A 56,246-nucleotide genomic window follows, 5' to 3' on the forward strand; every position below is an offset into this window, starting at 1 on the left:
GCGAGGATGCCCGCGGGCGTGTCGGCCCGGTCCCCCAGGCCGATGCGCTCCATGGTGTCCACCACGTGCTGCGGCAGGCGCCTGCGGCGGCGCAGGAGCGTCCACGGGGAGCGCCCGGCCCCGGCCGCGATGTCGAGGTTCTGCGCGACCGTGAGGTTCTCGAAGACCGTGGCGGTCTGGAAGGTCCGGCCGATCCCCTTGCGGGCGATGTGGTGGACCTTCCTGCCGCGCAGCTCCTCGCCGTCCTTGACGACCGAGCCGGTGTACTTCGCGAGGCCGGTGATGGCGTCCACGAGGGTGGTCTTCCCCGCGCCGTTGGGGCCGATGAGGAAGTGCACCTCCCCGCGGTGGAGTTCGAGGTCCACGCCCGCGACGGCCTTGAACCCGTCGAACGCGACTTCGATGTGCTTGCAGCTCAATGCGGCACTCATGCGGCGGCCTCCACTGGTTTGCGCTGGAACCGTTTCGTGACGGCGGCGATCGAGGCGATCCCGCCGGGGAGCAGGGCGATGACGAGGACGAACAGGAGCCCCTGGGCGTAGGTCCACGCCGACGGGAACTGCTCGGACAGGGCGGTCTGGGCCCAGGCGACGGCGAGCGCGCCGACCACGGGCCCGGCCAGGCTCGCGCGGCCGCCGATGGCGACGCCGAGGAGGAACATGATCGAGGGGACGATCCCGATGCTCGCCGGGGAGATGATCCCCACGATCGGCACGAACACCGCGCCCGCGACGGACGCGAACAGGGCGGCGACGGCGTAGGCGACGACCTTGACGTTCGCGGCGTCGTAGCCGAGGAACCGCACGCGCTCCTCGGCGTCGCGCACGGCCACGAGCAGCTCGCCGTAGCGGGAGCGGCGCAGCTGGAGGCTCACGGCGACGACGACGAGGAGGACCCCGGCGGCGACGAAGTAGAGCATCTGCTGGTTGACCGGGTCGTCGAGGTTGTACCCGAAGAAGTACCGGAACCGGCTGAGGCCGTTGAACCCGCCGAGGGACTGCTGCCCGATGAGGAGGATCGCGAAGGCCCCGGCGAGGGCCTGGGAGAGGATCGCGAAGTAGGCGCCCTTGACGCGGCGCTTGAAGACCGCCAGGCCCAGGAGCACCGCGAACGCGGTCGGCAGGACGAGGATCGCCGCGATCGTGAACCCCGCGGAGGAGAACGGGGCCCAGTAGGCGGGGAGTTCGCGGATGCCCGCGAGCTCCATGAAGTCGGGGACGGCGCCGGGGCCGTTCCTGAACTCGGCGTCGGCCATCTTCAGGTGCATGGCCATCAGGTAGGCGCCCATGCCGAAGAACACGCCCTGCCCGAGGGTGAGCATCCCGCCGCGACCCCAGGCGAGGCCGATGCCGACCGCGACGATCGCGTAGCACAGGAACTGGGCGAGCAGGCCGAGCCGGAAGCCCGACAGGAGCAGGGGCGCGAGGCCGAAGAGGACGAGCGCGGCGGCGGCGAAGCCGGTCCAGGTCCCCGCGCGGGTCTTGAAGAAGTCGCTCATGCGAGGCTCCTGGTTCGCAGTGTGAACAGGCCCTGCGGGCGCAGTTGCAGGAAGACGACGATGACGATGAAGACGCCGACCTTCGCGAGGGAGGCCGTCGAGTACGTCTCGAAGACCGCTTGCAGCGCACCGAGGGAGACGGCGGCGACCACCGCGCCCTTGATGCGGCCCAGGCCGCCCGCGACGACCACGAGGAACGCGTCCACGAGGTAGGACTGCCCGGTCGTGGGGCTGGTGGACCCGATGAGCGTCAGGGCGACGCCCGCGACCCCGGCGAGGCCCGAGCCGATGAAGAACGTCGCGGCGTCCACGGTCCGCGAGGAGATCCCCGCGGTCTCGGCGAGGTCCCGGTTGCCCACGACGGCGCGGATGCGCCGCCCGGCGGGCGTGAACCGCAGGACCAGGGCGACGGCGGTGACCGACAGGACCGCCAGCGCCATGATGAACAGGCGGGTCTTGGGGACGGTGACGCCGAGGAGGTCGACGCCGCCGCGCAGGGCCTCGGGGACGGTCACGTTCACCGCGGGCGCCCCGAAGACGTCGCGGGCGGCCTGCTGGAGGATGAGGCCGACGCCGAAGGTGACCAGGAGCGTGTCGAGCGGCCGGTGGTAGAGGCGCCGCAGGAGCAGCGCCTCCAGGACCAGGCCCATGGCGCCGCCGACGAGGAAGCCGACGGGGAGGGCGATCAGGAGGGAGGCGCCGGCGTCCCCGACGATCTGCTGCACGACGTAGGCGGTGTAGCAGCCGGCCATGATGAACTCGCCGTGCGCCATGTTGACGACGCCCATCTGGCCGAAGGTGAGCGAGAGGCCGAGCGCTGCGAGGAGCAGGATCGAGCCGGTGCTCAGGCCGGTGAAGAGCTGTCCTACGAGGAGGTCCACGGTGTCTCCTTCCTGATCGCCGGGGGTGCTACTCGGTCACCGCGAGGTCGGCGGCCCAGTCGTAGCCGTCGAGGAACGGGTCGGGCTCGATGGGGCCCTCGGACTCCCACACGGTGTAGAGGAGGCCGTCGGCGTCGATGCGGCCGATGCGGGCGGTCTTGGTGACGTGGTGGTTGTCGCCGTCGATGACGACGGTCCCTTCGGGGGAGTCGAAGGAGACGCCGTCGGCGGCGGCCTGGACGTCCTCCACGGCGAAGGACCCGGCCTTCTCGACGGTGGCGGCCCACAGGTGCACGGAGTTGTAGGCGGCCTCCATGGGGTCGGAGGTGACGCGGTCGGCGCCGTACGCGGTCTTGAAGGCCTCGACGAACGCGGTGTTGGCGGGCGAGTCGACGGTCTGGTAGTAGTTCCAGGCGGCGAGCTGGCCTTCGATGTTCTCGACGCCGATGCCGCCGACCTCTTCTTCGGCGATGGAGACGCTCATGACGGGCATGTCGGCGGCGGTGAGGCCGACGTTGGCGTACTCGCGGAAGAACGCGACGTTCGAGTCGCCGTTGAGGGTGTTGAACACGGCGTCGGCGTCGGCGGCCTTGACCTGGTTGATGATCGTGGAGAACTCGGTGGACCCGAGGGTCACGTAGTCCTCGCCGAGCACTTCGATGCCGTGGGCCTCGGCGTAGGCGTTGATGATGGCGTTGGCGGTGCGGGGGAAGACGTAGTCGGAGCCGACGAGGTAGATCGACTTGACGCCGGTCTCGGCGAGGTAGTCGAGGGCGGGAATGATCTGCTGGTTCGTGGTGGCGCCGGTGTAGAAGATGTTCTCGGAGGCTTCGAGGCCCTCGTACTGGACGGGGTAGTACAGGAGCGAGTCGTTGTCCTCGAAGACCGGGAGCATGGCCTTGCGGGAGGCGGAGGTCCAGCCGCCGAAGACGGCGGCGACGCAGTCCTCGCGGATGAGCTTCTCGGCCTTCTCGGCGAACACGGTCGGCTCGGACGCGCCGTCCTCGGCGACGATCTCGATCTGCTTGCCCTGCACGCCTCCTGCGGCGTTGACCTCGTCGACGGCGAGGGTGATGGCGTCGCGGACGGTGGTCTCGGAGATGGCCATGGTGCCGGAGAGGGAGTTGAGGGCGCCGACCTTGACGGTGTCGCCGGAGGTGTCCACGCAGGACTCAGCGGCGGCGGTCTCCTCGCCCGCGCGGGAGCCGCACGCGGCGGTGGCGACGAGGCCGGTGATGGCGGCGGTGGCGGCGAGGGCGCGGGCGAGGTGCCGGGCTTTGGGCTTGAAGCGGTGTGGCATGTGCAGAGGACCTTTCGCAGAGGAGCGTCCCGGGACGGAGGGGTGCCGGGTCTGCAAGGGGGCATCGCCGCTGGTCGCGGCGGTGTACGGGTGCGTATACAGCGTCGTATCCGCTCTGGGTACAAGGTATGGGCGCGATGTTTCGCCGCCGTTCGCTTCGGGCACGGGCCCGTGAACTCTCGTTGCCCGCGTGTAAAGAAGCGCGCACAACGAAGGGCGCCGCCCCTGGAGGCGGCGCCCTTCGCTTCGTTGTTCGCTAGTCCGGCGTGCGCCGCAGCCGGACCGCTCCGGCCCAGACGCGGACGGCGGCCGCGACGAGCGCGGCGGCGCCGAGGGCGGTGAGCAGCCACGCCACGTCGGGCGCGATCCCGAAGAACGCGGCCCGGCTCGGCGCCAGGCCCGGCACGAGCGCGAAGGACACGTACGCGGTGGCGAGCGCGGCGAGGACCCAGCAGGCCATGCCGGTGATGAGCATCGGGCGGTTCGCCTTGCGGGCCTTGCCCAGGCGCAGGAACGTGAGGAAGACCGTGGCGGCGGCCGCGAGGAGCAGGACGCAGAGGCCGACGAGGAGCGAGGGGTACAGCAGGTCGGCCTCGGGCTCGGCGGGCTCGCCTCCGGCGAGCATCCGGGCGGCGCCGAGCATGGTCCCGATGAGCGCGGCGTCCTCGAAGTGGCCGTACCGGTTCTGGACCACGACGACGGCGCGGTCCAGTTCGGGCAGGAGGATCACGCCCGCGGAGAAGCCGGGGGCGCCGCCGGTGTGCCACACGGTGCTCGTGCCGAGGTCGGCGTTGCGGGTGTCGACGCGCCAGCCCAGGCCGTAGTCGACGGTGTCGTTCACTTCGACCGCGCCCGTGCGGGTCTCGGCCACCGACTCGGGAGTGAGGATCGCGGACTCGCCGAGCTGGTCGACGGCGAACGCGGTGAGGTCCTGGATGTTCCCGCCGAGGTAGCCGTAGGAGGGGCCGGTCTGGTCGTAGCGGGTCTTCACCGGGTACGCCTGCCCGAAGGCGACGGCGTGGCCGCGCGGGACGTCGGCGGCGTCCTCGGCGGTGGCGACCGCGCCGGTCATGCCGAGCGGGTCGAGGACCGCTTCGTGCAGGTACTGCTCGTAGGGCATCCCGGCGGCGGCCTCCACGACGGCCCCGGCGATCACGTAGTTGGCGCTGGCGTACTCGAAGGCGGTGCCGGGGTCGGCGACCGGGTCGACGTCCGCGAGGTCGGCGACGGCGTCGCCGTAGGGGTCGTCGTGGTGCTCGAACCGGTCGGTGAGCCCGGTGCCCTCGGGGATGCCGGTGGTCTGCCGGAGGAGGTCGCGCACGGTGATGCGGTCGGAGCGGTCCTCGTCGGCGAGCGCGAAGTCCGGGAGGTAGGCGGTCACGGGTTCGTCGAGGTCGATGCGGCCGTCCTCGACGAGGGTCATGACGGCGGTCGCGGTGACGGGCTTGGCGACCGATCCCCACAGGAACGGGGTCCCGAGGTCGACCGGGTCGCCGGAGCCGTCGGCGCCCCAGGCGGCGGTGTGGGACTCCCCGTCGAGGTCGACGATGGAGTAGGCGGCGCCGGGGACGCCGGTCTCGGCGAACCGCTCCTCAAGGTACTCGGCGACGTCGGAGGAGAGCCGCTCCTCGGCGGCGGCCTGCGGCAGTGGGAGCAGCGGGGTGAAGGCCGCGAGCGCGGCGACGGCGGCTGGGAGGTGCATGGGCGTTCCCTGGGTGTCGGGGGTCCTGGCGATAACCATACGTCGGTATGGCTACGGGATAACCATACATCGGTATGATTATCGGGTGCCGAGGACCGCAGACCACGATCTCCGCCGCGCCCAGATGGCCGCGGCGGTGCACCGACTCATCGCCCACGACGGCCTCGACGCGGCCACGATGTCGGCCGTCGCCCGCGAGGCCGGGTTCTCGGTCGGCCTGGTGCAGCACTACTTCGCGTCCAAGGACGGCCTCCTCCTCTTCGCCTACGAGCGCCTCACCGCCGACCTCCTCGCCCGCGTCGCCGCCCGCACCGCCGACGGCGAGGCCGCGGGCCGCTCCATCCGCGCCATCATGCTCGACTGCCTCGCCGAGCTGCTCCCCCTCGACGCCGCCCGCCGCGGCGAGCACCGCGTCTCCCGCGCCTTCCAGGCCCGCGCCATGGACGACCCGACCGCCGCCGAAGTCGCCGTCGCCACCGCCGCGGACCTCCGCGCCCGCGTCGCCCGGGGCATCGCCAACGGCAGGGAATGCGGCGAGACCGACCCCGCCACCGACCCCGACCTGGCCGCCACCGAGCTCACCGCCCTCGTCGACGGCCTCGCCGACCACGTCTACCGGGAACCCGCCCGCGCGACCGCGGCCGGAGCGATCCTCGCCGCCCGCCTGGCGGACCTCCTCCCCGGCCGCTGCCGCCACTACGACTGAGCCGGTGGTGCAGGGGGCACCACGGAGCGGGCAGTGCGCGGGATCGATCGGAGGCGTTCGGGGCCATAGCGTTCAGGGCATGACAACGATCTTCTCCGCCGCAGTCCTGGCGATCGGCCTCGCCGCCGCGCCCGCCGTCCACACTCCCGAGCCGGGGCTCGACACCGAGGCGCTGGAGGCGGCGCTGGATGCGTTCACGGACGCGGGCGACCAGTCCGCGGTCGTGGAGGTGCGGGACGGCGACGAGGTGTGGGCAGAAGGTGTGGGGCCGCGGAGTTTCAAGCCGACCTGGACGAGCCGCTCGACGCGTACCTGCCGGGCCTGCTCCCCTACGACGACCAGCCCACCGTCAGGGAGCTGATGCGGCACCAGGGCCGCGTGCCCGACTACCTGCCGCACCTGTACGCGTCGGTGTTCGAGAGCGGCGACATGACCGACTTCTACGCGAACCACCGCACCTACTACAGCCCCGAGGAGCTCGTGGCGATCGGCGCCCAGGGCCCGCGGCCGACCGGCTTCGCCTACTCCAACACCGGGTACACGGCCCTCGGGATGCTCATCGAGGAGGTCACCGGGAACCCCCTCGGCGAGGAGATGGAGGCGCGGGTCTTCGAGCCCGCCGGGCTCGCCGACACCTACTTCGCCGACCCGGACTCCTCGGGCGTCCGCGGCCCGCACCCCGTCCCGTACCTGAGCACCGGCGACGCGGCCCGCCCCTATGTGGACACCTCCAAGCTCTCCGCGAGCCAGCTGTGGGCCGCGGGCGCGGTCGTCTCCACCATGCACGACCTCAACGACTTCTACGACGCCCTGGTGGACGGCACCCTCCTCACCCCGGCCCAGCTCGCCGAGGCCACCGACTTCCAGGAGACCGGCAGGAGCTTCGACTACGGGCTGGGCCTCTTCGGCATCACAATCGAATGCGACGGCGGCCCCGAGATGTTCTTCGGCCACGACGGCGACAGCCTCGGCCACGAGACCCAGTCGTTCCACTCCCTCGACGGCGACCGCCAGATCTCCCTGGCCTGGAACGCCGCCGACCGCCACGGCTACCACGACGGCGACGCCTTCGACGCGGCCGTGGACGACCTGCTGCGCATTGCCCTGTGCGCCGACGCGTAACGCGCCCTTGAGGTGCCGGGCGACCAGCTCGGTGCGGCTGGCGGTCCCGGTCTTGGCGAGCAGGCGCGACATGTGGACCTCGACGGTGCGCTGCGAGATGCCCAGGGCCGCGGCGATCCGGCGGTTCGAGTCGCCGCGCGCGGCCGCGGCGAGGACCTCGGACTCGCGGGCGGTGAGGACGGGCGCGTCCGCCAGGGACCGCAGGAGGGCCTCGGCGGCGTCGCGCGCCGCGCCGGGCCAGCGCTCCAGGAGCGCGACGGCCTTGCGCGCGTGGAAGAGCGCGGTGTCGCGGTCGCCGGCGGCAGCGGCGGCGAGGCGGTGGGCGATCCCGGACCACGCGGGCAGGCGGTGCGCGGTCGCGGCGTCGGCGAGGGCGAGGACCCCGTCCCGGTCGCCCGCGGCGGCGCGGGCGCTCATCCAGAACAGGGCCGCGGCCGGGTCCGCGGCCGGGGCGGGGACCGCGCCGAGGCAGTCGGTCAGGAACCGCTGCGCGGCGGTGAATCCGATCGTCGGGAGCGCGAGGCGCGCGGCCTCGATGACGCGGCCTTCGCGGCGGCGGTGCAGGTCGGGCGGGACGGCGTCGCGGTAGGCGCGCAGGGCGGCCTCGACCTCGGGGCGGCGGCCGCGGTGCGCGGCGACGGCGACCGCGAGCCAGTGCGGGTACGTGACGACCCAGCCCTGGTCCATGCCCGCGACGAGGTCGAGGCCCTCGCGGCAGAGGCGTTCGGCCGCTTCGAGGTCGCCGCGTTCGACGGCGAGGAGCCCGGCCTTCGCGGCGAGCGCGGCGCGCTCGTGCGGGTCGGACTCCTCGCGGGCGCGGGCGCTGAGGAGGTCCCAGGCGCGGCCGAGGTCGCCGAAGCGCATCGCGGCGTCGGCGCCGACGCGCGTGATCTTCCCGCCCCACGAGGCCATGCCGAGGTCGCCGACGGCGGCCACGGCGCGGTCGAACAGCCGCCACGCCTGGGTCTCGGGGAGGTCCGCGAGGTGGACGGCCAGGAGGTTGTTCACGGCGCGGCTGAGTTTGCGCAGGTCGCCCGCGGCCTCGGCGTCGCGCCACACGCCGGTCAGGAGGCGCACCGCCGCGTCGGTGTCGCCCAGGTAGTACAGGGCGGTGGCGCGGCTGATGGCGGCCGAGCGGCGCTGCACGTCGAGGCCGTGCGCGGCCAGGAGCGGTTCGGCCGCGTCGCACAGCGCGGGGATCGGCTCGTACTGCTCGGCGCGCACGTACGCCATGGCGCGGCCGGTGGCGCAGCGGGCGGCCTCGACGCTGCCGGGGGCCGCGAGCGCTTCGGCCGCTTCGAGGTTGCGCCACTGGTCCTGGACCCGCCCCTGGTGCCAGTCCACTTCGGCGAGGTGGAGGAGCGCGATGCACCGCACGGCGTCGTCGCCGGCGGCGGCGGCGAGGTGCCCGAAATGGACGCGGGCGGCGGCGTAGTCCCCCGCGAGGAGCGCCGCCCGGGCGGCGGTGGCGCGCAGGCCCTCGTGGCCGGGGGCGAGTTCGAGGGCGCTCTCGGCGGTGCGCTGCGCGGACTCGGTGTGCCAGTCGGCGAGCCGGCGGGCGGCGGTGCGGTCGGCGGCGGCGACCACCAGGTAGGCGTCGCCGAGGGCGCGGGCGTGGACGGCGGTCGCGGGGTCGTCGCCGCGGGCCAGCGCGGCGGCGAGGGCCGCGGTGTGGACGGCGGCGGCTTCGGCGGGGAGCGCGGTGGCGGCGAACGCCTCCCGCATGAGCGCGTGGGGGAAGCGCAGGTCGGGGCCGTCGTGGTGGAGGACGCCCGCGGCGGTGAGCTGCGGGAGGGCCCGGTCGAGGGGGCCGAGGACGGCCGCGGCGACGTCGACGGGGGTGCGCTCGCCGAGGAGGGCGAGGCCGCGGGCGAGCCGCCAGGCGTCCTCGTCGGCTCCGGCGAGGCGGGCGCGCACGAGGGACGCGAGGCGTCCCGGCAGCGGTGCGGCGGGGGCTCCGGCGGCGGCGAGTTCCTTGACCCAGAACGGGTTCCCGCCGGTGCGGCGGTGGACGGCGCGGGCGTGCGGGACATCGCGGCCCAGGAGCGCGCCGGTCTCGGCGACGGTGAGGGGCCGCAGGGCGATCGTGTCGGCGGTGCGGGCGGCGGCGAGGCGCGCGAGCGTGCGCGCGGCGGCCGCGGGGTGGCGTGACTCCGCGGGCGGTCGCGTGGCGGCGAGGAGGAGCACGGGGAGGTCCCAGGCGGCGGCGAGTTCGGCCCACAGGGCGAGGCTCTCGGGATCGAGCCAGTGGAGGTCGTCGGCGGCAAGGAGCGCGGGGCCGTCGCCGACGAGGCGGCGGAGGGTGCGGACGGCGCCGCGCAGGAGCGCGCCGTCGGGGAGCGGCGCGGGCGCCTCGGCGGGCTCCTGGCGCAGGGCCCGCCACAGGCGGGGGTCGGTGCCGCCGGGAGGCACGGTCTCGGCGGTGGCGGCGGCGAACCAGTCGTGGGGCGCGGCGGCGTCGGCGCGGGCGGTGCCGACGAGCAGGAGCGGCGGGGCGAGGGCGGCGGCCGCCTCGCGCAGGAGCCGGGTCTTGCCGATGCCCGCTTCGCCGACGAGGGTGACGGCGGCGGGTCCGTCCCCTGCGGCGACCGAGTCCCAAGCCGCGGCGATGCGCGCGAGCTCGGCGTCGCGGGCGATGAGCGGGGACATGGGGCCAAGGCTAGCGGGGCGGGCGCGTACGTGGAAACACGTATTGCGGCGCTCGGGCGCACGGGCGAGGCTGTCGCCATGGGTTTCAATGGGAATGAACCGGCGGTCGAGGTGCGGGGCCTGGTCCGCGACTTCGCCGTGAAGGGCGGCCCGCCGCGGCGGGCCCTGGACGACTTCGACCTGGCCGTCGCGCCCGGGGAGGTCCACGGGCTGCTGGGCCCGAACGGGGCGGGCAAGACGACGCTGTGCAAGATCCTCTCGACGGTGCTGCTGCCGACGGCGGGGACGGCGCGGGTGCGGGGCCTGGACGTCGTCGCCGACGCCAAGCGGGTGCGCCCGCTCCTGGGCATCGTGTTCGGCGGCGAGCGGGGCCTGTATGCGCGGATGACGGCGGCGCAGAACCTGCGGTTCTGGGCGGCGCTGTACGGGCACGGCCGCCGCGAGGGGCGGCGGCGCGCCGCGGAGCTGCTGGAGCGGGTGGGCCTGGGTCCGCGCGCCGACGAGGCGGTCGAGACGTTCTCGCGGGGCATGAAGCAGCGCCTGCACCTGGCGCGGGGGCTCGTCGGGGACCCGCGGGTGCTGCTGCTGGACGAGCCGACGGTGGGCATGGACCCGGTGTCGGCGCACGAGTTCCGGGATCTGGTGGAGGACCTGCGGGCCGAGGGCCGCGCGGTGCTGCTGACGACGCACGACATGGCCGAGGCCGAGGCGCTGTGCGACCGGGTGTCGTTCATCGACGGCGGGCGGCTGCTGCGGTGCGAGGACCCGCGGGTCCTCGGGGAGCTCCTGTCGCGGCACGAGCGGGTCCGCGCCTCGGGCGTCCCCGAGGCGCTGGCGGCGCGGCTCGCGGCGCTGCCGGGGGTGGAGCGGGTCCGGGCGACCGGGCCGGGCGCGGTCCTGGTCGAGACCGACCGCGGCGGGGCGGCGCTGCCGGTGCTGCGCACGCTCGTTGAGGCGGGCGTGACCGACGTGTCGACCGCGCCGCCGAGCCTCGAAGAGGTGTACCTGCACCTCATCGGGGACCGCGGGATGGCGGTGCGGCCGTGAGGGGCTCCTCCCCCGCGTTCTGGGCCGCGGCCCGGTTCCAGCTCGGCGAGTTCCGGCGCGACCCCGGGACGCTCCTCATGCTCGTCACTGCGCCGTTCTTCGCGGTGATCCTCCTGTCGGTCACCGAGCACGGCGGCCGGGCGGACCTGGCGCCGTACGCGATCCTCGCGCCCGCCGTGATGGCCTCGATCGGCATGGCGGTCATGGAGGCGGGCGAGACGATCTTCCGCGACCGCACCGCCGGGGTGCTGGAGGCGGTCCTGACGACCCCCGCGCCGCTGGCGACGGTCCTCCTGGGGCGGATCGCGGCGATCACGGTGGTCAGCCTGGCCGGGATCGCCGAGTGCTGGCTGGTCGGGGCGGTCGGGTTCGGCGTGGTCGTGCACGTGGCCCACCCGCTGGTGTTCGCGCTGACGCTGGCCGCGACGGCGGCGGGGATCGCGGCGACCGGGGTGCTCATGGCCGCGGTGTTCGTCGTCGGGCGGAACGTGCGGAGCTTCCAGAACTCGCTGACGTTCCCGCTGTACCTCCTCGGCGGCGCGATGCTCCCGGTGGCGCTATTGCCGTCCGGGGTCGAGGCGCTCTCGCGCGTGTTCTTCCTGTCGTGGGCCACGGACCTGCTCCGCGACAGCCTCGCGCCGGAGCCGGTGGCCGCGTTCTGGCCGCGCCTGGCCGCGGTGCTCGGCCTGGCGGCCGCGACGTTCGCCGCCGGGTCCTGGCTCTCGCACCGCCTCGTGCGGCGCGTCCGGCGCAACGGGACGGTGGGGTTCGCGTGAACGCGATCGCGGTGCTGCGGCAGACGATGTGGTCGGGCTGGACCGACCTGCGGATCGTCTACACGCCCACGACGTGGGCGTTCGGCTGGATGATGCGGGTCCTGTGCCAGGTGGTCTTCTACTCGACGCTCGGCGCGCTGCTGGGCGACCCCGAGCGCACCCGCTTCCTCCTGGTCGGCGCGGCGGTCTTCATCGCCGTCAACGAGACCATGATGGCCTCGGCGTCGACGACCTGGGAGCGCGGCAGCGGCACGCTGTCGCTCCTGGCGGCGGCCCCGGCGGGCATGGTCGTCGTCCTCGCCGCCCGAAGCTGGTTCTGGATCGCGTCCGGCACGCTCTCGTCCTCGATCGCGCTCCTCGCGCTGGCCCCGTTCTCCGGTCTGCGCCTGGGCCTCGGCGACTCGCTCGCGGCCGTGGCCCTGATCCTGCTGACGGCCCTGACGAACTACGCGGTCGGCCTGTGCTGCGGGAGCCTCTCGCTGCGCTTCCACCGGCTCCGCAACGTCTTCTCGAACATCACGCTCCTGACGATGACCGCCGTCTGCGGCGTCATGGTCCCGACGTCCTTCTGGCCCGCCGGCGTCCAATGGCTCGCCGCGGCCTTCCCCGCCTCCCACGCACTGGAGGCGGTCCGCCTCGCCATAGCCGACGCCCCCGCCGCAGCGGTCCTGGCAGAGGCGGCCCTCGCCGCCGGCACCTCCGCACTCTGGCTCGCCCTCGCGGCCGCGTCCCTGTGGTGGTTCCAGACCGACGCGAGGCGAACCGGCTCGATCGACTTCGGCGACTAGCCCTCGGCGGGCGGCGGGGCGGTGGCGAGACCGTAGAGGGTGACGGCGAGGGCGAGGGTGGCGTAGAGGGAGATCGCCGCGGTCGTGCCGGAGGCGTCGAAGAGGAGGAGCGCGACGATCGGGGCGAACGCGCCGCCCGCGACCCCGGCGAGCTGGTAGCCCAGGGAGGTGCCGGAGTAGCGGACGCTCGTGGGGAACAGCTCGGCGATGAACGCGGCCTGCGGGCCGTACATCGCGGCGTGGGCGGCGAGGGCCACGACCACGGCGGTGACGACCAGCCACGTCGAGCCGGTGTCCAGGAGCGGGAAGAACGCCCAGGCCCAGGCCATCGAGGCGACCGCGCCCGCGGCGGCGATCCCCCTGCGGCCGTAGCGGTCCGAGAGGCGGCCGAACCAGGGCACGAGCGCCAGCTGCACGGTCGAGCCGATGACGACGGCGGTGAGGCCGACGCCCGAGGGCAGGCCCACCCGGTCTTCGAGGTGCGTCAGCAGGTACAGCGTGAAGATGTAGAACGCGACGTCGACGCCGACGCGCGCGCAGAACGAGGCGGCCAGCGCGCGCCGGTGCCCGACCCAGACCTCCCGGAGCGGGTTGGCGCCGCGGGCGGGCAGCCCGGCGAACATGGGCGACTCGTCCACGTTGCCGCGGATCCACAGTCCGACGAGGGCGAGGGCCGCGGAGATGAGGAACGGGAGCCGCCAGCCCCAGGTGGCGAAGGCGGCCTCGTCGAGGACGGCGTTGCAGAGGGCGAGGACGCCGACGGCGGCGATGTTGCCCGCGGGGACGCCGAACTGGACCCATGCGGCGGCGAGACCCCACCGGGGTCGGTCGGTGTGCTCGATGGACAGCAGGACCGCGCCGCCCCATTCGCCGCCGAGGCTGAGGCCCTGGGCGAAGCGGAGGAGGACGAGGAGGACCGCGGCGGTGGTGCCGATGGAGGCGTGGGTGGGCAGGATGCCGATGAGGAAGGTGGACATGCCCATGACCAGGAGGGTCACCGAGAGGACCTGGCGGCGGCCGTACCGGTCGCCGAGGTAGCCGAAGACGATGCTGCCGATGGGGCGGGCGATGAAGCCGACGCCGTAGGTGGCGAACGCGAGGAGCGTGCCGGTGGCGGGGGCGCCGCCGGGGAAGAACAGCGGCTGGAAGACGAGGACGGCGGCGGTGCCGTAGAGGAAGAAGTCGTACCAGGCGAGGGAGGTGCCGACGGCGCAGGCGGCGATGACCTGCCGCGGGGTGCGGGTGCGCGGGGCGGTGGCGGTGCTCATTCGCATCCTTCGAACTGCGGGATGGGCGGGTCGGCGACGTCGAGTCCTTCGGCGGCGAACCACTCCTGGAGGATCAGGGCCATGGAGCCGTCGGTGTACATCTCGGCGATGGCGCGGTTGAGGGCCTCGCATCCGGCGGTGTCGCCGGGGCGCAGGCCGATGCCGATGCGCTCGTTGGAGAAGCGGATGTCGAGGATCTCCAGGTCGAGGTCGGGGCGGGAGTGCTTGAGTCCGGCGAGGATGAACTCGTCGGTGGCGAGGGCGTCGGCCTCGCTGCGGGCGAGGACGTCGAGGCACTCGGGGTAGGAGTCCACTTCGTAGGTGTCGACCTGGACGCCGTGCTCGTCCCTGATGCGGGCGATGACGTTGGAGCCGGTGGAGTCGCAGACGGTCTTGCCTTCGAGGTCCTGGAGGGTGGTGATCGAGTCGTCGCCGGCGCGGACCATGACGTTGAAGGACTCCAGGACGTAGGGTCCGGCGAAGTCGATGAGCTGCTTGCGTTCGGCGGTGATGGAGTACGCGGCGACGACCATGTCGACCCGGCCGTCCTGGAGGGCCTGTTCGCGGTCGCGGTTGGCGACGGGGACCCATTGGGGCTCGGCCCCGAGTTCGGCGGCGAGGCGCTCGGCGACGTCGATCTCGAACCCGGCGAGGTCGCCGTCCTCGCCGGGGGCGCTGAGGAGCTCGTAGTCGTCGGGGACGCCGATGCGCACGACGTCCTTGTCCACGATGGATTCGGTGCCGTCGGTCGCGCAGGCGCCGGTCGCGAGGAGGGCGGCGGCGCACAGGACACTGGCGGTGCGTCTCATCGGAACTCCCTGAGTCGTGGGGCGAGGCCGCTGAAGGTGAGGACGAACAGCGAGACCATGGCCGCGGGCAGGAGGAACGCGAAGTCGGCGATGGCGTCCTCGCCCTCGCCCACGGCGTCGTCGAAGGTGTCGAGGCGGTTCCCGACGAGGTGGGCGAGGTCCCCTTCGTACGCGGCGAGCGCGCCGGTGACCCCGCGGAGCCGCTCGGCGGCGCCGGCGCCGGTGTCGGCGCGCATGTCGGCGTCGGCGTCGATGAGCGCGGTGTAGGACGCGATGACGGCGTCCCCGTCGGCGGCGCCGCCGGTCCCGGCGGCGATGAGGCCCTGGTCGGTAGCGCTGCCGAGGCCGTTGCGGTAGTCGTCGAGGTTCCCCGCCCCGGTGACGTAGAGCAGCTGCTGGGCCTTGTCGAGGAACGTCTGCTCGTAGACGCTGGCGCGGGCGGGGTCGAGGAGGGTGCGGACCTGGTCGGCGTGGAGGCTGTTCGAGATCGCCTCGGCGCGTTTGAGGGCCATGGTCGTGTCGAAGCCGTCGGTCTTGGCCTCGTCGAGGGCGTCGCGTTCGGCGTCGAGGACGACGAGGCCGGTGAACAGGTAGAGGGCGGTGACGGCGGTGGCGACCAGGAGCGAGGGGTTGAGGAGGCGGCGGAAGGCGCGGGCGAGGTGGAGTTGCAGCCAGCCGAGGGCCAGGAGGGCGGCGGCCCCGGTGGCGGCGACGGCGGCGAGGCCGAAGCCGATGGCGTCCTGGGCGTCGTCGTGGGACTCGCGGACGATGGTGCCGTTCTCCAGGGTGAGGTTGTAGGCCTGCGGGAGGATCCAGCCCTGCATGAGGTCGGCGGCGTCGCGGTAGGCGGCGAGGACGTCCTCGGGAACCTGGCCCGCGGGATAGTCGGCGAGGTCGGCGAGGAGGAGGGCCTCGGCCGCGAGCTGCTCGTACTCCCCGTAGTAGCCCATGATCGACTCGACGGTGTCGCGCTGGGTCTGCGCGGCCCCGGCGAGGCGGTTGGCTTCGAGGAGGTATTCGGCGATGTCGCCGCGCAGGGCCGCGTACTCGCGGAGGGCGGCCCCGGTCTCGACGGGGGCGTCGCGGCCGAGGAGGAGCACGGTGGCGACCTGCGTGTCGGCGTCGCTGAGGGCGAGGTAGAGGTCCGCGGTGGCGACGACCTGGCGGCCGGACTCGTGGCCGATGACGTCGAGGGCGCCGCGGGCGGCGAACGCGGCGGTGCCGAGGAGGATGAACATGGCGGCGAGGGCGGCGACCGCGACGGCGGCGCGGACCCACAGGGAGCGGGCCCCGGCGGCGCCGCGGGCGAGTCCGAGGCGGCCGAGGGCGGCCGTGTCAGGTGCGGCGGTCACGGGCGGCTCCCATCGGTGGGCTTGCGGCGCAGGCGGATCGCGGTCCAGAACCCGAGGTTGACGGTCTCGTCGGGGCCGATCGCGCGGGGCGCGCCGGGTTCGAGCCTGGTTCCAGCGACGTAGGTGCCGTTCTTGGAGTCGAGGTCGGTGACGGTCCAGTCGTCGCCGTCGCGCTGGAGGACCGCGTGGAGGCGGGAGACGCCGAGGTCGGCGGCGGGCCGCTCGGCGAGGTTCACGGGCGGCGGCGGCCGGGGCGGGTCGCGGAGGTCGTGGACGCGGCCGATCTCGGCGGCGGCCCCGTCGAGGCGCACGGCCCGCTCGGGCGCGTAGTCGGGGAACGGGGGCCGCTCGTCGCCGCCGGTCGCCCGCGTCTCGTCGTAGTAGGCGCGGTCGGCGGTGACGACCGCCTCGAAGTCGGCGACGGCGACGGGCGGGGCGAGCGGCTCGGGCCCGGTCGACTGCTTCGCGCCGCAGTGCGGGCAGTACGCGTTGCCGCCCGGCTGGGCCTTCCCGCAGGAGGGGCAGCGGACGGGCGGGGCGGCGGGCGCGGTCGGCAGGCGCGGCAGGCCCACCGAGTCCGACATGGGCATGTCGCACTCGCTGCACGCGTCGGGGTCGGTGGAGCGGTGGCCGCTGGGGCAGAGGTAGGTCACGTCGGGTCCTCCTTGCGGCCCATGACCGCCGAGCTCTTCTCGGTGTCGAACCGCTGCGACCCGGTGTACAGCTCGTCGGCCCGGTCGAGGTCGCGCTTGATGGTGACGCTCCGGGTGACCGGGTCGATCTCGGCGATCCGCGCGAGCGTGTCCTTCATGCCCGCGAAGCCGCCGTCCTCGGCCTTCTCGTAGGCGCGCGCGACCTCCCTTGTGGCGGTGTCGAAGTCGCGGGCGCGGACGGCGGCGAGGATGCGGCCGATGTCCTCGCTGAGTTCGAGCTGCCCGGTGAGGGCGGCGACCTTCGGGTCGAACGCGAGGAACAGCGAGTGGTCCTCGGTCCAGCCGACCTCGATCCGGTCCCCGGCGAGGCGCTCGCCGCCGCGGCGGACCTCGACGCGGACGTTCTCGCGCATGCCCGCGTCGGTCGCCGGGAAGCGCAGCCCCAGCACGTACTCGCGCTCCTCGGCGCCCCACGCCGCCAGGGGGAACGCCCAGCCGCGGCCGTCGAGCGGCCGGTGGCCGGGGACGAGGTCCACGACCGGCCCCATCTGGTCCATGGAGACGAGCTCGGTCTCCTCGGAGGCGAAGACCCGCAGCTCGACGCCGTCGGCGGCCTTGGACATGGCGCGCTCGGAGATGTCCGCGAAGTACGCGGGCAGCTCGTCGAGCCGCTCGCAGAACTTGAAGCGGCCCTGGAACGCCTCCGCGATCTCGGCGAGCTGCGCGGGGCTCCAGTTGAGGCCGATGCCGACCGAGTCGCAGCCGAACCGACCGCGGCAGTATTCGAGGTCGCGGCGGAAGTCCTCGGGCTTCTGGGTGACAAGCCCGTCGGTGAGGAGCAGGACGTGCCCGATCGCGTCGGGGCGGGAGGCGAGGAGGTCGGCGGCGTGGCGGAGCCAGACGCCGGTCCGGGTGGAGCTGCCGCACTTCATGGCGTCGATCGCCTTCGCGGCCGCGCGGCGGGTCGAGCGGGTCGCGCGGGTGAGCGTGCCGTCGCGCGGGTACTGCGGCACGGCCTCGTAGCCGCCCGCGACGACGGCGAACAGCGCGCCGTCGCGCACGACCTCCAGCGCCGACTTCGCGGCGCGCTTGGCCTGGTCCAGCTTCGCGCCGCTCATCGACTCGGACCGGTCGATGACGATCACCTCGGCGACCTCGGCCGCGGGGTCCGCGCCGGTGCCGCACGTGACCGTGAGCGCGGCGGTGAGGTCGGTGCGGCCGGATTCGATCCAGGGGTTGCAGCCGACGCTGAGGGTGAATTCGGGGTCCATCGGTCCTCCTGCGGGGTCACAGCCAGGTGCGGGGGCGGTTGCGGTTGGCCTCGGTCACGAGCGCCCACCGCGTCAGGGGCGACTTGCAGCCCTTGGCGATGCGCCGCAGCACCCGCTCGTACTCCGACGCCATGGCGTCGCGCGTCAGGGGCACGCCGTCGATGCGCCGGCGCGGCTCCTCGGCGCCGGGGCCGATGACCGCGAGGGCCGCGCGCCACAGCTCGGCGCGGGCGAGGTCGGCCTGGAACGAGTCGAGTCCGTCGAGGCGGTCGAGGTTGGCGCCCGCGGCGAGGACGGCGTCCTTGTCGGGGTCGCGCCGCACCCGCTCCACGAGCAGCGCCTGCTGCGCGGCCCGGTATTGGCTGGAGGCGGCGGGGACGCCTTCGAGCGCGGCGATGCGCACGGCCCGGTCGCCCGAGCAGCGGGCGACGCCGAACGCGGCGCTGGTGTAGGTCGGGTCGGTGCGGCGCACCTGGTCGTACAGGTTCGACACCGCGGCGGTCGGGGCGGGGCCCGCGGCGAGTTCGGCGCAGACGGCGAGGGCCAGCATCGGCGCGAGCTCGCCGGGCAGGTGGGAGCGGACGCGGCCGAAGTGCGCGGCGGCGGCCTCGGGGTCGCGGCCGAGTTCGCGGACCCCGCGGTACCAGTCGATCCGCCAGTCGCCGCCGAACCGGTCCGCGGCGTCCTCCAAGAGGCGGTCGGCTTCGGGGGCGTCGGACTCGATCGCCATGCGCAGCAGGGCGAGCCGGGACTCCTTGCTCTCGGGGAGCGACTCGGCGAGCTCGATCGCCCGGTCGGCGGGCTGCATCGCGATGGCCGCGAGCGCGGTGTACGCGGGGTCGGCGCGGTCGGCGAGCGGCACCGGCAGGACGGTGCGGGCCTCGGCGCCGAGGGCGGCCTCGAAGACGGTGTCGGTGCGGCTCGCGAGGCCCGCCGCGAACGCGCCGCGTTCGACGCCGAAGCGGTTGGACGGCACCGGGACCGGGTCCATGGAGGCGTCGGCCTGGAGCTGGCGGAGGACGCCGCCGAGCTGGTCGGCCAGCTCCTCGGCGGTCGTGAACCGCACGTCCCGGTCGTGGTCGCAGGCGCGCTGGAGGAGCAGGTACAGCGAGTCGTTGAACAGCGGCGGCTGGTCGGGCAGCGGGGTCTCCCGGACCTCGCCGTCGACGAGTTCGGCGGCGGGGAAGCCGAGGGCGAGCACGGCCAGGGTGCGGCCGAAGGTATACAGGTCCGAGACGACGTCGGGCATGTGGCCGGTGAAGACCTCCGGGGCCTGGAATCCCGGGGAGCCGTACACAGGTCCGCCCACGAGGCCGAGGCGGCGCATCGCGCCGAGGTCGATGATGGTCAGCTGCCCGTCGGACTGGATGACGTTGCCGGGCTTGAGGTCGCAGTAGACGAGCTGGTAGCCGTGGAGGTACGCGAAGGCGTCGAGGATCTGGAGGCCGAATCCGGAGGCGGCGATCGGGGCGACGGCGCGCCGCCCCAGCCGGGCCGGGTGGTACCGGTCGGCGAGCGAGAGGCCGCGCACGTAGTCCATGACGAGGTAGTCGTACTCGGCGCCGTCGGGGAAGCGGTGCTTGACGGAGTTGTGGATGTCGATGATGTTGGGGTGCTTGACGGTGACGAGATAGCGGCGCTCGGCCTCGACGATCGCCTGCGCCTCGGGGTCGGTCTGGTTGAGCAGTCCCTTGAGGACGACCTCCTTGTCGAGGTGGCGGTCGTGCGCGACGTAGATGCCGCCGAAGCCCCCGTGCGCGATGCAGCCCTTCACCTCGTACTGCGCGGCGACGACGTCGCCCGCATTGAGGTGGTTGGTGAAGTCGTACGGCTCCTCGCACTCCTCGCAGGTGCCGACGAGCGGAGCGGAGCGGCCGTCGCTGGTGAAGCCGACCCGGTGGTGGTTGCGGCAGCGGCGCTGGCTGTCGGGCAAGACGGGGTCGATGAACACGGTCTCGAACCCTTTGGAGCCCTCGACCGGCGGGAACGGGTGGTCGGGCTCGGCCGGGACGGGGGTCACGGGGTCGTCGCGGTGGTAGTTGCATCGGTTGCAGTAGCCGTCGTCGTCGTAGACTCCGGTGCCGCCGCCACGGCAGTCGGGGCGCTCGCAGTGCTCGGTCATGGGGCCGCTTCCTCGCGCGCGGTTCGGGGGCGCAGGTCGTCGAGGTGGGTGGTGATCAGTGTGGCGCGCAGGCCCCGGGACCGGTCCCGGTCGACGTCGCGGGCGGCGAGCAGGACGGCCTCGGCGGCCGCGGTGTCGCCGAGGCCCTTGTGCGCGTTGGCGAGGGACAGGGACGCGGTGACGACGCCGTCCCAGGCGCCGCCCGCTCTGGCGGCGGCGACGGCCGCTTCGAGGACGGGGAGGGCCTCGCGGTGGCGGCCGAGCCGGGCCAGTGCTCCCCCGAGGTTGGCGCGGGCGGTGCCGATCCGGTCGGCGTTCGGGGTGCGCTCCAGCAGGGCGAGGGTGCGGCGGCCGTAGTCGACGGCGGTCGCCGGGTCGCCGTCGGCGTAGGCGGCGACGACCACGAGGTTGCAGTGGCGGGCGCGTTCGACGGGCCCGAGGTCGGCGGCGGCCGCGGCGGCCCGCTCGCCGAGCCGGGCGAGTTCGGCGGGGCGGTGGCCGCGCTGGGCGTAGGCGCACAGGACGCTGGCGAGGCGGGAGGCGTTCGGGTGGTCCCACCAGGCTTCGTATGCGGCGGTGAGGAAGTCGTAGTCGTCGGCCGGGACGTCGGCGCCGCGGCGGTGGTAATGGGCGATGACGCGGTCGCGGACCAGGTCGCGTTCGGCGGCGGTGAGTTCGCGGGCGGCGCGGGCGGCCGCGTAGTCGGCGACGAGCGCGTGGGACGTGTACCGGCCGTCCCCGTGGAGCAGCCAGCGCGAGTCGACCAGGTCGTCCAGGAGCCGCTGCGGGTCGTCGCCGCTGCGGCGGGCCAGCGCGAGGGCGAGGTCCGCGGGGACGCCGGGCCCGGGGAGGGGCGCGAGCGCGAGGTACAGGCGCCGCTGGGGTTCGCCAAGGCGCTGGAAGGACTCGTCGAGGACGGCCTGGAGGTCGGTGCGGCCGGGGCGGGCGGCGCGGTGGCGGCCGGTGGGCGCGGGGTCGGCGAGGAGGTCGGCGGCGATGCTCAGGGCCAGGGGCAGGCCGCCGCAGCGCGCGACGAGGGGCGCGAGGGACGCGGTAGCGGCCGGGGACGGGGCGGTGCCGGTGCGCCGCAGGAGGAGCGCTTCGGCTTCGGCGTCGTCCATGCCGTCGAGGGCGAGCGTGTCGATGTCGCTGCGGGCGGCGAGGGGGTCCATGGGGTCGCGGGCGGTGACGATCGTGAAGGTGCCGCCGGTGCCGGGCAGGAGGGGCAGGACCTGATCGGCGTCGCGGGCGTCGTCGAGGAAGAGCAGGAGCCGCCGCCCGGCGGCGTAGGCGCGGAAGTCGGCGGCGACCTGGTCGGGGTCGGCGGGGATCGCGGCGGCGGGGAAGCCGAGGTCGCGCATGAAGCCGTGGAGGACGTCGAGGGGCGCGGCGGGCCGGGCGGTGCCGCGCAGGTCGGCGAAGAGCTGCCCGTCGGGGAAGTCCTCGCGTTTGCGGTGGGCCCAGGCGAGGCCGAGGGCGGTCTTGCCGATGCCCGCGGGGCCCGAGACGACGACGGCGGAGGCGCGGCGGACGCGGCTGCGGTCGAGCCTGCGGAGGGCGGCGGTGCGGCCGGTGAAGTCCGGGACGGGGTCGTGGAGCTGGTGCGGGCCGGGCGTCCGCGGACCGGGCTCCGGGTGCGCGGGCGTGCCGGATTCGATGCGGTGCAGGAGGTCCCGCAGTTCGGGGGCGGGCGGTCCGGCGAGGCGCGCTTCGAGTTCCTCGTAGGCCTGCTTGGCGTCGCTGTCGCGTCCGGCGGCGGCGAGCGCGGCCATGAGGCGGCGGACGGCGTCCTGGTCGCGGGGGTGGTCGCGGATCGTCTCGCGGGCTTCGCCGATGAGGGCGTCGTGGCGGCCGAGGCGGAGCATCGCGCCGAAGCGGGCTTCGGCGGTCTCGGCTTTGAATTCGAGGAGCCGCGCGGCGGCGGCCTCGGTGTAGGGGCCGGTCTGGCCTGCGAGGGGGCGGCCGCGCCAGAGGGCCAGCGCCCGGTCGAGGTGTGCGACGGCGTGCGCGTCCTCGCCGAAGCGGAGGTGCGCGAGGGCGTCCTGGACGTCGCGGCGCGCGGTGCCGATGTCGGTCTCGCTCGGGGGGACCGCGAGCCGGTGGCTGGTGCCGGAGCGGGTGAGGGCGCGGTCGCCGGGGAGGAGTCGGCGCAGATCCTCTACAAGGGATTCAATGAGTGCGTCGGCGCGGGGAGGTAAGGTCCCGCCCCACAGCTCCCGCCGGACCACTTCGGCGGGGACGGGCCGCTCCTCGGCGACCAGCAGGAGGCCCAGGAGCCGCTCGTGCAGGGGGCTGAGCGGGGGCGCGCCCGCGGGCGCGTCGAATTGCAGCGGTCCGAGGATGGCGAATCGCATGGACGTGCTCCGGAATCGGATAGGGGTAAGCGAGTTTCCGTATCCGGCAAGCGTACTAGAGGTCCTCGCATCGCGGCCGCCCCGAATCGGAAGCTCACCGGGACGGGTGGACGCCCGCATGTCACGCGCCCGCGGGGCCCCGCTCGGGGCTGGGCGGAGCGGTGCTGTCTCTGATGACGAGTTGGGGGCGTTCGGTGGAGTAGCGGCGGTCGGCGGTGTCGTTGACGGCGTCGAGGAGGAGTTGGAAGCCGCGGCGGCCGAGGGTGGCGAAGTCCTGGCGGGCGGTGGTGAGGGGCGGGGTCCAGAGTTCGGCGAGGGGGTTGTCGTCGAAGCCGGCGACGGAGATGTCGCCGGGGATGCGCAGGCCCGCTTCGGTGATGCCGCGCATGACGCCCATGGCGATCTCGTCGTTGCCGCAGAAGACGGCGGTGACGGCGGGGTCGGCGGCGAGGGCGCGGCCGATCGCGATGCCGCTCTTGGGGTCCCAGGTCGCGTCGAGCACCGGCGGGATGTCCGCGCCCGCGCGGCGCAGGGCGCGGCGCCAGCCGGTGGTGCGGCCGTCCACTTTGCGCGAGGGCGGGACCCGCACGTGGTGGACCGTCCGGTGGCCCAGGCCCAGGAGGTAGTCGGTGAGCTCCTCGGCGGCGGCGGCCTCGTCGAGGACCGCTTGGGCCGTGTCGGGTTCGCGGACGCCCGAGAGGGCGACGACCGGGAGGTGGCCGGGGATCTTGCCCAGGGCCGCGACGCCGGCGGGGTCGAACTTGAGGACCGCGACCCCCGCGAGCGGCTGGGTCAAGGTCGCCTCGATGGCGCGGTCCACTTCGTCCTCGTCGGCGGACTCCACGACCGTGATCATCACCGTGTAGCCCTCGGCGCGGGCGGCGATCTCGATGCCGCGGATCGTCTCCGCGTAGCCGTAGCGGGAGGTGTTCCCGGCGATGATCGCGATGGTCTGGGGCTTGCGGGAGACGAGGGCCCGCGCGGCGGCGCTGGGCCGGTAGCCGAGGTCCGCGATGGCGGCCTCGACGAGTTCGCGTTTGGCCGGGCTGACCCGCGCCGCGCCCGTGAGGACGCGGGACACGGTCGGGACGGACACGCCCGCGCGGGCGGCCACGTCCGAGATCGTCGGGTTCCCGGCCCTGTTCATTTCACCGCCCCGCTCGTGCCCTGCTTCATTTCACCGCTCCGCTGGTGATGCCGGAGATGATCCTGCGCTGCGCGACCATGAACGTGACGAGCAGCGGCAGGCTCATGAGGATGATATAGGCGAAGATCAGGTGCCAGTTCTGGAGATAGAGACCGGCGCTGGCGACCTGGTAGAGGTTGAGCGGGAGCGTGTCGATGCGGCCGCCGATCACGAAGAGCGCGTAGAACACGTCGTTCCAGATGTACAGGCAGATCAGGATCGTCGCGGTGGCGAGGACGGGCCGCAGGAGCGGCAGGATGATGCGGGTGAACACGCGCACCGGCCCGGCGCCGTCGACGCGGGCGGCCTCTTCGAGCTCGTGCGGGATGGTGCGCACGAAGCCGGTGACGAAGAAGATCACCGTGGACAGGTACATGCCCATGTAGACGCCGATCATGCCGAGCGCGGTCCCGGCGAGGCCGAGCTGGCGCAGCAGGAGCACGATCGTGACGACCGCGGGCGGCAGGACGATCCCGGAGATGCCGAGCGCGTAGATCGCGGCCGAGAGGCGCCCGCCGCGGCGGCCGAGGATCCAGGCGGCCATCGAGCCGAGGACGAGGACGCCGACGACGGCCGGGACCATCACCAGGAGGCTCCCGAAGAACGCCGAGAGCATCCGCCCGTCGGTGAAGACGGTCGCGAAGTTTTCCCACAGGTGCCACTGCGTGGGCGCGGACAGGTTCGGGTCCAGGGCCTCGCCCTGGGACTTCCCGGCGGTGGCGACGACGAGCCAGAACGGGACGCCGAGGACGGCCGCGGCGACGAGGATCGCGGCGGTCGGCTGGCCGAGGCGGCGCTTCGGAGCGCGGCGGGCGGGCATGGCGGTCACAGGACGTCCTCTCGCTTGCGCAGGTACCGGATCACGGGGAACGCGAGGATCGCGACCATGAGGAACAGGACCAGGCTCATGGTCGTGGCCTGCGCGAACAGGCCCTGCCCGAAGGTCCGGAAGATGAAGATGTTCAGCAGCTCGGTGGTCCCGCCGGGGCCGCCCTCGGTGGTGGCCTGGACGATGTCGAAGCCGTTCATCGAGCCGAGGAGCGCGGTCGCGACGTTGAACGTCACCGCGGGGGCGAGCAGCGGGAACCTGATGGAGCGGAACATGGTCCAGCGGCTCGCGCCGTCGAGGCGGGCCGCTTCGAGGACGTCCTCGCTGATCGTCTTGAGCCCGGCGAGGTAGATGAGCATCGACAGGCCCATCCACTTCCAGGCGTGGACGATCGCGACGACCACGATGGTCCAGGTCGTGGAGCCGAGCCACGGGATCGACACGTCGGAGCCGGTGAGCCAGCCGAGGATGCCGTTGAGCGCCCCGTCGGGTTTGAGGAGCGCCTGGAAGATGTAGCCGACCGCCAGCGCGGACATGACGACGGGGATGAAGAACGCGACGCGCACGGCCCGGTTCACGGCGGTGTCGCGTTCGAGCAGGAGCGCGAGGGCGAGGCCGAAGAGGTTCTGGAAGACGGCGACGAGGACCGCGTAGACGAGGGTGACCTTGAGGGAGTTGAGGAGCGTCCCGTTGGAGAACAGCGAGACGAAGTTGTCGGTCCCGGCGAAGTTGATGGCGCTCTTGAAGCTCGACCAGTCCGTGAACGCGTACACGAAGTTGAACAGGGTCGGGACGAAGAAGAACACGACCAGGACGAGCAGGGCCGGGATCAGGAACCACAGGGGGTGGTCGCGGCGGTGGGAGCGCGGGGCTCCGAGGGCGTTCGTGCTCATGGGTGCAAGCCTTTCCGAGGTGCGGGGGCGACGGACATGCCTTCCGTCGCCCCCTCGGGGCGCGGTCTAGAAGCCCTCGGCGCCTTGGGCCTTGGCCAGTTCGGCGAACTGGGCCTGGGTGGCCTCGGCGACCTCGGTCGGCGTCTTGGTGCCCTGGATCATGTCGGCCAGGTAGAGGTACAGGTCCGGGTTGGCGATGGCGAGGGCCTGCATGGACCCGGCGGAGCCGGCGACGGCGTCGGAGGCGGACAGGAGCGCCTCGGGGACGTCGGCGGGCGTGTCGGTGCCGGGCTGGAGGGAGACGGTGGACTGGGCGTCCACGAAGTCGCCGTAGCCGTCGCCGAGCCAGTAGGACAGGAGCTGGCGGGCGGCCGACTCGCGGTCGGCGTCGCCGGTCTTGAAGGCGACGAGGGCGTTGGACTGGTCGGGGATGAACGTGCCGGTGTTGCCGGACGGGGAGATCGGGAAGAAGCCGATCTTCTGGTTGAGCTCGTCGGTGTCGGCGAGCGACTGGAGCTGGCCGAAGAAGGAGTTGACCTGCATGACCATGGCGGCGTCGCCCGCGAGCAGGGCCGCGCCCTGGTCCTCGAAGGTGGCGGTCTTGATGTCGGCGTTGAACAGGCCCTCGTCGATCAGGGCCTGGTATTCGTCGATGGCGCCCTGGATGGTCGGGTCGGTGAAGGCCTCCTCGCCGGCGTTGACGCGGTCCCAGAGGCCGTCCTCGGCGGCGTCGGCGAGCTGGACCTGGACCCACCACTGGGTGGCCCAGCGGTCGGCGCCCATCTCGTAGAACGGGGTGGTGCCCTCGGCCTTGAGGTCGCGGGCGAGCGCGATGAAGGAGTCCCAGTCGGCCGGGAGGTCGGTGACGCCGTTCGCGGCGAAGACCTCCTTGTTGTAGTAGACGCCTTCGACGGCGGGGGTGGTGATGAGCGCGGCGTACCGGGTGTCGTCCAGGATGCCGGTGATGTCCCTCAGCGCGGGGTCGTAGGAGTCGAGCCAGGGGGCGCCTTCGAGGGACTGGAGGTTCTGGGAGGCGTTGAGCGCGGTGAGCTGGGAGGCGGTGGGCTGCCAGAACGCGAGGTCGGGGGTGTCGCCGGTGGCGACCTTGGTCTGGACGCCCTGCTCGTAGGGGTCGGGGATGGTGACCACGTCGACCTCGGCGCCGGTGAGCGCCTCGAAGCCCGCGATGACGCTGTCGGGCACGGTGTTGGAGTTCTGGGCGGCCCAGATCGTGAGGGTGGTGCCGGACAGGTCGGCGTCCTGGGCGGGCCAGTCGGCGGGCCCGGCGTCCGCCTCGCCCGCGCCGGGGTCGGAGCACCCGGCGAGGGCCACGGCGGCGGCCGCGGCCAGCGCGAGTGTGCTGCGGAACCTGTTCTTCATTGAATCGCTCCTTGGTTGCGGTTACTTCGAGGTGGTGAGGCGCAGGGTGCGGGCCCCGACGGGGGCGCCGTCGCCGCGCACGGTGAGGGTGCCGGTCGCGGCGTCCCATTTGGTCTTCCATTCGGGCAGGGCCGCGGGGAAGACGGTGGTGACGTCGACGTCGTGTCCGGCGAGGTGCGGGAAGCGCAGTTCGGTGGCGGCGGGGCCGCCGCGGCGCCACACGGAGACGAGGTCGCCGCCGGGGCCGGTGAGGGCGAGGGCGGTCCACGGGTCGGTCCAGCCGGGCAGGCCCGCGGGCCAGTGGGGGGCGCCCGCGGCGATCTCGGTGCGGAGGGTCTTGGCGGCGCTGATGGCCTCGGCGACGACGGCGCGCTGGGCGTCGGTCATCTCGTTGAGGTGCCCGGAGACGTAGTAGCGGCCGAGGAGGCCGGTGACGAGGCAGAACGCGGCCTCCTCCTCGTCCATGCCGGGCTGGGGGTAGGCCCAGCTCGCGGCCTGCTCGGGGAGGAGGGAGATCGGCGCGGCGGCGGCGATCGGCGGGTACTTGGTGAACTCCTGCTGGTCGGAGGTGGACTGCATGGCGAGGCGGGAGAGGACGGCGAAGTCCATGCGCATCGCGCCGGAGGAGCAGTTCTCGACCACGAGGCCGGGGTGGCGGTCGAGGACGCCGTCGAGCCAGTCGAGGTGGGCGCGGTTGTGGCCCAGGAGGCCGTCGCCGACGCTGTCGGCGTCGCGGTCGGTGCCGGGGCCGGGGTTGATGTTGTAGTCGAACTTGAAGAAGCCGACGCCGAACTCCTCGACGAGGCGGTCGACGACGCCGTTGAGGTGGCTGACGGCGGCGGGGTGGCGCAGGTCGAGGTGGTAGCGGTCGTGTTCGGCGATGCGCTGGCCGTGGCGCTGGAGGAACGCCTCGGGCGGGAGGCGGTCGGCCATGGGGCTGTGGACGCCGATGACCTCGGGTTCGAGCCAGAGGCCGGGGACCATGCCGGCGTCGCGGATCGCGTCGATGACTTCGCCGAGGCCGCCGGGGAAGCGGGTGGTGGAGGGGCGCCATTCGCCGACGGAGGGCCACCAGTCGCCGGAGTCGTCGTACCAGCCGGCGTCGATGCAGAAGATCTCGGCGCCGACGTCGGCGGCGGCTGCGATGAGCGGGAGGAGCTTCTGGGTGGTGGGGTCGCCGTTGAGGGTGTTCATGTAGTCGTTGAAGACCACGGGCATGGCGGCGTTGTCGGGGTGGGGGCGGCGGGCGGCGCGGCGGAACGCGGTGAGGGCGGCGACGGCGCCGGTGAAGTCGTCTCCGGCGGTGACCGTGGCGGGGACGGTGGTGAAGGACTCGTCGGGGCGCAGGACGCGGGTCCAGGCGTGGTCGGCGTCGGTGGGTCCGGCGAGGCTGAAGTAGCCGCCGTCGAGGTCTTCGCCGAGTTCCCAGCGCCAGGGGCCGTTGTGCTCGATCTGCCAGGCGAGGGCGAGGCCGTCGGTTTCGAGTCCGGCGACGGGGAGGTGGCGGCCGGTGGACCAGGTGCCGTCGGCGGTCGCGGACCAGTGGCCGCGGGGGTCGTGGCTTCCTCCGGCGAGTTCGGTGGACAGGCGCGGGAAGTCGTTGCCGCGCAGGGGGGTGCGGGTCCAGCGGCCTTCGCCGAACCAGTCGCTGACGCCGTTGACGCGGGACCAGGCGGCGAAGTCGTCGCGGTCGTCGCCGGGGCGGGTGAAGCCCATGGTCCAGGTGGCGACGGAGCGCAGGACGAGCGTGGTGTCGCCGGTGGCGGTGACGGTGGTGCGGGCGCGGAAGGCGCCGTCGGCGGCGTCGAGGAGTTCGATCGCGGTGGCGGTCTGGATGCCGTCGGCGGCCTGGGTGAGGGTGAGGACGCGGCCGGCGCCGGTGCGGGTCTCGGTGTGGCCGGTGCGGCGCAGGCGCGCGCCGGTCTCGGTGTGGACGAGGCGGTCGGCGGCGGGGCGGTGCCCGGCGGCGGCGGTGACGACCTCGACGAGCGGGAGCGCGTGGACGTCGGTCACGGAGGCGCCGCGGACGATCCCGGTGACGCGCACCGGGGCGTCCTCGCCCCACTCGAATCGGAGTGCGAACCGGTTACTGCCCCAGATGAACTGCTCGGCCACGATGCCCCTGTCCCGTCGGTGTGCTCAGGGCGGCCGGGAGGCGGCCGCCTGATATCGATTTCAATCGGAACCGTAACGCGTCCTGATATCGATTTCAAATCTTGTCTTGAAATCGTTATCAGAATTCGGTACGGTCGGGGCCGTCAGTCGAAGATCGACCCCCGTCAATGACGACAATGAGAAGAGGATCGACACGATGAGGAGACCGATGGCAACTGTCGCCGCAGCAGCGGTCGCCGCCACAGCCGTGACCGGCTTGGGCGGCGCCACCGCCGAGGCCGCCGAGACCGAAGTGCTGGCGGTGGACTTCGCGACGCGCACCGGGGACTTCCGCGGCGGCGCCTCGGGCACGCTCTACGGGTTCGGCGACGAAGGCGCCCCCACCCAGGCCGTCGTCAACGGCGCCCACATCACCAACTCGTCGCAGAAGGCCCCCCACGGCACCCAGCACCCCTCGGGCGACGCGATCAAGATCGAGGACGGCTTCTTCGACAAGCACGGCCAGGACCTGTACATCTACGTGCAGGACTACTACCCCGAGTGGCCCTACAACGGCGGCAGGCGCCCCGGCGACGACCGCACCTACGACCAGGCGACCGGCACCTACACCGAGGAGCCCAACGGCGTCTGGGACTTCCTGGAGGTCACCGAGTTCGTGGCCGAGGCCGTCGCCACCGACTCCGACCGCCCCCAGGACTACGTCTTCATCCCCTACAACGAGCCCGACGGCGGCAACTGGTACCCCGACTGGGCCGCCCAGAAGGACCAGTTCCTCGCCGACTGGCAGGCCACGTACGACAAGATCCAGGAGGTGTGGGAGCGCCACGGCCTCGGCCACGCCCGCATCGGCGGCCCCGGCGACACCCGCTGGCAGCCCGAGCGCAGCGAGGACATCCTCCGCTTCGCCAAGGAGCACGGCTCGCTCCCGGACATCTTCATCTGGCACGAGCTGGGCATCGACAACCTGGCGACGTACCGGCAGAACTTCGCCGACTACCGGGCCCTGGAGCGGGAGCTCGGGATCGACCCGATCCCGGTCAACATCACCGAGTACGGGATGCTCCGCGACATGGGCGTCCCCGGCCAGCTGATCCAGTGGTTCGCGATGTTCGAGGACACCAAGGTCGACGCGCAGGTCGCGTACTGGAACTATGCCGGGAACCTCTCCGACAACTCGGCCCGCCCCAACGGCGCGAACGCCGGATGGTGGATGTTCAAGTGGTACGGCGACCTCGAAGGCTCCGAGACCGTCGCCGTCACCCCGCCGGAGCTCAACGCCGTGGACACCCTCCAGGGCATCGGCGCGATCGACGAGGCCAACAAGCGCGCCACGGTCCTGTTCGGGGGCACCGGCTCCGACGTGACCCTGGACCTCAGCGGCCTCGACAAGTCGGTCTTCGGGAGCAAGGTCGACGTCGAGGTCCGCGAGACCGCGCTCAACGGCGCCGAGGGCCTCACGGACACCCCGCGGGTCGTCAAGGCGCTCAACGGCGTCAAACTGTCGGACGGCACCCTGCGCCTGGACGTGCCGGTGTACGACCGGTACGCCGGGTACCAGGTGGTCGTCACCCCGGACGGCGCCCGCGACGTCGAGGCCGCGGCCGCGGCGCAGCCGTGGACCGCCTCGGCCGAGGCCGAGCACCTCGACCTCACCGACGCCACCGTGTACACCCAGGACCCGCAGGCCAACGGCGGCTGGAAGTTCCTCGCCTCCGGCGGCCAGGACGTGGGCTCGTTCAACCAGGCGACCTCGCGCGCCGAATGGACCATCGCGGTCCCCGAAGACGGGACCTACCGGCTCCAGGTCGTCGGCGGCGCGCCCGGCGTCCCCGGCCGCCACGCGCTGTTCGTCGACGACGCCGCCTCCGGCACGATCCAGTACGCCGCGGACCTCGCACTCAACGCCAACAGCCGCTGGCAGTACCGCGGCAGCGCCGAGATCCTCGTGGACCTCACCGCGGGCGAGCACCTCCTCTCCATCCGCTCCAGTGAGGACGGCGCCACCGTACTCCCGAACTCCGACATCACCCTGGACAAGGTCTCGCTGACCTCGGTCGCGAACGAGTCCACGGTGTACCCGGCCTCCACGTTCCGCCTCGAAGACGGCGCGGCCCTCGACTGGGCCGGCGGGAGTGACCGCGGCTCGGCGACGCTCCAGGGCGACGCCCGCGCCGACCTGTACGCCAACGCGATGGAGACCGGCTACTACGGCATCGCCCTCGACTGGGCCTCCGCAGGGGCGTCCTCGGTCGAACTCGCCGTCAACGGCGAGCCGACCGCGGCGCTGACGGCCGACCGCAAGGGCACGTGGCGCTCCACCGCCACCGTGCACCTCGTGGAGGGCATCAACGAGATCGAGCTGCGCTCCCCCGACGGCGCGACGGTCCAGTCGCTGACCACCGTGCGCGACCGAGAGGCCGACGGCGCGTCCGTCGCGATCGAGGCCGAGGACGCCGTCCTGCTGGGCTCGGCCGCGGTCACGGACCTCGCCGAGTCGACCGGGTCGAACGCCTCCGGCATGGCCTACGTCGGCTGGGTCGGCAACGGCGCGGACAACGCGGTCGAACTCCCCCGCGACGGCTTCGCCGCGCCCGGCGACTACGACGTCACCGTCCACTACGCCAACGCCGAGCTGTCGGGCGACCACGACTACAACCCGCAGGTCGTGGACCGGCTCCTCCAGGCCACCGAGGGCGGCGAGGAGGTCGGCCACGCGTACTTCCGCTACACGTACTCGTGGGACAGCTTCTCGCAGCGGTCCTTCCCGGTCGCGCTCGCGACCGCGGACCAGCCGCTGCGCCTGGGCAACCCCGACGCGTGGGCCCCGAACCTCGACCGGATCGTCATCTCCCCCAGGGTGATCGGCGAGCCGACCACCGCCAGGCGGTAAACGCGAGCGGGCCCCGGCTATGCGCCGGGGCCCGCTTCCGTATGACCCGGGCCACGCGGCCTTGACCCTGACATAGGTGTCAAGGTTGGAGGCTTCCGGTCATGACCGCAACACACGTCGCACCGACACCCGTCCGGCAGACCCTGCCGGTCGTGCCCCTCCTGGCCCTCGCCACCGCCGCGTTCATGGCGATCCTCACCGAAGCGCTCCCCGCCGGAGTCCTCCCCGAGATGGCCGCCGACCTGCGCGTCAGCGAGGCCGCGGCCGGGCAGACCCTCACCATCTACGCCATCGCCACCGGCGTCTCCGCGATCCCGGTCATGGCCGCCACCGCCGCCTGGCGCCGCCGCAGGCTCCTGCTCGCCGCGGCCCTGACGTTCGCCGTCGCGAACCTCGTCACCGCCGTCTCCGACTCGTACGCGCTCACCATGGCCCTGCGCCTCGCCGCGGGCGTCGCCGCCGCCGTCGTGTGGGCCGAACTCGTCGCCTACGCCCGCAGGCTCGCCCCGCCGCACCTCCAGGGCCGCGCCATCGCCTTCACCATGGCGGGCGTGCCGCTCGCGCTCTCCCTGGGCATCCCCCTGGGCACCTTCCTCGGCGACCTCCTCGGATGGCGCCTCACCTTCGGGCTCGTCGCCGCCGTCTCCGCGCTCCTGGCGATCTGGATCCGCGCCTCCGTCCCCGAGTTCCCCGGCCAGAAGGCCGGGAGGCGCGAACCGATCCTCGCGGCCCTCAAGCTCCCCGGGGTCGTCCCGGTCCTGTTCACCGTCGCGGCCTATGTGCTCGCGCACAACATCCTGTACACCTACATCGCGACCTTCCTGGACGCCAACGGCATGAACGCCCGGCGCGAGACCGTGCTCCTCGTCTTCGGCATCGCCTCCGCGGTGAGCATCGTCGTCACCGGCACGCTCGTGGACCGGCGCCTGCGGGTCCTCACCATCGCCAGCGCGGGCCTGTTCCTCGTCGCCGCCGCGGCCCTGACGGTGTGGGCCGACGAGCCCGCGCCGCTGTTCGCCGCGGTGGTCCTGTGGGGCCTGGGCTGGGGCGGCGTGCCGACGCTCCTCCAGACCGCCGTCAACGACGCGGGCGGCGACCGCGGCCAGGCGCTGCTGGTGACGACCTGGAACTCCTCGATGGCCGCGGGCGGCGCGGTCGGCGGCCTCATGCTCGGCCTCCTCGGCCCCGGCTCGTTCCCGTGGGGCGTCCTGGTCCTCATGGCCCCCGTGGCGGCCGTGGTGATCGGCGCGCGGGCGCACGGGTTCCCGGTGAAGCGCCCCTGACCGGTGCCCCGGCACGCGGGCGCGTGCCGGGGTTCAGGCCGCCTTGCGGTCGAAGCCGGTGGCGGCGTTGACGACGAGGACGGCCCAGGCGGCGGCCGCGGGGGTGAAGAGGGCGAGGTTGGGGCCGATGACCGGGAGGAGGGCGGCGGCGTAGGCGAGGGCCGCGAGGGCGAGCCAGGCGATCGGGGCCGCGGGGCGCAGGACCGCGGCGCGCAGGGCGGCGGTGAGGACCGCGATGGCGGGGCCGTCGGCTCCGGCGAGGGAGGCGCTTGCGACGGCGATCAGGGACGCGAGGAGGAGCGCGGCCCCGGCGCAGATCCCGGCGAACGCGAGGTCGCCGCCGCCGTAGAGGACCGCGTTGTAGGCGAGGAGGAGTCCGAGGACGGCCGCGCCGGTCCAGATGCGCCACAGGCGGTTCCACCCTCGGGCCCAGGCGCGCCAGAAGGTGCGGAAGGGCGCTCCGGGGTAGCCGTCGGCGGCGAAGTCCCGCATGCACGACAGGGCCGCGTAGAGGCCGGGCCCGGCGGGGAGGGCGGCGATCGCGCCCGCCCACAGGCCCAGGTGGGTGAGGCCGAGCTGCCCGGCCGCGGCGAACGGGACGGCGGTGGCGAGGAGCTGCACGGAGGTCGCGAACCACCAGAAGGCGGCGAGGAGCGTGCGCGAGAGCCGCGAGTCGTAGGCGAGCCAGGAGGTCATCCCTTCACCGCCCCGATGGACATGCCCTTGATGAAGTACCGCTGGAAGGCGGCGAAGAGGACCACCGAGGGGACGATCGCGAGGATCGCGCCGGTGTAGATGAGCTCCCACTGGGAGGTGAGGAGCCCGACCATGCGGCTGAGGGCGACGTTGATGGTGCCCGCGGAGGACGAGTCGAGGAAGACCAGGGGGATGAAGAAGTCGTTCCACAGCGACAGGGCCTGGATGATGACGAACGCGGAGGTCACGGGCAGGAGCATCGGGAAGACGATGTGCCAGAACGTGCGGAGCTTCCCCGCGCCGTCCACTTCGGCGGCCTCTTCGACCTCGCGCGGGACGCCCTTGATGAAGGAGCAGTACAGGAGGATGCCGAAGGACGCGGCGCCGCCGAGGTGGACGAGGATGACGCCGGTGAGCGTGGAGTAGAGGCCGACCTGGTTCATGGAGGAGACGAGCGGGATCATGCGGACCTGGAAGGGGATCATGAGCCCGGCGATGAACAGCAGGTAGAGCCAGCGCGAGGACCGGCCGCCGATGCGCTCGATGCCCCAGGCGGCCATGGGGACGATCGCGATGAGGAGCACGAGGGTGCCGACGGTGATGACGAGGGTGTTGACGAGCGCCTCGCCGTAGTCGGTGTCCTGGAACAGCCGCGCGTAGTTCTCGAAGCTGAGGCCGGTCGGCAGGCCCATGGGGTCCTTGGTGATCTCGGCGTAGCTGCGGAAGGAGTTGAGCAGCGCGTACAGGACCGGGAAGGACACGGCGAGGACGAGGGCGGACAGGACCGCCATGACGGCGACCTCTCCGGCGGTGAGGCGGCGCTTCTCTCTGCGGCGCCTGCGGGGCTTGGACTCGCTCATGCCTGGACCTCCCTGCTGCGCATGTACCGGTTGGCGAGCACCGTGGTCGCCATGACGACGATGAACAGGACGATGGCGGCGGCCGAGCCGTATCCGGCGCGGTACTCGCCGAAGCCGACCTTGTAGATGAAGAACGCCATGGTCTCGGAGACGAACCCGGGCCCGCCCGCGGTGAGGACCATGACCTGGTCGAAGATCGTCCACCCGGCGATCATCATGAGGGTCATGTTGACGGTGACGGCCCCGGCGAGCATCGGCCAGGTGACGTACCGGAAGACCTGCCCGCGGGAGGCGCCGTCGATCTTCGCGGCCTCCACGAGGTCCTGCGGGACCGACTGGAGGTTCGCCAGGTAGATGAGGGTGGTGTTGCCGCCGAGGGTGAAGCAGATGATGAACAGCAGGACGCCGACGACGATCTCGTTGTCGCCGAGCCAGTCCATGGCGGCGTCGCCGAAGCCGAGGTCGCGCAGGATCGTGTTGACGGCCCCGAAGTTGAAGTTGAGCATGTACTTCCAGATCGTGGCGGCGATGAAGCCGCTGACGAGGGCGGGGAGGTACACGATGGTGCGGAAGAAGCCCTGCGCGTGGTGGAGCTTGTCGAGCAGGAGCGCGACGCCGAGGGCGATCGCGTTGACGATCACGGCGGAGCCGAGGCCGAGGATCAGGGTGTTCCTGGTGGCGTTCCAGAACCGGTCCGAGGAGAGGATGTCCCGGTAGTTCGCGAGCCCGACGTAGTCGTACGCGGGGTTGATGCCGTCCCAGTCGGTCAGGCTGAGCTGGATCGACTGGATCGAGGGCGCGATGACCATGAGCACGTAGACGATCAGCGCGGGCGCGATGAACAGGAGCATCACGGCCCGGTGGCGGGTGAGGCGCCGGGCGCGGGCGGGCGCCCGGCCGCCGGCGAGGGCGGCCGGGCGTTCGGCGAGCTGCGCGGTCACTCGTGCTCCGCCTGGTTGTCGAACTCCTCCTGGGACTTGGCGATGCACTCGTCGATGGTGGTCTGGCCGTCCTGCATCTCGATGCGCGCCTGCCGGAAGAAGGTGTGGAAGGTGCTGAACCCGGCCCACGCGGTCGAGTTCTGGAAGAACTTGAGGTTCGGGTTCTCCAGCAGCGCGAAGTAGTCGCCCGCGCCGGGGATGGTGGAGTTGCGGACGATCTCGTCGGCGGCCTTGACGTTCGGGGCGATCATCCCGGCCTCCTCCATGAGGTTGCAGGCGTCCACGGAGTAGTAGAACTCCAGGAACTCGACGGCGGCGTCGTACTCCTTGCCGCCGTCCTCCTGCGCCTGCGAGGAGATCGCGAAGCCGGAGGCGGAGTCGCCGTTGACGTCGTCCTTGAGGACGTTGAGGCTCCCGTCGTCGGCGGGGAGGCAGAAGATCCCGGCGTTGAAGTCGGGGTCGACCTTGTTGACGTCGTTGAGGCGCCCGATCCCGGCCGAGGAGGTGGACATGACGGCCTGGCGGTTGACCAGGAGCGTCGTGGTCTGGGCGTCCTGGGTGGACTGCCAGCCTTCGAGGACGTACCGGTCGGTGATGTCCTTGAGCCGCTGGAGCGGTTCGCGCAGGTCCTCGATCGAGGCGTCCCCGGCGCGCACGGCGTTCCAGAAGCCGCCGGCCTCGGAGTACTGGGCGAAGGTCGGGGCGGCGAGGGGCTTCCACAGCTGGTCGGAGGGCCAGATCTCGCCCGCGGCGGTCGCCAGGGGCGCGTCGCCGTTGCCCTTGATCGCGTCGAGGAGGGCGATGAACTCGGCGTACGTGGTGGGGACGGCGAGGCCGTGCTCGGCGAAGTAGTCCTTGTCGTAGACCATGTTGAAGCCGAGTTCGCCGTTGAGGGCGGTGGTGGGGACGATGTACACGTCGCCGTCCTCGGCGGGGGCGTAGACCTCGTCGTTGAGCAGGCCGGAGACGCTCTCGGGGATGGGGGCGAGCTTCCCGGCCTCCAGGTAGGTGAGGGTGTCGCGCATGTCGACGAGGGCGGGCCAGTTCCCGGTGGCGTCCATGGTCTTCATGGCGGTCGGGTAGTCGGTGCCCGCGGGCAGCGGGTCGAGTTCCACGACCGCGGTGGCGCTCTTGGCGTTGAACGCGTCGGCGACGGCCTTCGCAACGGCGTTCCAGGTGTCGTCGCCGGTGGCGTACAGGAACCGGATCGGGGTCTTGCCGCCGGTCGTGCCGCCGCCGGTGCCGCACCCGGCGAGCGCGAGCGGCACGGCGGCCGCGATCGAGAGACCCCCGGCGGACTGCATGAGCGAACGGCGTGAGAGTCCCCGCGCCGGCGTGGCCGACGAACGCGCCCTTGCGTTTCGCATGTCTTCTCCTTCAAGCGGTGAGAGGCTGTCGGGCATCGCGTAGATACCGCTATCTGCGATGCTAGGAGCAAGCGCTCGCGAACACAAGCCGACTTTGCCGAATCGTTACCGGAATCGGTCGATCAGGTTGCCTCGATCAAGGAATGCGCAGGTCAGCGGCGGATCGATCGTGCCGAGCGCCGGGTCGGGAGCGAGGCTCGACAAGTGGGCGTTCGGCTCCTATGGTAGAAACCGATAACTGTTCTTCACGATTGAAGGAGCCCCCCGGTGGCCGATCGTCTGCCCGCGCTGTTCGCCATGGACCCCGTCCACCTGCCGCGGCTGTTCCCCGAGCCGCTCATGCGGCGGCTGCGGGCGGTGCTCGACATCGACCCGTCCCAAGTGGCCGAGCGGTACGAGGGCTTCGCGCCGCTCGCCGACGCCGAGGTCGTCGTCTCCGGCTGGGGCGCACCGCGACTGGACGCTGCCGCACTCGACCGCGCGCCGCGCCTGCACACCGTGCTGCACGCCGCCGGGTCGGTGAAGCCCCTCGTCGCCGAGTCCGGGTGGGAGCGGCTGGCGGTCTCCTCGGCGGCCGACGCGAACGCCCTGCCGGTGGCGGAGTACACGCTCGCGGCGATCCTCCTGGCGGGCAAGGGGATCTTCGCGCTGCGCGAGGCGTTCCGCGCCGACCGGTCGTTCGCGCTGGGCTACATCCACCCCGAGGTGGGGAACTTCGGCCGGACCGTGGGGATCGTGGGGGCGTCCCGGATCGGGCGGCGGGTCCTGGAACTGCTGCGGCCCTTCGACTTCCGGGTGCTCCTCGCCGACCCCTACGTGGACGCGGGCGAGGTCCCGGGCGCGGAGCTGGTGGACCTCGACCGGCTCGTGGCCGAGGCCGACATCGTCAGCCTCCACGCGCCCGACCTTGCCGAGACCGCCGGGCTCCTGGGCGCGGAGCGGTTCGCGGCCATGAAGGACGGCGCGGTCGTCATCAACACCGCCCGCGGGCGCCTGGTGGACACCGACGCGCTCGTCGCGGAGCTGGCGACGGGCCGGATCTCCGCGGTCCTCGACGTCACGCACCCCGAGCCGCTCCCGGCGGACTCGCCGCTGTTCGCGCTGCCCAACGTGTTCCTGACCCCGCACGTCGCCGGCTCGCAGGGCAACGAGCTGGCGCGCATGGGGCTGTACATCGTGGAGGAGGCCGAGCGCCTCGCCGCGGGCCGCCCGCTCGCGCACCTCGTGGACGGCGACCTACGCTGGCGCCAGGCGTAGAGACGGAGGCCCTCGGTGCCCAGACGGAGTGAGCCGGGCAAGCGCCCCACGCTGGCCGACGTGGCCGAGCGCGCGGGCGTGTCGGCCATGACCGTCTCCCGCGTCATCGCCGGGAACTACCCCGTCGCCCCGCCGACCCGCTCGAAGGTGCTGCGCGCCATGCGGGACCTCGACTACGTCGTCAACGCCCACGCCCGCGCGCTCGCCGGGGCGACGACCAAGACCGTGGCCCTGGTGCTGGACGACGCGACCGGGCCGTTCTTCGCGTTCATCGCCCGCGGCGTCGAGCAGCAGGCCGCCTCCGAAGGCCGCCTGTGCCTCCTGTGCACCACCCACGGCGACCCCGAGCGCGAACTCGCGGTCGTGGAGCTGCTGCGCGAGCAGCGCGCCGAGGCCGTGATCCTCGTCGGCGGCGCCCAGGACACCGACACGTACACCGAGCGGATGGCGTACTTCGCACGCGCCCTGGACAAGTCGGGCTCGCGCCTGGTCCTGTGCGGACGCCCCTCCCCCGGCCCCGACGTGCCCGCCACGGTGGTCGAGTACGACAACGAGGGCGGCGCGTACGCCATGACCGCGTACCTCCTCGCCAACGGGCACCGCAAGATCGCCTACGTGGGCCGCGAGACCGGGCTCTCGACCACCGACGAGCGCGTGAGCGGGTACCGGCGGGCGCACGCCGACCACGGTGTGGCCGTTGACGAAGCGCTCATCAGGCCCGGCACGTTCACGCGCGAGAGCGGCGCCGCCGTCACCGACGCCCTGTGGGAGGAGCGCGCCGACGCCACCGCGGTCTTCGCGGCCACCGACATGGTCGCCGCCGGGGTCCTCAAGGCCCTGCGCGGGCGCGGGGTCCGCGTCCCCGAGGACGTCTCGGTCGTCGGCTTCGACGACATCCCCCTGGCCTCCGACCTGACCCCGGCCCTGACCACCGTGCACGTCCCCCACGAGCAGCTCGGCCGCGAGGCCGTCCGCCTCGCGCTCCACAGGGGACCGGAAGTGGAGGACCGGGTCGTCCTCGGCACCCACATCGTCGTCAGGGACTCGGCCGCCCCGCTGCGCCCGTGACCCGGCGGCGCCGGTGCGGCGATCACCGCGCGTCTGCGCGGCGTGACCCCTCGGTAGGCTTCGCGGCATGAACGTGACGATGGCGCTCGACCTGGGCGGCACCAAGGTGGAGGCCGCGCTGGTGCGGGCGGACGGGACCGTGGTCGAGGGGACCCGCTCGCGGGCGGCGACCGGTGCGGCCGCGGCGGCCGACCGGGCCGCGGGCGAGCGGGCGATCGAGCAGGTCGTGCGCCACTGCATGGCCGCCCCCGAGTGGGCGCAGGTGGCGGGGGCCGGGATCGGCTCGGCCGGGCCGGTGGACCTGGCCGCGGGCACGATCGGGCCGATCAACCTGCCCGCGATGCAGGGCTTCGGGATCACCGGGTTCACGGCGGCCGTGAGCGGCCTCGAAGCGGTGTCGCTGCGCCTGGACGGGACGTGCATCGCGCTCGCGGAGTCGTGGCTCGGCGCGGCCCGCGGGGTGTCGAACGCCCTGGTCATGGTCGTGTCCACGGGTGTGGGCGGGGGCGTGGTGAGCGACGGCCGGATCGTCTCGGGCGGGGGCGGGAACGCGGGCCACATCGGGCAGCTCGTGGTGGACCGGGTCGAGTCCTCGGCGCACGACGCGACGGTGGAGGGCATCGCCTCGGGCCCGAACACGGTGCGGTGGGCGCAGGGCCGGGGCTGGAACGGAGCCACCGGCGAGGACCTGGCGCGCGACTACGCGTCGGGCGAGCCGGTCGCGGTGGCGGCGGTGCGCCGGTCGGCGCGGGCGGTCGGCCTGGGCCTGGTGAACGCGGCGACGCTGCTGGACCTGGAGGTCGCGGTGATCGGCGGGGGCTTCTCGTTCGTGGCCGACGACTACCCGGACCTGGTGGCCGCGGCGGTCCGCGAGCACGCGGTCAACGCGTACGCCGCGGACCTGAAGGTGGTGCGCGCCGAACTCGGCGGCGACGCGCCGCTGATCGGCGCGGCGGCGCTGGTCCACCGCGCCGACCTGCTCTAGGCGGCGAGCCCCGTGGTGTAGAGCGCCCCTGCGAGAGCCGCGAGACCGAGCAGGGACGCGACGCCGCGCACGTGGTTCCACTTGATCCACGTCTCCTCGACCTCGCCGCGGAGCGCGGCGGGGTCGCCGATCGCGGCCGGGTCCCCGGCGGCTTCGAGGCGGTCGTTGAGGGGCACGTTCTTCGCCATGGTGCCGATGAACATGACGAGGTTGCACACCAGTCCGGCGATCGTCCACGGCAGCGCGGAGCGGTCGTCCTGGAAGAAGCCCAGGATGACGGCGGCGAGCGCGAACACGACGGAGCCGAGGAACGCGGTCATGAAGCGGCCGTTGAGGATGACGCGGTTGATGTGCTGGAGCGCGGCAATCCAGGCGCGGTCGTCGAGGATCTTGATCCCGGGCATCACCGAGTACGAGTAGCCGGTGAACAGCCCGGCCATGAGCCCCGCGCTGAGCAGGGCGGCGATGAGCGCGATGAGGTGCAGCAGAGCCATGAGGGTCCTCCGGTGGGTCAGGGCCGTCAGGCCGGGGGCATCACCCGGGCGATGCGGATGGTGCCGTCGCCCGCCGCCGGGTAGGCGGCGCTGCCGTCAGGATAAGCCTTGAACGCCTGGTAGTCGTGATCCGGGACGCCGATGTCGAAGGGGTCCCCGGCGGCCTCGCCGGTCCCGGCGTCGCGGACCTGCGCGGACATGCCGTCACCGGACTCCCACGCGAGGAGGAGGTCGCCGCCGTAGGCGACGAGATGCGGGTGGGCGGCGTCGGCGCCGGTGTCCACGGTGGCGTCGGAGGGCCCGTCGGTGAAGTGCTCCAGGCGGGCCCGTCCCCCTTGGCTCCAGGCGGTCCAGTACCCGTCGCCGACGGCGACGAGGTCGCCGCCGAAGAGGCTCCCGTCGCACTCCCCCGCGGCGACGGTGGTGTACGCGGGCACGGCGATGCGGCACTGGTTGTCGGTGGCGCAGACCATGCCGAACTCGTCGCGGTCGGCGTTCCAGGCGATGCGGGTGGTCCAGGAGTGGCTGCACCCCACCGCGAACGCGTCCGGGTGGTCGGCGAGGTTCCCGTCGGAGTCCACCACCTGCATGCGGTCGCCCTGGTGGATGTCGACGCAGCCGCCGTTGGCGACGGTGACGGCGACGCCGAAGTACGCGGCAGTGTCGGTCCCGTTGGAGGCGAGGCGGCCGTGGTGCTGGTACCACCACACGAAGCGGGCGCCGTCGTCGTAGCCGGAGCGGTCGCCGTCGAGGTTGGTGACCTGGCGGTCCCACACCTGGCCGCCCGCGTTGTCGAAGCGCACCATGTGCATCGTGCGGCAGGGGCTGGACTCGCCGCCGCACAGGGGCCCGTCGCCGCAGTCGCCGTCGCGGGTGAGGAGGACGGTGACGCCGCCTGAGTCGGCGATGACGTCCTGGAGGTCCACGCCTTCGACGTCGAAGGGGTCGCCGTCGATCGCGTCGCCGCAGTCGAGGCGGGCGAGGTGGATGCGGTCGTCGGCGCCGTCCCAGGCGAGCCAGGACCGGCCGTCCGGGGTGGCGGCGAGGGCCGCGGGGAGCGGGTCGGTGTCGCCCTCGCCTCCGGCGCCGATCACGTTGGCGTCCACTTCGGTCACTACGACTTCGGGTCCGGCCGCGGAGGCGCGGTCGCACCTGCCGTCGCCCGCGGGGGCGGCGCTGGAGGCGGCCTCGGTCGGGGACGGGGAGGGCGCAGGAGAGGCGGTGGTCGCTGCGACCGTGGACGGTCCCGCGGTGGGCTCGGCGCCGTCAGCGCCGCCCCCGCCGGAGCCGCCGCCGGTCATGGCGACGGCCGCGCCGATCGCGGTGGCCGCGATGAGGCCGATCGCGCTGCCGCCCACGATGAGCACGCGGCGCCAGTCGGTCATGGGGGGCATCCGGTGCGCGTGGATGCTCGCTCGGGGTGAAGGTCTACTCATTGCCGGTTTCGTCCTTCAGACGGCCGCCACCGCGCACGCGCGGGCGGCGGCAAAGGGTCGTGGAGTCCGACCCTACCGATCCCGGCAAGCGGTTGGCGCCGAGGTCGGCGAGGTGCGCCGAAATGGACGGTCCGGTGACGGTCCGCTAGGGGATCGCGGCCTCCACCAGCGCTTCGAGGCGGCGGGCAACCCGGTCGAGCGGCTCGGTGGACTGCTTGGCGCGGCACATCGCCACAGTGCCTTCGACGGCGGCGACGGCGAGGGTGGCGAGGTCGCGGGCCTCCTCGGGGTCGGCGCCGTGGGCCTGGAGGGACTCGGCGAACAGCCGCTCCCACCGATCGAAGGCCGCCGCGGCGGCGCGCAGCGCGGGCGGGAACTCGTCCTCGGGCGGCTCCTCGACGGCGACGGCGAGCACGGGGCAGCCGGTGCGGAACCCGCTGCCGACGACGATGTCCCGCCAGCGCTTGAGGTAGGCGGCGAGGCCCGCGGCGGGCCCGGCGTCCATGGCCTCGCGCATGTGGCGCTCGACCGAGGCGGCGGCGTACTGGACGGCCTCGGTCGCCAACTGGGCCTTGCCGCCCGGGAAGTAGTGGTAGGTGGAGCCGAGGGGCGCGTCGGCGTGCCGGGCGGTCTCGCGGATGCTGGCGGCGCTGAGGCCGCGGCGGGCGATGAGGTCGGCGGCCCCGGCGACGATGCGCTCGCGGGAGGGCGGGTCGGCGCGCGTCACGGTCGGCCTCCGTTCACGGTCTCGTGGTAACCTGGCCACCGATTATAACGGTCGTCATATACAGGAGGAGCGCGGATGTCCAGCGAGGACCTCGAACTGCGGCGCAAGGCGGTCGCCGAGCTCGGGCGCGAGATGCGGGCGCTCGTGGAGACCGTGTCGCGCACCGAGACCCCCACGGAGGTCCTGGAGGAGCTGGCGGGCGAGGTCAAGCGGCTCGAAGCGCGGTTCACGGGGCGCCGGCGCGAGCGGGCGGAGATCCCCGAGGTCGACGTGTTCCCGTTCGGGCTGCGCATGTACAGCCCCGCGGCCGGGCACGGGAGCCCGATCGCGCCGCCGATGGACATCGAGGAGACCGACAAGGACGGCATGGTCGGGCGGTGCGTCCTCGGGGTGGTCCACGAGGGCCCGCCCGGGTACGCGCACGGGGGCCTGAGCGCGATGCTCCTGGACGAGCTGATGGGCTGGGCCTGCGCGGCGAAGGGCCTGCCCGCCATGACGATCGGGCTCGACGTGCGGTACCGGCGGCCGGTGCCGGTGGAGACGCCGCTGCTGCTCAAGGCCCGGGTGACCGGGGTCGAGGGCCGCAAGATCACGGTGGCCGGGAGTGTGTGCCCCGAGCTGGACCCCGAGACGATCCTGGTGGCGGCCGAGGGCCGCTTCGTGGCCCCGGACCTGGACCGGGCGCGGTCGCTGTTCCCGAAGGCGGGCACCTACTCCACGTTCACCGACCCGGACTAGACCGACGCGGGCCGCGCGCCGAGGCGGGAGGCCGCGGTCGCGCCCAGGCTCGTGTCGATGTGGCGGCGCATGACGGCGGCGGCGCCCTCGACGTCCCCGGCGACGATGCAGTCGAGGAGTTCGCGGTGCTCGCCGTCCTTCTGGTCGCGGTCGGCCTGCGAGCGGCGGGCCTCCAGGCCGAGGCGGCGGTACCGGTCGGCCTTGTCCCACAATGCGTCGAGCGTGGTGATGAGCAGGTCGTTGTGGGAGGCGCGGTAGACCGCGGCGTGGAAGCGGCGGTGCGCCACCAGGTCGGGGACGCTCGGGTCGTCGGGGAGCGCGTGGACCTGCTGCGCCGCTTCGCGGATGAGGCGGATGTCCTCGGTGGTGCGGCGCTCGGCGGCGAGCGCGGCCGCGAGCGGGTCGAGCGAGCGGCGGATCTCCAGCAGGTCGCGGGCCTCCTCGGCGGTCAGGGGCGAGACGCGGGAGTCGCGGTGCGTCCCGAGGTCCACCAGGCCCTCGGCGCTGAGGCGGCGCAGGGCCTCGCGCAGCGGCGTGGTGCTGACGCCGATCGCGGGGGCGAGCACGGCCTGGTTGAGCACCTGCCCGGGCGCGAGCTCGCCGGAGAGGATCTGCTCGCGCAGGACCTGGTACGCGAACTCGCTCTTCGTCGCCGCCGGCAAGGGCTGGATCATCTGTCCTCCTCTGATGGAGGTTATAGCCTACCTTGCGCGAGCGAGCGGCGTGTGCCCGCGGGACGGGCGGGGATTTCGAGAAAAGCACGGTAGCGGGTTTGACAGCCAGAGGTTATAACCTATAACCTTCGGCTGTCACTGACGACACGACCCCGCAAAGGAGCGGCAGCGATGTCCACTCGACCCCTTCCCCCCGCACTGACCAGGCGGGGCCTCCTCGGCGCCGCCGCCGTCGGCGCCGCGGGCGCGCTCGCCGCCTGCGGCGAGGACGAGACCCCCTTGCCCGCCAATGAGATCGATGCCGAACAGGTCCCCGACTACTACCCCGCCGAGTACGCCGACATCCTCGCCGCCTCGAAGGAGGAGGGCGGCGAGCTGGAGGTCTACTCCAACACCGACCAGGAGAACTGGGCGCCGATCCTCCGCGACTTCCAGAAGAAGTACCCGTGGGTCGAGAAGATCAACGCCTCCAACCTCGACAGCGACGAGGTCTTCCAGCGCATCCTGTCCGAGCAGGCCACCAACGGCTCCCCCGCCGACCTCGTCGTCTCCAACGCCGCCCAGGCCTGGGCCGAGTACGCCGGCGGCGAGGGCCGCCTCCTCGCCCACGACTCCCCCGAACTCGCGCACCTCCCCGAGTTCGCGCTGCTCCTGCCGAACGTCTACGCCATGTCCGTCGACCCGCAGACCATCGCCTACAACACCTCGCTCATGCCCGAGGCGCCCACCGGCATCGGCCACCTCGCCGAGCTCGTCGCCGCCGACACCGGCCTGTTCGAGGACAAGCTGACCTCCCGCGATGTCGGCGGCGCCTTCGGGTTCACCGTCTCCCGCACCTTCACCGATCACGTCCCCGACGCATGGGAGCACCTGGAGACCCTGCTGCCGCTGGCCCGCCCCGAGACCTCCTCGGGCACCCAGAACGAGAAGATCCTCGCCGGGGAGTACCTCGCCGGGTTCTTCATCAGCGCCGCCCCCGCCAACCCCGTCGTCGCAAACTCCGGCGGCCTCTTCGAGATCGTGTTCCCCCAGGACGGCACCGTGCTGCTCCCCCGCGGCATCGGCATCGCCCACGGCGCCCCGCACCCGAACACCGCGCGCCTCTTCGTGGACTTCCTGCTCTCCGAGGAGGGCCAGCGGGCCGTCGCCGAAGGCGGCCTCGCGTCCTACCGCGACAGCGTCGAGCAGGTCGAAGGCCTGCACACCTACCAGGAGGTCGTCGACGCCGTCGGCGAGGACGCGATCATCTTCGCCCCCTACGAGCTCGTGGACGAGGCGGAGGTGGACGAGTTCACCGCCCGCTGGAACGGCCTGCTGGAAGGCGGCAGCTGATGACGGCCACCGCAGCGCCCCCCGCGCCGCCCTTCAAGGGCGAGGACATCGGGCGCCCGCCCCGGCGCCGCCGCCTGCTCGGGATGGGCCGCGAGCACGCCGTCTACTGGACCGTCCTCGTGGTCGTGGCCCTGTTCACGCTCGCGCCGGTCGTCCCGACGCTCGTCCAGTCCCTCATGGACCGCCCCCTGTACGAGGCCGGGGGCCTGTTCACCGTCGAGAACTACACGCGGCTGTTCACCGAGGCCGGGTTCGGGCGGGTCGCCCTGAACACGGCCCTGTTCTCGGCGCTCACGACGGTGCTGGCGCTGGCGTTCGCGGTGCCGATGGCCGTGGTCGTGGTGCGCACCAGGCTCCCCGGCGGACGGGTGTTCGCCGCGGCCATGCAGTGGCCGTTCTTCATCTCCTCGCTCATCCTCGGCTTCGGGTGGATCGCGATGTACGGCCCGGCCGGGTTCGTCTCGGTGTGGGTGCGCGATCTCGTGGGGACCGTCCCGTGGGACCTGTACTCGATCCCGGGCATGGCGCTGACGGAGGCGGTGGCGCTCGCGCCGATCGCGTACGTGTTCTGCGCCAACGCGCTCCGGCGCTCGGACGCCTCGCTGGAGTCGGCCGCGCAGGTGTGCGGGGCCCGGCCGCTGCGGGTCCTGTTCTCCGTGGTGATCCCGATGCTGCGCCCGCCGATGGTGTACTCGGCGATCCTGGTGTTCTCCGTTTCGCTTGAGACGCTGAGCATCCCGCTGATCTACGGGCAGCCGGTGGGCATCGAGGTGTTCTCGACGTTCCTGTACCACCACGGCCTCAAGTCGATCGACCCCGACTACGGGGTGATGGGCGCGGCCTCGGTCGTGATCCTCGTCCTCACCGTCGCCGCGGTCGTCGTGCAGGCGAAGCTCCTGCGCAACGCGCAGCGGTTCGTGTCGGTGCGCGGCAAGGCGACGCGTCCGCGGCGCCTCGACATCGGCGGCCTGAAATGGGTCGCGGCCGCGTTCATCGCCGTGTACCTGGTGTTCGGGGCGCTCATCCCGATCGGCGGTCTCGTGTTCCGCTCGTTCACGCTGGTGTTCACGCCGCTCCAGTCCCCGTTGCAGACCCTCACCGTCGAGAACTACGAGCGGATCTTCTCGTTCGCCTCGTACGTCCAGTCGATCACCAACTCGCTCATCGTCTCCGCGGTCGGCGCCGTCGCCGTCAGCGTCCTCGCCACGGCCGCGGTCATGGTCGCCAAGCGCTCGACGTTCCGCTTCGGGCGGGCAGTGGAGTTCCTGTCGCTCGCACCGCAGGCCATGCCCGGGATCATCGTCGGCATCGGCATGTTCTGGGCCTTCGCGTACCTGCCGTTCGGCCTCGGCGGGCTCGTGCAGGGCACCCTGTTCGCCGTCATCGTCGGCTTCTCCGTGCGGGCCCTGCCCAGCGCGTTCGGCTCGGTCGCCCCGGCGGCCATGCAGATCGGCACCGAACTCGACAACGCCGCCCGCGTCTCGGGCGCGGACTGGCTGCGCACCTTCTGGAGCGTCCTGGCCCGCCTGGTCACGCCCGCGTTCGCGGGGGCGCTGATCCTCACCTTCGTCATCATCCTCAAGGAGTACTCGCCCGCGGTGTTCCTCGCCTCGGCCGAGTCGAACGTCATCGGAACCACGATGCTGGAGCTGTGGAAGCAGGGCAACACCGGCTCGGTGGCCGCCCTCGCCACGCTCCAGATCGCGATCACCATGGCCTTCGTCGGCCTCGCGGGACTCCTCATGCGCAGCAAAGCAACCGAACCTTCCAAGGAGGACGACCATGCCTGACGTCCGGATCACGAACCTGGTCAAGCGGTTCGGCGAGACCACCGTCCTCGAAGGGGTCGACGCGGCCATCGCCGACGGCGAGTTCTTCACGCTCCTGGGCCCCTCGGGGTGCGGGAAGTCCACCACCCTGAACTGCGTCGCGGGCCTGGAGCGGCCCTCGGGCGGGACGATCAGCGTGGGCGGCACCGTGTTCGTCGGCGACGGCGTGTTCCTCCAGCCCGAAGAGCGCAACCTCGGCATGGTGTTCCAGTCGTACGCGTTGTGGCCGCACAAGACCATCGCCGAGAACCTCGCGCTCCCGTTGAAGCTGCGGAAGATCGGGCGGTCCGAGCGGGACCGGCGGATCGCCGAGGCCCTCGCGAAGGTGGACCTCGGGCACCTCGCGGGCCGGTATCCGCACCAGCTCTCGGGCGGCCAGCAGCAGCGCGTCGCCCTCGCGCGGGCGCTCGTGTACTCCCCGTCGGTGCTCCTGCTCGACGAGCCGCTGTCCAACCTGGACGCGAAACTGCGGGAGCAGGCCCGGGCCTGGCTCAAACGCCTCCAGGCCGACCTGGGGATCACGACCGTGTACGTGACGCACGACCAGGAGGAGGCGCTCGCGCTCTCCGACCGGATCGCCGTCATGTCCGAGGGCCGCATGACGCAGGTCGGCACGCCCGTGGAGATCTACGAGACCCCCGCGGCCGCCGAGGTCGCGGCGTTCGTGGGCCGCTGCAACTTCCTCCCCGGGCGCGTCGCGGCCCGCACGGACGGCCTGGTCGAAGTGGACCTGGACGGCGCGGGCACCGTCCGCGTCGCCTCCGGTCTGCAAGCGCGCGAAGGGGATGCGGTCACCGTGGCCGTCCGGCCCGAGCGCCTGGAGGCCGTCCCCGCCGGGACCGCGGCCACGGGCGCGAACGCGCTTCGCGCCGCCGTCGTCACCGGCTCCTACGTCGGCTCGCGCTACGAGTACCTGTTCCAGGTCGGCGACCGGACCGTCCAGGTCGACAGCGCCCGCGCCCGCCTCGGCGGCGAAGCGGACCTGCTGTTCGGTCCCGAGGACGCGCTCCTGTACGCCGACCCGGTCCCCGCCGCCAAGTAACTCCTGAGAAAGGACCTCCATGACTCACTCCTACGCGCTCGGCGTCCTCCACGGCGACGGCATCGGCCCCGAGATCGTCCCCGCCGCCGTCGCGGCCGCCGACGCCGCCGCCCGGGCCGCGGGCCTGGCGCCGATCGAATGGCGGGAGCTGCCGCTCGGGCTGGCCGCCATCGGGACCCACGGCTCGGCCGTCCCCGAATCGACCCTCGACGCGCTCGAAACGGTCGACGCCTGGCTGCTCGGCCCCCACGACTCCGCCGCCTACCCCGAGCCGCACCGCTCGCTCCTCAACCCCTCGGGCACCATCCGCAAGCGCTTCGACCTGTTCGCGAACATCAGGCCCGCCAAGTCCTTCGAGGGCGGCCGTGCCGTCGTCCCCGGCACGGACCTCGTGATCGTCCGCGAGAACACCCAGGGGTTCTACGCCGACCGCTCCACCTACGCCGGGACCGGCGAGTTCATGCCCACCCCCGACACCGCCATCGCGATGGGCATCATCACCCGCAGCGCGGTCGAGCGCATCGCCCGCGCGGCGTTCGAGCTGGCCCGCACCCGCGGCAAACGGGTCACCATCGTGCACAAGGCGAACGTGCTCAAGCTGACCACGGGCCTGTTCAAGTCCGTGTGCCTGGAGGTCGCCGCCGCCTACCCGGACGTGGCCGTGGACGACTTCCACATCGACGCCATGACCGTCCACCTCGTGCGCCGCGCCCACGAGTTCGACGTCATCGTCACCGAGAACATGTTCGGCGACATCCTCTCCGACCTCGCCGGAGAGCTCGCCGGGTCGCTCGGCATCGCGCCCTCGATCAACGCCTCCGACACGAAGGCCATGGCCCAGGCCGCCCACGGCTCCGCCCCCGACATCGCCGGACGCGACGTCGCCAACCCCATCGCGATCATGCTCTCCGCGGCGATGCTCCTCCGCTGGCTCGCCGCCGGCCACGACGACCCGCGCGCCCTCGACGCGGGCGACCGGCTGGAGGCCGGAGTCGAAGCGGCCGTGCGGGACGGCGTCGCGACCGCCGACATGGGGGGCACCGCCTCCACGAGCGCGTTCACGGCCGCGGTCGTCGCCGCCGTCGGGCGGGCCTGAATGGGCGCCCCGAAGGTCGCACTCGTCCACGCGACGGCCGCGTCGATGCGACCGGCGCACCTGGGGTTCGCCGCAGCGTTCCCCGAGGCGGTGCTGTGGAACCTGCTGGACGACCGCCTCGTCGTCGAGGCCGACGAGGCCGGCGGCCTCACCGAGCCGCTCGCGGCGCGGATGCGGAGGCTGATCGGGCACGCGATCGGCGGCGGCGCGGACGCGGTCCTGCTGACCTGCTCGATGTACGGCCCGGTCGCCGCCGCGACCGAGGCGGCGGTACCGGTGCTGCCGTCGGACCTGGCGCTGTTCGAGGCCGTGCGGGACTCCGGGGCGCAGCGCGTGGAAGTGCTGTGCCCCTTGGCCCCCGCGGTCGCCGACACGGTGGCGCGGCTGGGCGAGGCGGTGCCGGGCGTGCGCATCGAGGGCACGCGGGTGGAAGGCGCGAGCGGGGCCGGCGAGCACGAACTGAACGCGCTCGTCGCGGCCGCGGCGGGCCGCTCGGAGGCCGACCTCGTGGTCCTGGGCCAGTTCTCCCTGGCTCCGGCCCAGGAAGCGGCCCAGGCGGCCTCGGCCGTGCCGGTCCTCAGCGCGCCGCGCCTCGCGGCGGACCGACTCCGATCGCTCCTGGCGGCGCCGTGAACGCGATCCTGATGGGCTGCGTCGCCGACGACTACACGGGCGGGACCGATGCGGCCGCGTCGCTGCGCAGGGCGGGCCTGCGGACCGTCCTGCGCTTCGGGCGGCCCGAGCCGGGTGAGCCGCTGCCCGAATGCGACGCCGTCGTCATTGCGGTGAAGACCCGAAATGTACCGGCGGCCGAGGCCGTCGCCGCCGCACTGGCGGTGCGGGACTGGCTCGGGCCGGTCGCCGAGGCCTACTTCAAGTACTGCTCGACGTTCGACTCCACCGACGCCGGGAACATCGGCCCGGTCGCCGACGCCCTGCTCGACGCCACCGGCCGCGCCCTCGCGGTCGTCTGCCCGGCCAGCCCCGCCCACGGCCGCACCGTCTACCGCGGTCACCTGTTCGTGGAGGACCGCCTGCTGTCGGACTCATCGATGCGGCACCACCCGCTGACCCCGATGACCGACTCGGACCTGGTCCGCGTCCTCGCCCGCCAGACCCCGCACCCGGTCGGGCTGCTGCGGCTCGACACGGTCCGCCGCGGCCCGGCGGCCGTCCGCGCGCGACTCGAAACGCTGGCGGCGCAAGGCGTCCGCCATGTGGTCGCCGACGCGACCGCCGACGAGGACCTCACGGCCGTCGCCGAGGCCGCCCGCGGCTTCGCACTCGCCACCGGCGGGGCGGGCCTCGCCGGAGCTCTCGGACTCGCGGAAGCGACCGGGAGCGCCGCGCCGGTCGGGGCCGCTCGCACCGCCTCGAAAGGTCCCGCGGGCGCCGCGAGGCCGTCCGAGGTTCCCGAACCGCCGTCGACACCCGGGCTGGTGCTGGCCGGGTCGTGTTCGGCCGCGACGCTAGCGCAGGTCGCCGCCGCACGCGAGGCGTTCCCCTCGTACCGGCTCGACCCTGCCTCGACAAGCGACCCGGCCGAACTGCTCGCCCGAGCGAGCACCTGGCGCAAGGCGCACCCGGGCGGACCGGCCATGGTCTACGCCTCCGCGCCCGCCGCTGAACGCGGCGCGAGCCGGCTCGGCCCCGACACGGCCGCGATCCTGGAGCGGACCCTCGCCGCGCTCGCCGTCGAGGCGGTCGCGGCCGGGACGCGGCGGCTCGTGGTCGCCGGGGGCGAGACCTCCGGAGCCGTGGTCGAGGCGCTCGGCGTGCGCGCCGTCGAGGTCGGCGCGGAGGCGGACCGGGGCGTGCCCTGGTGCGTCACCGCCGATGGCCTGGCGCTGCTGCTCAAGTCCGGGAACTTCGGCGCCCCGGACCTGCTCGTCAGGAGCGCCGCCGCATGAGGGAAGCACTCGTCGCAACGGGCCGCTCGCTGTTCGAGCGCGGACTCACCCACGGCCGCACCGGGAACCTCAGCGTCCGCGAGGGCGACTCGATCTGGGTCACCCCGACCGGCGCCAGCCTCGGCACGCTCGACCCGGACGGGCTCGCCCGTCTCGACACGAGCGGCCGGTACCACGACGGCCGCCACAGCAGCGGCGGCCCGATCAGTCCCGCGGTTCCGACAAAGGAGCTGTTCCTCCACGCCGCGCTCTACCGGGCCCGGCCCGACGCGCGCGCGGTCGTGCACCTCCACAGCCCGTACGCGACCGCCGTGTCCTGCATGGACGGGCTCGATCCCGCCGACGCGCTGCCGCCGCTCACCGCCTACTACGCGATGCGCGTCGGCCGCCTCCCGCTCCTCCCGTACCACGCGCCGGGCGACACGGCGCTCGGGCCGGTCGCCGAGGCCGCTGCGGCCGACCACCATGCGCTGCTGCTCGCCAACCACGGCCCGGTCGCCGCCGGGCGCGACCTCGCCTCAGCCGCCGACGCGATCGAGGAGATCGAGGCGACCGCCCGCATCTTCCTGCTGCTCCAAGGGGTGCCGAACCGGCCCCTCACCCCCGAACAGATCGAGAGGACCCGCCGATGACCGCCATCGACCCCGACCGCCTCACCGGGTTCGGCGCCGCCGTCCTCGCCTCGCTCGGCGTGCCCGAGGACGACGCCCGACTCGTCGCCGCCAGCCTCACCGCCGCCGACCTGCAAGGCCACCCGTCGCACGGGATGCTGCGACTGGGCTGGTACGCCGCCAGGCTCAAGACCGGGGCCATGAAGGCACGCACCGAACCCGAGACGGTCGCCGACCTCGGCGCCGTCGCGGTCGTCGACGGGCGCGACGGCATCGGGCAGGTCCTCGCCGACCGCGCCTGCCGCGAGGCGGTCGAGCGCGCCGGACGGCACGGCGTCGGCGTGGTGGCCGTGCGCGACTCCGGGCACTTCGGGACGGCCGCCTACTGGACCAAGCGGATCGCCGAGGCCGGGTGCGTCGGCATCCTGACCACCAACGGAAGCCCCGCGATGGCGCCGTGGGGCGGGCGCGAGAAGACCGTCGGGGCGAACCCGTGGTCCATCGCGGTGCCCGGCGGGGAGCACGGCCCGGTCGTGCTCGACATCGCGAACACGCTCGTGGCGCGCGGGAAGATCTACGCCGCCCGTGAACGCGGCGAACCGATCCCGCAGGACTGGGCCACCGACGAGACGGGCGCGCCGACCACCGACCCGACCGCGGCCATCGCCGGGACCCTGCTGCCGATGGCGGGCCACAAGGGGTACGCGATCGCGTTCATGATGGACGTCCTCTCCGGGGTCCTCACCGGCTCGTCCTACGCCACCGGCGTGACCGGGCCGTACGTGGCCGGCGAGCGGAGCGGCTGCGGGCACCTCGTGCTCGCGATCCGGGTCGACGCGCTGATCGACCGCGGCGAGTTCGACCGGCGCATGGCCGACCTCATCGCGACCACGAAGGGCGTGACGCCCGCGCCCGGCGCCGCGGAAGTCGTCGTGCCCGGAGAGATCGAGGCGCGCAACGAGGCCCGCGGCCGCCGCGAGGGCGTCGTGCTGCCCGCCAAGACCATCGAGGACCTGCGGGCGCTCGCCGAGGACCGCGGCGTCCCGTTCACGCTAGAGGGAACCCGAGCATGAACGCCCGCAACGGCACCGAGCACGAACTCGCCGTGGGAGGCGAGCGGTTCCGGATCCACCGGATCGCGGGCCTCGCGCCCGCGACGATGCCGTACAGCCTGCGGATCGTCCTGGAGAACCTGCTGCGCCACGGCGTCCCCGCCGACCAGGTCGAGGCGCTCCTGGCCTGGGACGGGACCGGGACGGCGACCGCCGTGGACCTCAACCCGTCGCGGATCTTCCTGCACGACACCAACGGCGTCCCGGCCCTCGCCGACCTCGCCGCGATGCGCGACGCCGTCGCCGCCCGCGGCGGCGACCCCGCGCGGGTCAATCCGCTCATCCCGGCCGAGCTGGTGGTGGACCACTCGGTGATCGTGGACCACTTCGGCAGGCCGGATGCGCTGGCGCTCAACACGGAGCGCGAGTACGAGCGCAACGGCGAGCGGTACCGGTTCCTCAAGTGGGCCGAGGTCGCCTTCGACTCCTTCGCGGTGGTGCCGCCCGGGACCGGGATCATGCACCAGGTCAACCTGGAGCGCCTCGCGCGCGTCGTGGAGGCCCGCGACGGCTGGGCCTTCCCCGATCTGTGCCTGGGCACCGACTCGCACACGACGATGGTCAACGGCCTCGGCGTCCTCGGCTGGGGCGTCGGCGGGATCGAGGCCGAGGCGGCGATGCTCGGGGAACCGGTGTCGATCCCGCTCCCCCGGGTCGTGGGCGTGCGCCTCACCGGGGCGCTCCCGCCCGGCTCCACCGCCACCGACCTGGTCCTGCACCTGACGGAGCTGATGCGCGGGCGCGGCGTGGTCGGGAAGTTCACCGAGTTCTCCGGGCCGGGCGTGGCCGCGCTCGGCGTCCCCGACCGGGCCACGATCGCGAACATGAGCCCCGAGTTCGGGTCCACGTGCGCGTACTTCCCGATCGACGCCGAGACGATCCGCTACCTGCGCTTCACCGGCCGCCCCAAGTCGCAAGTGGAACTCATTGCGGCGTACGCGAAGGCGCAGGGCCTCTGGCACGACCCCGAGCGCCCGCCGCGGTACGCGGAGACGCTCGACCTGGACCTGGGGACCGTGGTCCCCTCGCTCGCCGGGCCGCGCCGCCCGCAGGACCGGGTCCGGCTCGACCGCGCCCGCGGCCGCTTCAGGGAGTCACTGGACCGGCCGTCCCGCCCGACGACAGTGAACATCGGTGGCGATGTATCCTCCATCGACAACGGGGCCGTGGCCATCGCCGCGATCACCTCCTGCACCAACACCTCCAACCCCGCGGTCATGGTCGCCGCCGGGCTCCTCGCCCGCAACGCCGACCGCCGCGGCCTGCGGCCCAAGCCGTGGGTCAAGACCAGCCTCTCCCCCGGCTCCCGGGTCGTCGCCGACTACCTCGCGAAGGCCGGGCTCACCCCGCACCTCGACGCGCTCGGGTTCCACCTCACCGGGTTCGGGTGCATGACGTGCATCGGCGCCTCCGGCGGGCTCATTCCCGCAGTGTCGCGGGCCGTCCGCGAGGGCGACCTGTCCGTGGCGGCGGTCCTGTCGGGGAACCGGAACTTCGAGGGCCGCATCAACCCCGAGGTGCGCATGAACTTCCTCGCCTCCCCGCCCCTGGTCGTCGCATACGCCCTCGCGGGGACCATGGACGCCGACCTCGCGGCCGAGCCGCTCGGCACCGATGCCGAAGGGGCGCCGGTGTTCCTGGCCGACCTGTGGCCGAGCCCCGAGGAGGTGAACGCGGTCATCGCGGAGGCGGTCGACCCCGGCATGTTCGCGGAGGCGTACGCCGACGTGTTCGGCGGGGACGAGCGCTGGCGGTCCCTCGACGCGCCCGAGGGCGCGGTCTTCGCCTGGGACGCGGCCTCCGACTACCTCCGGCGACCGCCCTATCTGGACGGACTCCCGGCCGAGCCGGAGCCGGTGGGCGACATCGCGGGCGCCCGCGTGCTGCTGCACCTGGGCGACACCGCGACCACCGACCACATGTCCCCGCCCGGCGCCATCGGCGCCGACACCGTGGCGGGCCGGTACCTGCACGACCGCGGCGTCCCCGAGCGGGCCTTCAACACCTACGCCTCACGGCGGGGCAACCACGAGGTCATGGTGCGCGGCGCGTTCGCGAACGTGCGCCTGCGCAACCGCCTCGCCCCCGGCACCGAGGGCGGCTGGACCGTCCGCGACGGCGAGGCGGCCACCGTGTTCGACGCGGCCGCCGCCTACCGCGAGGCCGGGGTCCCGCTCATCGTGCTGGCGGGCAGGGAGTACGGCACGGGGTCCTCACGGGACTGGGCGGCGAAGGGCCCGGCGCTGCTGGGCGTCAAGGCCGTCATCGCCGAGTCCTTCGAGCGCATCCACCGCTCCAACCTCGTCGGCATGGGCGTGCTGCCCCTCCAGTTCCTTCCCGGCGAGAGCGCGGAGACGCTGGGGCTCACCGGCTTCGAGACCTACACGGTCACCGGGATCGGCGAGACGACCGCGACCGTGCGCGCCGACGGCCGCGAGTTCCGCGTCACCGTCCGCCTCGACACCCCGCGCGAGGTCGCCTACCACCGGCACGGCGGCATCATGCCGTACGTGCTGCGGACCCGCTTCAGCCGTTGAGGCCCTTGGCGAGGAAAGTGATCGACTCGTCGATCTCGGGCAGGCGCGGCAGGTGGTTGAGGTGCCCGTGGGTCATGCCCGGCGCGACCCACGTCTCGACCGGGACGCCGACCTCGGCGAGCTGGCGCGCGAGCAGTTCTCCGGAGGCCCGCAGGTCGTCGTACTCGGAGACGAGGACGCGGGTCGCGGGCAGCCCGTCGAGCCGCGCCGCGCCCGGGAGGGCGTCGGCGGGCACGTCGCTGATGCGCCCCACGTAGTTGCGGACCATGCCCTCGACATCCTCGGGTCCGAACCGGGCCGGGACCTCGGCCATCTCCGGGTACAGGGCCCAGTCGAGCGACGGGTTCGGGTAGTGCGCGAACGGGTAGGCGAGCAGCAGCGCGTCGGCCGGCCGCGGCCCGACGTCCCTGGCGCGCAAGGCGGCCGAGGCCGCCAGCGCGCCGCCCGCGCTGGCCCCGCCGATGCCGATCGGCAGGTCCGCGAGCTCGCCGAGTCCGGCGAGCCAGGTCCAGGCGGCGTGGACGTCGTCGATCGGCACGGGGTAGAGGGTCGTCTCGCCGTCGGCGAGCCGGTAGTCCACGGAGACGACGAGCGCCTGGGCGCGGCGGGCGAGTTCGGCGGCGACGACGTGTCCTTCGGGCATGTCGAGGTCGCCGTGGC

General features: G+C 73.2%; 46 protein-coding genes and 1 pseudogene (2 of these 47 cut by a window edge). 20 read left to right on the forward strand and 27 right to left on the reverse strand.

Annotated elements, in window-relative coordinates; translation table 11 throughout:
- The 5 genes from urtD to ACFFXY_RS23730 form a co-directional block, all read right to left on the reverse strand.
- Positions 1-431, reverse strand: the 5' portion of a protein-coding gene (urtD, locus tag ACFFXY_RS23710; RefSeq protein WP_382356473.1) for an urea ABC transporter ATP-binding protein UrtD. It extends 325 nt beyond the left edge of the window; the window shows 431 of its 756 coding nt (coding positions 1-431); the start codon lies at positions 429-431; the stop codon falls past the left edge of the window.
- Positions 428-1,498, reverse strand: coding sequence for an urea ABC transporter permease subunit UrtC (urtC, locus tag ACFFXY_RS23715; protein WP_382356475.1), 1,071 nt, complete (start codon positions 1,496-1,498; stop codon positions 428-430). Before urtC ends, urtD begins: the two co-directional genes overlap by 4 nt.
- Positions 1,495-2,379 (reverse strand): urea ABC transporter permease subunit UrtB, encoded by an 885-nt coding sequence (urtB, locus tag ACFFXY_RS23720; protein ID WP_382356477.1) that lies wholly within the window; start codon positions 2,377-2,379, stop codon positions 1,495-1,497. Before urtB ends, urtC begins: the two co-directional genes overlap by 4 nt.
- A gap of 28 nt (positions 2,380-2,407) precedes the next feature.
- Positions 2,408-3,679 (reverse strand): urea ABC transporter substrate-binding protein, encoded by a 1,272-nt coding sequence (urtA, locus tag ACFFXY_RS23725; RefSeq protein WP_382356479.1) that lies wholly within the window; start codon positions 3,677-3,679, stop codon positions 2,408-2,410.
- 256 nt (positions 3,680-3,935) lie between these two features.
- The gene (locus tag ACFFXY_RS23730) at positions 3,936-5,381 is read right to left on the reverse strand and encodes a serine hydrolase domain-containing protein (RefSeq protein WP_382356481.1); all 1,446 of its coding nucleotides are present in this window, start codon (positions 5,379-5,381) and stop codon (positions 3,936-3,938) included.
- Positions 5,382-5,466: 85 nt separating this feature from the next.
- On the opposite strand from ACFFXY_RS23730, the gene ACFFXY_RS23735 reads away from it, so the two are divergent.
- Both ACFFXY_RS23735 and ACFFXY_RS23740 read left to right on the forward strand, forming a co-directional pair.
- Positions 5,467-6,087, forward strand: coding sequence for a TetR/AcrR family transcriptional regulator (locus tag ACFFXY_RS23735; RefSeq protein ID WP_382356483.1), 621 nt, complete (start codon positions 5,467-5,469; stop codon positions 6,085-6,087).
- A 249-nt stretch (positions 6,088-6,336) separates the two neighbouring features.
- A complete protein-coding gene (locus ACFFXY_RS23740) occupies positions 6,337-7,209 on the forward strand; it encodes a serine hydrolase domain-containing protein (protein ID WP_382356726.1) in 873 nt (290 codons plus the stop codon).
- A gap of 33 nt (positions 7,210-7,242) precedes the next feature.
- Here the strand turns inward: ACFFXY_RS23740 and ACFFXY_RS23745 are convergent.
- Positions 7,243-9,858 (reverse strand): annotated as a pseudogene (locus ACFFXY_RS23745) (helix-turn-helix transcriptional regulator); the annotation flags it as partial.
- Between the two features lie 78 nt (positions 9,859-9,936).
- Here ACFFXY_RS23745 and ACFFXY_RS23750 point away from each other — a divergent pair.
- The 3 genes from ACFFXY_RS23750 to ACFFXY_RS23760 are packed head-to-tail and all read left to right on the forward strand — an operon-like array spanning position 9,937 to position 12,469.
- On the forward strand, positions 9,937-10,905 hold the full coding sequence (locus ACFFXY_RS23750; protein WP_382356485.1) for an ABC transporter ATP-binding protein: 969 nt from the start codon (positions 9,937-9,939) through the stop codon (positions 10,903-10,905).
- On the forward strand, positions 10,902-11,681 hold the full coding sequence (locus ACFFXY_RS23755; protein ID WP_382356487.1) for an ABC transporter permease: 780 nt from the start codon (positions 10,902-10,904) through the stop codon (positions 11,679-11,681). The genes ACFFXY_RS23750 and ACFFXY_RS23755 overlap by 4 nt, the downstream gene beginning before the upstream one ends.
- Positions 11,678-12,469 carry an ABC transporter permease gene (locus ACFFXY_RS23760; RefSeq protein WP_382356489.1) on the forward strand — a complete coding sequence of 264 codons (792 nt, stop codon included), beginning with the start codon at positions 11,678-11,680 and terminating at the stop codon, positions 12,467-12,469. The genes ACFFXY_RS23755 and ACFFXY_RS23760 overlap by 4 nt, the downstream gene beginning before the upstream one ends.
- On the opposite strand, the gene ACFFXY_RS23765 is transcribed toward ACFFXY_RS23760, so the two are convergent.
- The 12 genes from ACFFXY_RS23765 to ACFFXY_RS23820 form a co-directional block, all read right to left on the reverse strand.
- Positions 12,466-13,737 carry an MFS transporter gene (locus tag ACFFXY_RS23765; protein ID WP_382356491.1) on the reverse strand — a complete coding sequence of 424 codons (1,272 nt, stop codon included), beginning with the start codon at positions 13,735-13,737 and terminating at the stop codon, positions 12,466-12,468. The two genes, ACFFXY_RS23760 and ACFFXY_RS23765, sit on opposite strands and share 4 nt — an antisense overlap.
- A complete protein-coding gene (locus ACFFXY_RS23770; protein WP_382356493.1) occupies positions 13,734-14,546 on the reverse strand; it encodes a substrate-binding periplasmic protein in 813 nt (270 codons plus the stop codon). Before ACFFXY_RS23770 ends, ACFFXY_RS23765 begins: the two co-directional genes overlap by 4 nt.
- Positions 14,543-15,898, reverse strand: a complete 1,356-nt coding sequence (locus tag ACFFXY_RS23775; protein ID WP_382356495.1) for a GlnX family signal transduction membrane protein — start codon at positions 15,896-15,898, stop codon at positions 14,543-14,545. Before ACFFXY_RS23775 ends, ACFFXY_RS23770 begins: the two co-directional genes overlap by 4 nt.
- Positions 15,895-16,551 (reverse strand): FHA domain-containing protein, encoded by a 657-nt coding sequence (locus ACFFXY_RS23780; RefSeq protein WP_382356497.1) that lies wholly within the window; start codon positions 16,549-16,551, stop codon positions 15,895-15,897. The genes ACFFXY_RS23775 and ACFFXY_RS23780 overlap by 4 nt, the downstream gene beginning before the upstream one ends.
- A complete protein-coding gene (locus tag ACFFXY_RS23785; protein WP_382356499.1) occupies positions 16,548-17,822 on the reverse strand; it encodes a vWA domain-containing protein in 1,275 nt (424 codons plus the stop codon). The genes ACFFXY_RS23780 and ACFFXY_RS23785 overlap by 4 nt, the downstream gene beginning before the upstream one ends.
- Before the next feature lie 16 nt (positions 17,823-17,838).
- A complete protein-coding gene (locus ACFFXY_RS23790; protein ID WP_382356501.1) occupies positions 17,839-19,944 on the reverse strand; it encodes a tetratricopeptide repeat protein in 2,106 nt (701 codons plus the stop codon).
- A complete protein-coding gene (locus tag ACFFXY_RS23795) occupies positions 19,941-22,298 on the reverse strand; it encodes an AfsR/SARP family transcriptional regulator (RefSeq protein ID WP_382356503.1) in 2,358 nt (785 codons plus the stop codon). The genes ACFFXY_RS23790 and ACFFXY_RS23795 overlap by 4 nt, the downstream gene beginning before the upstream one ends.
- Positions 22,299-22,419: 121 nt before the next feature.
- Positions 22,420-23,445: a LacI family DNA-binding transcriptional regulator gene (locus ACFFXY_RS23800; protein WP_382356505.1), complete on the reverse strand. Its 1,026-nt coding sequence runs from the start codon at positions 23,443-23,445 to the stop codon at positions 22,420-22,422.
- A 25-nt stretch (positions 23,446-23,470) separates the two neighbouring features.
- Positions 23,471-24,304 (reverse strand): carbohydrate ABC transporter permease, encoded by an 834-nt coding sequence (locus ACFFXY_RS23805; protein WP_382356728.1) that lies wholly within the window; start codon positions 24,302-24,304, stop codon positions 23,471-23,473.
- Between the two features lie 5 nt (positions 24,305-24,309).
- Positions 24,310-25,206 (reverse strand): carbohydrate ABC transporter permease, encoded by an 897-nt coding sequence (locus tag ACFFXY_RS23810; RefSeq protein ID WP_382356507.1) that lies wholly within the window; start codon positions 25,204-25,206, stop codon positions 24,310-24,312.
- Between the two features lie 66 nt (positions 25,207-25,272).
- Entirely contained in the window at positions 25,273-26,586 is a 1,314-nt protein-coding gene (locus ACFFXY_RS23815; RefSeq protein WP_382356509.1) for an ABC transporter substrate-binding protein, read from the reverse strand.
- A 21-nt stretch (positions 26,587-26,607) separates the two neighbouring features.
- A complete protein-coding gene (locus ACFFXY_RS23820; RefSeq protein WP_382356511.1) occupies positions 26,608-28,701 on the reverse strand; it encodes a glycoside hydrolase family 36 protein in 2,094 nt (697 codons plus the stop codon).
- A 208-nt stretch (positions 28,702-28,909) separates the two neighbouring features.
- Here ACFFXY_RS23820 and ACFFXY_RS23825 point away from each other — a divergent pair, with 208 nt between their 5' ends.
- Together ACFFXY_RS23825 and ACFFXY_RS23830 are read left to right on the forward strand one after the other, a co-directional pair.
- Entirely contained in the window at positions 28,910-31,591 is a 2,682-nt protein-coding gene (locus ACFFXY_RS23825; RefSeq protein WP_382356513.1) for a hypothetical protein, read from the forward strand.
- Positions 31,592-31,692: 101 nt separating this feature from the next.
- Positions 31,693-32,874 (forward strand): MFS transporter, encoded by a 1,182-nt coding sequence (locus tag ACFFXY_RS23830; RefSeq protein WP_382356515.1) that lies wholly within the window; start codon positions 31,693-31,695, stop codon positions 32,872-32,874.
- Positions 32,875-32,907: 33 nt separating this feature from the next.
- On the opposite strand, the gene ACFFXY_RS23835 is transcribed toward ACFFXY_RS23830, so the two are convergent.
- From ACFFXY_RS23835 to ACFFXY_RS23850, 4 genes are read right to left on the reverse strand one after another with little or no spacing between them, the layout of a single operon-like run.
- Positions 32,908-33,570: a YesL family protein gene (locus ACFFXY_RS23835; RefSeq protein ID WP_382356517.1), complete on the reverse strand. Its 663-nt coding sequence runs from the start codon at positions 33,568-33,570 to the stop codon at positions 32,908-32,910.
- Positions 33,567-34,430: a carbohydrate ABC transporter permease gene (locus ACFFXY_RS23840; RefSeq protein ID WP_382356519.1), complete on the reverse strand. Its 864-nt coding sequence runs from the start codon at positions 34,428-34,430 to the stop codon at positions 33,567-33,569. The genes ACFFXY_RS23835 and ACFFXY_RS23840 overlap by 4 nt, the downstream gene beginning before the upstream one ends.
- On the reverse strand, positions 34,427-35,371 hold the full coding sequence (locus ACFFXY_RS23845) for a carbohydrate ABC transporter permease (RefSeq protein ID WP_382356521.1): 945 nt from the start codon (positions 35,369-35,371) through the stop codon (positions 34,427-34,429). Before ACFFXY_RS23845 ends, ACFFXY_RS23840 begins: the two co-directional genes overlap by 4 nt.
- Positions 35,368-36,675, reverse strand: coding sequence for an ABC transporter substrate-binding protein (locus tag ACFFXY_RS23850; RefSeq protein WP_382356523.1), 1,308 nt, complete (start codon positions 36,673-36,675; stop codon positions 35,368-35,370). Before ACFFXY_RS23850 ends, ACFFXY_RS23845 begins: the two co-directional genes overlap by 4 nt.
- 360 nt (positions 36,676-37,035) lie before the next feature.
- Between ACFFXY_RS23850 and ACFFXY_RS23855 the strand changes: the two genes are divergently transcribed.
- The 3 genes from ACFFXY_RS23855 (at position 37,036) to ACFFXY_RS23865 (ending at position 40,048) form a co-directional block, all read left to right on the forward strand.
- Complete coding sequence (locus tag ACFFXY_RS23855; RefSeq protein WP_382356730.1) at positions 37,036-37,995, forward strand: hydroxyacid dehydrogenase; 960 nt, start codon at positions 37,036-37,038, stop codon at positions 37,993-37,995.
- 15 nt (positions 37,996-38,010) lie between these two features.
- Positions 38,011-39,063 (forward strand): LacI family DNA-binding transcriptional regulator, encoded by a 1,053-nt coding sequence (locus ACFFXY_RS23860; protein ID WP_382356525.1) that lies wholly within the window; start codon positions 38,011-38,013, stop codon positions 39,061-39,063.
- Positions 39,064-39,130: 67 nt separating this feature from the next.
- On the forward strand, positions 39,131-40,048 hold the full coding sequence (locus tag ACFFXY_RS23865) for an ROK family protein (RefSeq protein WP_382356527.1): 918 nt from the start codon (positions 39,131-39,133) through the stop codon (positions 40,046-40,048).
- On the opposite strand, the gene ACFFXY_RS23870 is transcribed toward ACFFXY_RS23865, so the two are convergent.
- The 3 genes from ACFFXY_RS23870 to ACFFXY_RS23880 all read right to left on the reverse strand — a co-directional run bounded on the left by ACFFXY_RS23870 (position 40,045) and on the right by ACFFXY_RS23880 (position 42,705).
- Positions 40,045-40,542: an anthrone oxygenase family protein gene (locus ACFFXY_RS23870; protein ID WP_382356529.1), complete on the reverse strand. Its 498-nt coding sequence runs from the start codon at positions 40,540-40,542 to the stop codon at positions 40,045-40,047. The two genes, ACFFXY_RS23865 and ACFFXY_RS23870, sit on opposite strands and share 4 nt — an antisense overlap.
- A gap of 26 nt (positions 40,543-40,568) precedes the next feature.
- Positions 40,569-41,978, reverse strand: a complete 1,410-nt coding sequence (locus ACFFXY_RS23875) for a hypothetical protein (protein ID WP_382356531.1) — start codon at positions 41,976-41,978, stop codon at positions 40,569-40,571.
- 145 nt (positions 41,979-42,123) lie between these two features.
- Positions 42,124-42,705 carry a TetR/AcrR family transcriptional regulator gene (locus tag ACFFXY_RS23880; RefSeq protein WP_382356533.1) on the reverse strand — a complete coding sequence of 194 codons (582 nt, stop codon included), beginning with the start codon at positions 42,703-42,705 and terminating at the stop codon, positions 42,124-42,126.
- Between the two features lie 75 nt (positions 42,706-42,780).
- On the opposite strand from ACFFXY_RS23880, the gene ACFFXY_RS23885 reads away from it, so the two are divergent.
- On the forward strand, positions 42,781-43,443 hold the full coding sequence (locus ACFFXY_RS23885; RefSeq protein ID WP_382356535.1) for a PaaI family thioesterase: 663 nt from the start codon (positions 42,781-42,783) through the stop codon (positions 43,441-43,443).
- On the opposite strand, the gene ACFFXY_RS23890 is transcribed toward ACFFXY_RS23885, so the two are convergent.
- Complete coding sequence (locus ACFFXY_RS23890; protein ID WP_382356537.1) at positions 43,440-44,117, reverse strand: GntR family transcriptional regulator; 678 nt, start codon at positions 44,115-44,117, stop codon at positions 43,440-43,442. The two genes, ACFFXY_RS23885 and ACFFXY_RS23890, sit on opposite strands and share 4 nt — an antisense overlap.
- A 171-nt stretch (positions 44,118-44,288) precedes the next feature.
- On the opposite strand from ACFFXY_RS23890, the gene ACFFXY_RS23895 reads away from it, so the two are divergent.
- From ACFFXY_RS23895 to acnA, 9 genes are read left to right on the forward strand one after another with little or no spacing between them, the layout of a single operon-like run.
- Positions 44,289-45,449, forward strand: coding sequence for an ABC transporter substrate-binding protein (locus tag ACFFXY_RS23895; protein ID WP_382356539.1), 1,161 nt, complete (start codon positions 44,289-44,291; stop codon positions 45,447-45,449).
- The gene (locus tag ACFFXY_RS23900) at positions 45,449-47,239 is read left to right on the forward strand and encodes an ABC transporter permease (protein WP_382356541.1); all 1,791 of its coding nucleotides are present in this window, start codon (positions 45,449-45,451) and stop codon (positions 47,237-47,239) included. The genes ACFFXY_RS23895 and ACFFXY_RS23900 overlap by 1 nt, the downstream gene beginning before the upstream one ends.
- Positions 47,232-48,320 carry an ABC transporter ATP-binding protein gene (locus ACFFXY_RS23905; RefSeq protein WP_382356543.1) on the forward strand — a complete coding sequence of 363 codons (1,089 nt, stop codon included), beginning with the start codon at positions 47,232-47,234 and terminating at the stop codon, positions 48,318-48,320. Before ACFFXY_RS23900 ends, ACFFXY_RS23905 begins: the two co-directional genes overlap by 8 nt.
- Before the next feature lie 19 nt (positions 48,321-48,339).
- Entirely contained in the window at positions 48,340-49,416 is a 1,077-nt protein-coding gene (locus ACFFXY_RS23910) for an isocitrate/isopropylmalate dehydrogenase family protein (protein ID WP_382356545.1), read from the forward strand.
- Positions 49,417-50,049, forward strand: coding sequence for a hypothetical protein (locus ACFFXY_RS23915; RefSeq protein WP_382356547.1), 633 nt, complete (start codon positions 49,417-49,419; stop codon positions 50,047-50,049).
- Between the two features lie 11 nt (positions 50,050-50,060).
- Entirely contained in the window at positions 50,061-51,326 is a 1,266-nt protein-coding gene (gene otnK / locus ACFFXY_RS23920) for a 3-oxo-tetronate kinase (protein ID WP_382356732.1), read from the forward strand.
- Positions 51,323-51,958: a 3-oxo-tetronate 4-phosphate decarboxylase gene (otnC, locus tag ACFFXY_RS23925; RefSeq protein ID WP_382356549.1), complete on the forward strand. Its 636-nt coding sequence runs from the start codon at positions 51,323-51,325 to the stop codon at positions 51,956-51,958. Before otnK ends, otnC begins: the two co-directional genes overlap by 4 nt.
- Positions 51,955-53,010: an Ldh family oxidoreductase gene (locus tag ACFFXY_RS23930; protein WP_382356551.1), complete on the forward strand. Its 1,056-nt coding sequence runs from the start codon at positions 51,955-51,957 to the stop codon at positions 53,008-53,010. Before otnC ends, ACFFXY_RS23930 begins: the two co-directional genes overlap by 4 nt.
- Positions 53,007-55,586 (forward strand): aconitate hydratase AcnA, encoded by a 2,580-nt coding sequence (gene acnA / locus ACFFXY_RS23935; protein WP_382356553.1) that lies wholly within the window; start codon positions 53,007-53,009, stop codon positions 55,584-55,586. Before ACFFXY_RS23930 ends, acnA begins: the two co-directional genes overlap by 4 nt.
- Here acnA and ACFFXY_RS23940 read toward each other — a convergent pair.
- Positions 55,576-56,246, reverse strand: the 3' portion of a protein-coding gene (locus ACFFXY_RS23940) for an alpha/beta hydrolase (protein WP_382356555.1). It continues 196 nt past the right edge of the window; the window shows 671 of its 867 coding nt (coding positions 197-867); its start codon lies beyond the right edge, outside the window; the stop codon is at positions 55,576-55,578. The two genes, acnA and ACFFXY_RS23940, sit on opposite strands and share 11 nt — an antisense overlap.

Source organism: Glycomyces mayteni (genome assembly GCF_042428885.1).
Taxonomy (GTDB): domain Bacteria; phylum Actinomycetota; class Actinomycetes; order Mycobacteriales; family Micromonosporaceae; genus Glycomyces; species Glycomyces mayteni.

Excerpts from the sequence above, each read along its gene's own strand:
- ACFFXY_RS23830 (WP_382356515.1), top strand. The coding sequence starts at position 31,693 with ATGACCGCAACACACGTCGCACCGACACCCGTCCGGCAGACCCTGCCG.
- urtC (WP_382356475.1), bottom strand. The coding sequence starts at position 1,498 with ATGAGCGACTTCTTCAAGACCCGCGCGGGGACCTGGACCGGCTTCGCC.
- ACFFXY_RS23900 (WP_382356541.1), top strand. The coding sequence starts at position 45,449 with ATGACGGCCACCGCAGCGCCCCCCGCGCCGCCCTTCAAGGGCGAGGAC.
- ACFFXY_RS23870 (WP_382356529.1), bottom strand. The coding sequence starts at position 40,542 with ATGGCTCTGCTGCACCTCATCGCGCTCATCGCCGCCCTGCTCAGCGCG.
- ACFFXY_RS23895 (WP_382356539.1), top strand. The coding sequence starts at position 44,289 with ATGTCCACTCGACCCCTTCCCCCCGCACTGACCAGGCGGGGCCTCCTC.
- ACFFXY_RS23905 (WP_382356543.1), top strand. The coding sequence starts at position 47,232 with ATGCCTGACGTCCGGATCACGAACCTGGTCAAGCGGTTCGGCGAGACC.
- ACFFXY_RS23840 (WP_382356519.1), bottom strand. The coding sequence starts at position 34,430 with ATGAGCGAGTCCAAGCCCCGCAGGCGCCGCAGAGAGAAGCGCCGCCTC.
- ACFFXY_RS23770 (WP_382356493.1), bottom strand. The coding sequence starts at position 14,546 with ATGAGACGCACCGCCAGTGTCCTGTGCGCCGCCGCCCTCCTCGCGACC.
- ACFFXY_RS23795 (WP_382356503.1), bottom strand. The coding sequence starts at position 22,298 with ATGCGATTCGCCATCCTCGGACCGCTGCAATTCGACGCGCCCGCGGGC.
- ACFFXY_RS23890 (WP_382356537.1), bottom strand. The coding sequence starts at position 44,117 with ATGATCCAGCCCTTGCCGGCGGCGACGAAGAGCGAGTTCGCGTACCAG.
- ACFFXY_RS23810 (WP_382356507.1), bottom strand. The coding sequence starts at position 25,206 with ATGAGCACGAACGCCCTCGGAGCCCCGCGCTCCCACCGCCGCGACCAC.
- ACFFXY_RS23805 (WP_382356728.1), bottom strand. The coding sequence starts at position 24,304 with ATGCCCGCCCGCCGCGCTCCGAAGCGCCGCCTCGGCCAGCCGACCGCC.
- urtA (WP_382356479.1), bottom strand. The coding sequence starts at position 3,679 with ATGCCACACCGCTTCAAGCCCAAAGCCCGGCACCTCGCCCGCGCCCTC.
- ACFFXY_RS23930 (WP_382356551.1), top strand. The coding sequence starts at position 51,955 with ATGACCGCCATCGACCCCGACCGCCTCACCGGGTTCGGCGCCGCCGTC.
- ACFFXY_RS23765 (WP_382356491.1), bottom strand. The coding sequence starts at position 13,737 with ATGAGCACCGCCACCGCCCCGCGCACCCGCACCCCGCGGCAGGTCATC.
- ACFFXY_RS23855 (WP_382356730.1), top strand. The coding sequence starts at position 37,036 with ATGGACCCCGTCCACCTGCCGCGGCTGTTCCCCGAGCCGCTCATGCGG.
- ACFFXY_RS23800 (WP_382356505.1), bottom strand. The coding sequence starts at position 23,445 with ATGAACAGGGCCGGGAACCCGACGATCTCGGACGTGGCCGCCCGCGCG.
- otnK (WP_382356732.1), top strand. The coding sequence starts at position 50,061 with ATGGGCTGCGTCGCCGACGACTACACGGGCGGGACCGATGCGGCCGCG.
- otnC (WP_382356549.1), top strand. The coding sequence starts at position 51,323 with ATGAGGGAAGCACTCGTCGCAACGGGCCGCTCGCTGTTCGAGCGCGGA.
- ACFFXY_RS23750 (WP_382356485.1), top strand. The coding sequence starts at position 9,937 with ATGGGTTTCAATGGGAATGAACCGGCGGTCGAGGTGCGGGGCCTGGTC.
- acnA (WP_382356553.1), top strand. The coding sequence starts at position 53,007 with ATGAACGCCCGCAACGGCACCGAGCACGAACTCGCCGTGGGAGGCGAG.
- ACFFXY_RS23825 (WP_382356513.1), top strand. The coding sequence starts at position 28,910 with ATGGCAACTGTCGCCGCAGCAGCGGTCGCCGCCACAGCCGTGACCGGC.
- ACFFXY_RS23865 (WP_382356527.1), top strand. The coding sequence starts at position 39,131 with ATGAACGTGACGATGGCGCTCGACCTGGGCGGCACCAAGGTGGAGGCC.
- ACFFXY_RS23850 (WP_382356523.1), bottom strand. The coding sequence starts at position 36,675 with ATGCAGTCCGCCGGGGGTCTCTCGATCGCGGCCGCCGTGCCGCTCGCG.
- ACFFXY_RS23785 (WP_382356499.1), bottom strand. The coding sequence starts at position 17,822 with ATGGACCCCGAATTCACCCTCAGCGTCGGCTGCAACCCCTGGATCGAA.
- ACFFXY_RS23910 (WP_382356545.1), top strand. The coding sequence starts at position 48,340 with ATGACTCACTCCTACGCGCTCGGCGTCCTCCACGGCGACGGCATCGGC.
- ACFFXY_RS23885 (WP_382356535.1), top strand. The coding sequence starts at position 42,781 with ATGTCCAGCGAGGACCTCGAACTGCGGCGCAAGGCGGTCGCCGAGCTC.
- ACFFXY_RS23815 (WP_382356509.1), bottom strand. The coding sequence starts at position 26,586 with ATGAAGAACAGGTTCCGCAGCACACTCGCGCTGGCCGCGGCCGCCGCC.
- ACFFXY_RS23790 (WP_382356501.1), bottom strand. The coding sequence starts at position 19,944 with ATGACCGAGCACTGCGAGCGCCCCGACTGCCGTGGCGGCGGCACCGGA.
- ACFFXY_RS23730 (WP_382356481.1), bottom strand. The coding sequence starts at position 5,381 with ATGCACCTCCCAGCCGCCGTCGCCGCGCTCGCGGCCTTCACCCCGCTG.
- ACFFXY_RS23915 (WP_382356547.1), top strand. The coding sequence starts at position 49,417 with ATGGGCGCCCCGAAGGTCGCACTCGTCCACGCGACGGCCGCGTCGATG.
- ACFFXY_RS23835 (WP_382356517.1), bottom strand. The coding sequence starts at position 33,570 with ATGACCTCCTGGCTCGCCTACGACTCGCGGCTCTCGCGCACGCTCCTC.
- ACFFXY_RS23875 (WP_382356531.1), bottom strand. The coding sequence starts at position 41,978 with ATGAGTAGACCTTCACCCCGAGCGAGCATCCACGCGCACCGGATGCCC.